General features: G+C 39.0%; 51 protein-coding genes (2 of these 51 running past the window's edge). 33 read left to right on the top strand and 18 right to left on the bottom strand.

Going from position 1 to position 57,671, the window contains the following annotated elements:
* A protein-coding gene (locus tag C3K47_RS08705) for a tetratricopeptide repeat protein (protein WP_103788736.1) crosses the window boundary here: on the bottom strand, positions 1-351 show its beginning. It extends 2,520 nt beyond the left edge of the window; only the first 351 of its 2,871 coding nucleotides appear in the window; its start codon is at positions 349-351; its stop codon lies beyond the left edge, outside the window.
* Between the two features lie 215 nt (positions 352-566).
* Between C3K47_RS08705 and C3K47_RS08700 the strand changes: the two genes are divergently transcribed.
* Entirely contained in the window at positions 567-788 is a 222-nt protein-coding gene (locus tag C3K47_RS08700) for a hypothetical protein (RefSeq protein WP_103788735.1), read from the top strand.
* Between the two features lie 118 nt (positions 789-906).
* On the opposite strand, the gene C3K47_RS08695 is transcribed toward C3K47_RS08700, so the two are convergent.
* Genes C3K47_RS08695 through C3K47_RS08685 form a run of 3 tightly spaced genes read right to left on the bottom strand, consistent with a single transcriptional unit; the run spans position 907 to position 4,544 of the window.
* Positions 907-2,103, bottom strand: a complete 1,197-nt coding sequence (locus C3K47_RS08695) for a DUF1501 domain-containing protein (protein ID WP_103788734.1) — start codon at positions 2,101-2,103, stop codon at positions 907-909.
* Between the two features lie 12 nt (positions 2,104-2,115).
* Positions 2,116-3,510 (bottom strand): DUF1800 domain-containing protein, encoded by a 1,395-nt coding sequence (locus tag C3K47_RS08690; protein WP_103788733.1) that lies wholly within the window; start codon positions 3,508-3,510, stop codon positions 2,116-2,118.
* 59 nt (positions 3,511-3,569) lie between these two features.
* Complete coding sequence (locus C3K47_RS08685; RefSeq protein WP_103788732.1) at positions 3,570-4,544, bottom strand: YpdA family putative bacillithiol disulfide reductase; 975 nt, start codon at positions 4,542-4,544, stop codon at positions 3,570-3,572.
* A gap of 161 nt (positions 4,545-4,705) precedes the next feature.
* On the opposite strand from C3K47_RS08685, the gene C3K47_RS08680 reads away from it, so the two are divergent.
* Positions 4,706-7,963 (top strand): S41 family peptidase, encoded by a 3,258-nt coding sequence (locus C3K47_RS08680; protein WP_103788731.1) that lies wholly within the window; start codon positions 4,706-4,708, stop codon positions 7,961-7,963.
* 30 nt (positions 7,964-7,993) lie between these two features.
* Here C3K47_RS08680 and C3K47_RS08675 read toward each other — a convergent pair whose 3' ends face one another.
* From C3K47_RS08675 to C3K47_RS08665, 3 genes are read right to left on the bottom strand one after another with little or no spacing between them, the layout of a single operon-like run.
* Positions 7,994-8,332 (bottom strand): phage holin family protein, encoded by a 339-nt coding sequence (locus C3K47_RS08675; protein ID WP_103788730.1) that lies wholly within the window; start codon positions 8,330-8,332, stop codon positions 7,994-7,996.
* 50 nt (positions 8,333-8,382) lie between these two features.
* Positions 8,383-8,754 (bottom strand): YccF domain-containing protein, encoded by a 372-nt coding sequence (locus tag C3K47_RS08670; RefSeq protein ID WP_103788729.1) that lies wholly within the window; start codon positions 8,752-8,754, stop codon positions 8,383-8,385.
* A gap of 20 nt (positions 8,755-8,774) precedes the next feature.
* Positions 8,775-11,645 carry a DEAD/DEAH box helicase gene (locus C3K47_RS08665; protein WP_103788728.1) on the bottom strand — a complete coding sequence of 957 codons (2,871 nt, stop codon included), beginning with the start codon at positions 11,643-11,645 and terminating at the stop codon, positions 8,775-8,777.
* Between the two features lie 273 nt (positions 11,646-11,918).
* Here C3K47_RS08665 and C3K47_RS08660 point away from each other — a divergent pair, with 273 nt between their 5' ends.
* Positions 11,919-13,727: a DUF4139 domain-containing protein gene (locus C3K47_RS08660; RefSeq protein WP_103788727.1), complete on the top strand. Its 1,809-nt coding sequence runs from the start codon at positions 11,919-11,921 to the stop codon at positions 13,725-13,727.
* Positions 13,728-13,775: 48 nt separating this feature from the next.
* On the opposite strand, the gene C3K47_RS08655 is transcribed toward C3K47_RS08660, so the two are convergent.
* Positions 13,776-14,552, bottom strand: coding sequence for a hypothetical protein (locus C3K47_RS08655; protein ID WP_103788726.1), 777 nt, complete (start codon positions 14,550-14,552; stop codon positions 13,776-13,778).
* 189 nt (positions 14,553-14,741) lie between these two features.
* Positions 14,742-15,380, bottom strand: a complete 639-nt coding sequence (locus C3K47_RS08650; protein ID WP_103788725.1) for a hypothetical protein — start codon at positions 15,378-15,380, stop codon at positions 14,742-14,744.
* A 109-nt stretch (positions 15,381-15,489) separates the two neighbouring features.
* On the opposite strand from C3K47_RS08650, the gene C3K47_RS08645 reads away from it, so the two are divergent.
* Together C3K47_RS08645 and C3K47_RS08640 are read left to right on the top strand one after the other, a co-directional pair.
* Positions 15,490-16,212, top strand: a complete 723-nt coding sequence (locus C3K47_RS08645) for a DUF2490 domain-containing protein (RefSeq protein WP_103788724.1) — start codon at positions 15,490-15,492, stop codon at positions 16,210-16,212.
* A gap of 62 nt (positions 16,213-16,274) precedes the next feature.
* Positions 16,275-17,006: a DUF2490 domain-containing protein gene (locus tag C3K47_RS08640; RefSeq protein WP_103788723.1), complete on the top strand. Its 732-nt coding sequence runs from the start codon at positions 16,275-16,277 to the stop codon at positions 17,004-17,006.
* Between the two features lie 80 nt (positions 17,007-17,086).
* Here the strand turns inward: C3K47_RS08640 and dapF are convergent, their stop codons facing one another.
* Positions 17,087-17,866, bottom strand: a complete 780-nt coding sequence (gene dapF, locus C3K47_RS08635) for a diaminopimelate epimerase (protein WP_207765262.1) — start codon at positions 17,864-17,866, stop codon at positions 17,087-17,089.
* A gap of 148 nt (positions 17,867-18,014) precedes the next feature.
* Between dapF and C3K47_RS08630 the strand changes: the two genes are divergently transcribed.
* The 8 genes from C3K47_RS08630 (at position 18,015) to C3K47_RS08595 (ending at position 28,695) form a co-directional block, all read left to right on the top strand.
* Entirely contained in the window at positions 18,015-19,508 is a 1,494-nt protein-coding gene (locus tag C3K47_RS08630) for a Do family serine endopeptidase (RefSeq protein WP_103788721.1), read from the top strand.
* A gap of 249 nt (positions 19,509-19,757) precedes the next feature.
* A complete protein-coding gene (locus C3K47_RS08625) occupies positions 19,758-20,954 on the top strand; it encodes a porin (RefSeq protein ID WP_103788720.1) in 1,197 nt (398 codons plus the stop codon).
* A gap of 41 nt (positions 20,955-20,995) precedes the next feature.
* On the top strand, positions 20,996-22,405 hold the full coding sequence (gene aspA, locus C3K47_RS08620) for an aspartate ammonia-lyase (protein WP_103788719.1): 1,410 nt from the start codon (positions 20,996-20,998) through the stop codon (positions 22,403-22,405).
* A gap of 26 nt (positions 22,406-22,431) precedes the next feature.
* Entirely contained in the window at positions 22,432-23,490 is a 1,059-nt protein-coding gene (locus C3K47_RS08615; protein ID WP_103788718.1) for a type II asparaginase, read from the top strand.
* Between the two features lie 175 nt (positions 23,491-23,665).
* Positions 23,666-25,018, top strand: a complete 1,353-nt coding sequence (locus C3K47_RS08610; protein WP_103788717.1) for an anaerobic C4-dicarboxylate transporter family protein — start codon at positions 23,666-23,668, stop codon at positions 25,016-25,018.
* 131 nt (positions 25,019-25,149) lie between these two features.
* Positions 25,150-25,839, top strand: a complete 690-nt coding sequence (locus C3K47_RS08605) for a succinate dehydrogenase cytochrome b subunit (protein WP_103788716.1) — start codon at positions 25,150-25,152, stop codon at positions 25,837-25,839.
* Positions 25,840-25,853: 14 nt separating this feature from the next.
* Positions 25,854-27,848 (top strand): fumarate reductase/succinate dehydrogenase flavoprotein subunit, encoded by a 1,995-nt coding sequence (locus C3K47_RS08600; RefSeq protein ID WP_103788715.1) that lies wholly within the window; start codon positions 25,854-25,856, stop codon positions 27,846-27,848.
* 88 nt (positions 27,849-27,936) lie between these two features.
* The gene (locus C3K47_RS08595) at positions 27,937-28,695 is read left to right on the top strand and encodes a succinate dehydrogenase/fumarate reductase iron-sulfur subunit (protein ID WP_103788714.1); all 759 of its coding nucleotides are present in this window, start codon (positions 27,937-27,939) and stop codon (positions 28,693-28,695) included.
* A gap of 69 nt (positions 28,696-28,764) precedes the next feature.
* Here the strand turns inward: C3K47_RS08595 and C3K47_RS08590 are convergent, their stop codons facing one another.
* Positions 28,765-30,105, bottom strand: coding sequence for a phenylacetate--CoA ligase family protein (locus C3K47_RS08590; RefSeq protein ID WP_103788713.1), 1,341 nt, complete (start codon positions 30,103-30,105; stop codon positions 28,765-28,767).
* Position 30,106: 1 nt separating this feature from the next.
* Complete coding sequence (locus C3K47_RS08585; RefSeq protein WP_103788712.1) at positions 30,107-31,390, bottom strand: lipopolysaccharide biosynthesis protein; 1,284 nt, start codon at positions 31,388-31,390, stop codon at positions 30,107-30,109.
* A gap of 451 nt (positions 31,391-31,841) precedes the next feature.
* Here C3K47_RS08585 and C3K47_RS08580 point away from each other — a divergent pair, with 451 nt between their 5' ends.
* The 3 genes from C3K47_RS08580 to C3K47_RS08570 are packed head-to-tail and all read left to right on the top strand — an operon-like array spanning position 31,842 to position 36,498.
* Positions 31,842-33,713, top strand: coding sequence for a CocE/NonD family hydrolase (locus C3K47_RS08580; RefSeq protein WP_103788711.1), 1,872 nt, complete (start codon positions 31,842-31,844; stop codon positions 33,711-33,713).
* Positions 33,714-33,724: 11 nt separating this feature from the next.
* Positions 33,725-35,080 carry a M20/M25/M40 family metallo-hydrolase gene (locus C3K47_RS08575; protein WP_103788710.1) on the top strand — a complete coding sequence of 452 codons (1,356 nt, stop codon included), beginning with the start codon at positions 33,725-33,727 and terminating at the stop codon, positions 35,078-35,080.
* A 17-nt stretch (positions 35,081-35,097) separates the two neighbouring features.
* Positions 35,098-36,498, top strand: coding sequence for an MBL fold metallo-hydrolase (locus C3K47_RS08570; RefSeq protein ID WP_103788709.1), 1,401 nt, complete (start codon positions 35,098-35,100; stop codon positions 36,496-36,498).
* Between the two features lie 48 nt (positions 36,499-36,546).
* Here C3K47_RS08570 and C3K47_RS08565 read toward each other — a convergent pair whose 3' ends face one another.
* The 6 genes from C3K47_RS08565 to metK all read right to left on the bottom strand — a co-directional run bounded on the left by C3K47_RS08565 (position 36,547) and on the right by metK (position 42,728).
* The gene (locus tag C3K47_RS08565; RefSeq protein ID WP_103788708.1) at positions 36,547-37,296 is read right to left on the bottom strand and encodes a head GIN domain-containing protein; all 750 of its coding nucleotides are present in this window, start codon (positions 37,294-37,296) and stop codon (positions 36,547-36,549) included.
* Positions 37,297-37,432: 136 nt separating this feature from the next.
* Positions 37,433-38,179: a head GIN domain-containing protein gene (locus C3K47_RS08560; protein ID WP_103788707.1), complete on the bottom strand. Its 747-nt coding sequence runs from the start codon at positions 38,177-38,179 to the stop codon at positions 37,433-37,435.
* A 69-nt stretch (positions 38,180-38,248) separates the two neighbouring features.
* Entirely contained in the window at positions 38,249-39,943 is a 1,695-nt protein-coding gene (locus C3K47_RS08555) for a tetratricopeptide repeat protein (RefSeq protein ID WP_103788706.1), read from the bottom strand.
* Between the two features lie 159 nt (positions 39,944-40,102).
* Positions 40,103-40,861 (bottom strand): lysophospholipid acyltransferase family protein, encoded by a 759-nt coding sequence (locus C3K47_RS08550; protein ID WP_103788705.1) that lies wholly within the window; start codon positions 40,859-40,861, stop codon positions 40,103-40,105.
* A gap of 6 nt (positions 40,862-40,867) precedes the next feature.
* Positions 40,868-41,419 carry an NUDIX domain-containing protein gene (locus C3K47_RS08545; RefSeq protein WP_103788704.1) on the bottom strand — a complete coding sequence of 184 codons (552 nt, stop codon included), beginning with the start codon at positions 41,417-41,419 and terminating at the stop codon, positions 40,868-40,870.
* A 55-nt stretch (positions 41,420-41,474) separates the two neighbouring features.
* Positions 41,475-42,728, bottom strand: a complete 1,254-nt coding sequence (gene metK, locus C3K47_RS08540; protein ID WP_103788703.1) for a methionine adenosyltransferase — start codon at positions 42,726-42,728, stop codon at positions 41,475-41,477.
* Between the two features lie 279 nt (positions 42,729-43,007).
* Here metK and C3K47_RS08535 point away from each other — a divergent pair, with 279 nt between their 5' ends.
* The 17 genes from C3K47_RS08535 to C3K47_RS08455 form a co-directional block, all read left to right on the top strand.
* Positions 43,008-43,898 carry a diacylglycerol/lipid kinase family protein gene (locus C3K47_RS08535; RefSeq protein ID WP_103788822.1) on the top strand — a complete coding sequence of 297 codons (891 nt, stop codon included), beginning with the start codon at positions 43,008-43,010 and terminating at the stop codon, positions 43,896-43,898.
* Positions 43,899-43,914: 16 nt separating this feature from the next.
* Positions 43,915-44,256 (top strand): translation initiation factor, encoded by a 342-nt coding sequence (locus tag C3K47_RS08530; protein WP_103788702.1) that lies wholly within the window; start codon positions 43,915-43,917, stop codon positions 44,254-44,256.
* Positions 44,257-44,405: 149 nt separating this feature from the next.
* Positions 44,406-46,022, top strand: a complete 1,617-nt coding sequence (gene pckA, locus C3K47_RS08525) for a phosphoenolpyruvate carboxykinase (ATP) (protein ID WP_103788701.1) — start codon at positions 44,406-44,408, stop codon at positions 46,020-46,022.
* A gap of 353 nt (positions 46,023-46,375) precedes the next feature.
* The gene (locus tag C3K47_RS08520; RefSeq protein ID WP_103788700.1) at positions 46,376-47,212 is read left to right on the top strand and encodes a MotA/TolQ/ExbB proton channel family protein; all 837 of its coding nucleotides are present in this window, start codon (positions 46,376-46,378) and stop codon (positions 47,210-47,212) included.
* A 69-nt stretch (positions 47,213-47,281) separates the two neighbouring features.
* Positions 47,282-47,902 carry an ExbD/TolR family protein gene (locus C3K47_RS08515; protein WP_103788699.1) on the top strand — a complete coding sequence of 207 codons (621 nt, stop codon included), beginning with the start codon at positions 47,282-47,284 and terminating at the stop codon, positions 47,900-47,902.
* A gap of 21 nt (positions 47,903-47,923) precedes the next feature.
* Complete coding sequence (locus tag C3K47_RS08510; RefSeq protein WP_103788698.1) at positions 47,924-48,562, top strand: ExbD/TolR family protein; 639 nt, start codon at positions 47,924-47,926, stop codon at positions 48,560-48,562.
* Between the two features lie 20 nt (positions 48,563-48,582).
* On the top strand, positions 48,583-49,407 hold the full coding sequence (locus C3K47_RS08505; protein WP_103788697.1) for an energy transducer TonB: 825 nt from the start codon (positions 48,583-48,585) through the stop codon (positions 49,405-49,407).
* A gap of 24 nt (positions 49,408-49,431) precedes the next feature.
* Positions 49,432-49,671, top strand: coding sequence for a hypothetical protein (locus tag C3K47_RS08500; RefSeq protein ID WP_103788696.1), 240 nt, complete (start codon positions 49,432-49,434; stop codon positions 49,669-49,671).
* On the top strand, positions 49,664-50,641 hold the full coding sequence (locus C3K47_RS08495) for a PstS family phosphate ABC transporter substrate-binding protein (protein WP_103788695.1): 978 nt from the start codon (positions 49,664-49,666) through the stop codon (positions 50,639-50,641). The genes C3K47_RS08500 and C3K47_RS08495 overlap by 8 nt, the downstream gene beginning before the upstream one ends.
* 14 nt (positions 50,642-50,655) lie before the next feature.
* The gene (locus C3K47_RS08490; protein ID WP_103788694.1) at positions 50,656-52,281 is read left to right on the top strand and encodes a tetratricopeptide repeat protein; all 1,626 of its coding nucleotides are present in this window, start codon (positions 50,656-50,658) and stop codon (positions 52,279-52,281) included.
* A gap of 115 nt (positions 52,282-52,396) precedes the next feature.
* Complete coding sequence (locus C3K47_RS08485; protein ID WP_103788693.1) at positions 52,397-52,771, top strand: NADH-quinone oxidoreductase subunit A; 375 nt, start codon at positions 52,397-52,399, stop codon at positions 52,769-52,771.
* Between the two features lie 124 nt (positions 52,772-52,895).
* Complete coding sequence (locus C3K47_RS08480; protein WP_103788692.1) at positions 52,896-53,438, top strand: NADH-quinone oxidoreductase subunit B; 543 nt, start codon at positions 52,896-52,898, stop codon at positions 53,436-53,438.
* Between the two features lies 1 nt (position 53,439).
* Positions 53,440-53,949 carry an NADH-quinone oxidoreductase subunit C gene (locus C3K47_RS08475; protein ID WP_103788691.1) on the top strand — a complete coding sequence of 170 codons (510 nt, stop codon included), beginning with the start codon at positions 53,440-53,442 and terminating at the stop codon, positions 53,947-53,949.
* Positions 53,950-54,095: 146 nt separating this feature from the next.
* Positions 54,096-55,304 (top strand): NADH-quinone oxidoreductase subunit D, encoded by a 1,209-nt coding sequence (locus tag C3K47_RS08470; protein WP_103788690.1) that lies wholly within the window; start codon positions 54,096-54,098, stop codon positions 55,302-55,304.
* Between the two features lie 95 nt (positions 55,305-55,399).
* Complete coding sequence (locus tag C3K47_RS08465; RefSeq protein WP_103788689.1) at positions 55,400-55,906, top strand: NADH-quinone oxidoreductase subunit NuoE family protein; 507 nt, start codon at positions 55,400-55,402, stop codon at positions 55,904-55,906.
* Positions 55,907-55,918: 12 nt separating this feature from the next.
* Entirely contained in the window at positions 55,919-57,280 is a 1,362-nt protein-coding gene (gene nuoF / locus C3K47_RS08460; protein WP_103788688.1) for an NADH-quinone oxidoreductase subunit NuoF, read from the top strand.
* Between the two features lie 165 nt (positions 57,281-57,445).
* Positions 57,446-57,671: the start of a 2Fe-2S iron-sulfur cluster-binding protein gene (locus C3K47_RS08455; protein WP_103788687.1), read on the top strand. 734 nt of this gene lie beyond the right edge of the window; only the first 226 of its 960 coding nucleotides appear in the window; it begins with the start codon at positions 57,446-57,448; the stop codon falls past the right edge of the window.

The following is a 57,671-nucleotide window of genomic DNA, read 5'->3' as shown; positions in this document are numbered from 1 at the left end:
TTTTAACAGCAATGCTTTTGGATTTTCTTTCCTTCTATCCAGAACCACCGACACAAGAGAATCTGCTTTTTTGAAATCGTTGGTCATTAGATAATATTCGGCATTTAATAGCCGAAAATCATTTCCCGGATTTTTGTCAGCAGTTAATAATGGTAAGGCTTCTTTCCACATCCCTAATTTAAGCATGCGCTCAATTTTGGGTTCTGGCTTTAGCTCTTTGTTGACTAATACAGCGGCTCTTTCTTTATCCAGTAACTGTTTTGCAGTTAATGTACTGTCAGGGTTTATTGCTACCGACTTTAAACAAATTGTGGTAAAAAAGGCAACTAAACAAACTTCTTTTGTCTTCATCGTTAGGTTAAATAATTTAATTTATCTGATCGGATATGAATTTGACGTTAAATTCCTATCTGAATTGCAAAATGTCAAATTTTTTTAGAAGAAAGTTTGTAAATTATACACCAAGTCAAAATTTTATAATGAAAACCGCCTTAATAAAATGTTAATAGAAAATTGTCAGGCAGTTTATTTCATAGTCTTATTTTGATAAAAAAAAGAAAACGCTCATGAGAAATGTAAAAAACAACCCCACAACTGCCCGACTGAGGTTCAAATCATTAAAAGAGAAAGAAAAATCAACACTAATTTTTCATATCGAACCTCCTAGTAATAGAATTAATAAAGAGATTGAAAGCAATCATTCAAGTTCTTCTATTCGTTTTAGTGATAAATTGCATGAACACTGGGACGACTTGTTCGATAACTTTGATGACCTGAGGCTAAAATAAATTCTATTATTTCAATGATTTACAGTACATTTGTTGTACTGTATAAATAGCCATCGAGACAAATCCAGATACGCGAAAGCGGTGGGGGCCAATGCGAAAAGGCCCTTTTTTTATGGCATTAAATTATCCCCAAAGTATTGAACTGACCATTTAATAGCGGTTCACTTTTTACTCCCAACCATTTATCTAAAACAGTAGCGTAAACTTCTCTGAAATCAACCTGATACTTTAAATCCCCATTGTCCAAATCTTCAAGATCAGGAGTATTATTATAAATTCCCGCTTTTTTAAGCTTACCACCAAACAAGAACAAATTATTGGCCGTTCCATGGTCGGTTCCGCCACTTGCATTTTGAGCTACTCTTCTGCCAAATTCAGAAAAGGTCATCACCAAAGTGTCATCTAAATTATTGGCCTGTTTTAAATCTTTGATAAATGCCGACACGGCCTCTGAATAGATTTTTAATAACCGATTCTGCTGACCTTTTTGGGCTATATGTGTATCGAAACCACTAAGTGATACATAATAAATTTTGGTACTCAAGCCTGAATTTATAAATGTGCCAATGGTTTTTAGCTCATTGGCAAAGGCAGAGATAGGATAAAACGCAGTGTTTTTATAGATTTTAGCTGTATCATTTATATATTTTGCTGAGGAACAGGTCTCAATCATTGTTTTGTATAGATAGCCCAGATTGTCTTCTGAAAGCATGTTCTGTTTAGCATTATCGGCTTCGAGCCTAAAGAACGGCTCGCGCGTTGTCCGGTATAATTGCTGACTGTTTTTTACCGCCAATCCTTTATGAGCAACACCTTTCAACGCCAGGGATAATGAATCGTCTACCTCAATGGCGGTGTGTGGACTGCTACAATCCGAACAGTTTGAATCAAGATATCGGCCGATCCATCCGTTTGAGAGATACTCGTTTGAGGAGCTGGCGGTTTGCCAAATGTCCATTGAGCGAAAATGTGACCGGTCCGGGTTTGGGTATCCAACGCCATTAACGATACTCATCCAGCCCTGGTCATAGATTTCTTTAAGCGATGCCATATCAGGGTTAAAACCTTGCATGTCCGTCAATTTTATGATTTCACTTGCACCAACACTTAAAGAGGGGCGTTTTTTATAATAACTATCGTCCCCAAATGGAACAATGGTATTAAGGCCATCATTTCCTCCAGATAGCTGTATGATCACCAACCGTTTGAATCCCAAATTGCCCGCAGCCATTAATTCAAGAGGTTTTAAGAATGATGGAATCATTAAAGCACCGGATGCTAAAGCCGTATTTCGTATAAAATCTCTTCTTTTCATTTAATAAATGATTTAGCAAAGTTGATATTCGGGCATCGAAACCAGTTGAACAATGAGTTCTTTTACAGTTGATTCTGATAATTCGGACAGAAGAGCGTACTTACGCTTATTGAGGTCGGGAGCTAAAAAGTAATCAATTAATTGTTCCCGACTAATGCTTTGAGGAAGATCCTGGAGAAAATGGTCCCAATCAGCAACGGCTTTTATTTTACGCTGTATTTGTGGGCTCTGATTTTTCATCAGGGCTATTTCAGCCTCTTCTTCCGGATCAGCTTTCCCAGCAATTTCTATAATGCCACTATTTAATATTACAGAGGGGGTTTTTAGCCGATACATGAGGGTTGAGCTATCTATCCAGTTTTTGCCACCTGGCCAGCCGCTTACATTAGGTGGATAAAAAAGCACCTGACCTAGAGCCTTTTGCAAGAACAATAACATATCGGTGCTCTCATAACTTATATAAAACTGTCGGTTCAAACCAACAATAAATTCGACCGGCGATTTAATATTCACCCCAATATTTTCGGAAGCATAAAACCAATCGGCTGTAAACATTAAAAACAAGGTGCTGCCAATATTATAGTTTGACTCATAAAAATGGTCGGCAAGCTGCTTTATGTGCTGTTCATTTACTGTTTCATTTACAAAGAATTTATAAAACTTGCGACAGATAAATAGGGCGGTTTCTTTGCGTTTTAAAATGATCTCAATAATATCTTCTCCATTAAAGTTTCCGGTTTGTCCCATGAAGGATTTGCTGCCAAAATCATGTTGCTTGGTTCTGAAAACAAAATCAGTAGTAAATGGAGTGAACCCCCATCCGGTAAAGGCACGGGCTGATTCTTTTACATCGTTTTCGGTATAGTTTCCACGGCCAATTGTAAACAGCTCCATCAGTTCTCGTGCAAAATTTTCATTTGGACTGTTTTTACGGTTTTGCTGGTTGTTTAGGAAGGACAGCATGGCCGGTGATTTAGAAACAGCGATCAGCAATTCCTTAAAGTTGCCCAATGCCAGGTTGCGCATTATATTATTAAGCTGTTGATTGTGGATAGGGTTGAAACTTCTGCAGGCAAAATGACCGTGCCAAAACAAGGTTGCCTTTTCCCTCAACTGCGCATTGCTAATACTCATTTGCTGCATCCAACGGGTATTCAGGTTTTCGGTAGATTGCTTAAAGAATTTACGGAGCTCCTTTCGGTTTTCTTCACTCATCATTTCTTTTCCCTGAACATCTTCCAATGAAAAGTTTAAATCGATAGAGGAATAATCATTCGATTGTTCGAACAGGTCTTTTACAATTTTTACCAAGGGTTTGTTGTTAAGCTTTTGAAGCTCATTATAGGAAATTCCGAAGCCGGCTCTGGCATACAAATGCTGAATTTGCCTTGGGGAGAGTCTTTCCATACGCAGTAATTTGAACGTATGACCAAAATATGCATTAAGGGTTTAAAATGTGTTGGAGCTTATATTTTCGAGACTATTTTCTGGATGATCTTATCGGCGTGTTCCCTGGAGTTTTCAATGAACCAAATGTGGGTATCCATTCCGCCGCAAACAACTCCTGCCAGGTAAACATTGTTAAGGTTAGTTTCCATGGTCTCTGAATCATAAAACGGATAACGTTTTTCATCTTCAGAAATAATAATCCCAATTTTCTCGAGAAAAGCAAAATTGGGCCGATAACCAGTCATCGCTATAACAAAGTCGTTTTCAATATTTACATCCCCATCAGCTGTAGCTAAAATAACCTCCCTTTCGCCAATTTCTTTAATGGTAGTATTATAATAAGCTTTAATTGAATTCTCGTTTATTCGGTTCTCCAGGTCGGGTTTGGTCCAATATTTTATTCGTCCTAATTCCCCGTTTCTAACGGCTAATGTAACTTCGGCCCCTTTACGCCAGGTTTCCAAAGCCGCATCGGCCGCTGAGTTATTGGCGCCTACAACCAGCACTTTTTGTCCGGCATAAAAATGCGGGTCTTTATAATAATGAGTTACTTTAGGCAGATTTTCTCCTTTAACATCCATTAAAAGTGGAATATCATAAAATCCGGTGGCGATGATCACATGTGAAGCGGTATACTCGGCTTTTGAGGAAATTACTTTATAACCCCACCCATTTGGCACTACGTTTAACACTTCCTCAAATAGCTGAATATTTAACTGGTTTGAAAAAGCCACACGCCGGTAATACTCCAGCGCTTCAGGGCGGGTAGGTTTGGCATTGTTCGAGACAAAGGGAACGCCACCTATCTCCAGCTTTTCGGAAGTGGAAAAGAACGTCATGTTTAGGGGGTAGTTATATAGCGAATTGGTAAGACAGCCTTTTTCTAAAATTAAAAAGGATAACCCTGCTTTTTGTGTCGAAAGTCCACAGGCAAGCCCAATTGGTCCTCCGCCAATAATAATAACCTCGTAATTAGTTACCGTAACATCCATATATACAAATATAAACACCTAAGATTTTAAAGCAGAGGCTTGTTTTTTAATTCAAAGAGACATTGTAAAAGCGGCTATACAGCAATATGCTTGTTACAAGTTTGCTTGTGGCGATTTTTTCTATAGTTTTATTTAAAATACCTATTTAACTAAATAATCATATGAAAAAATTAATCGGGGCAATCTGTCTTCTTGGATTGTTTCAAACTACACAAGCCCAAGATAATCCGTTGTGGCTGCGTTATCCTGCTATATCGCCAGATGGTAAAACAATCGTTTTTAGTTTCAAGGGTGATCTCTATAGAATGGCTGCTGAAGGAGGCCAGGCTGTTCCTTTAACGCTTCACGAGGCACAAGATTTTATGCCGGTTTGGTCGCATGATGGTAAATCAATTGCCTTTGCATCGGACCGTTATGGTAATTTCGATGTATACGTGATGCCGGCGGAAGGAGGAGAGGCAAAGCGACTTACGTATTATTCAGCAAATGATTTTCCTTCGGATTTTAGCGCCGACAATAAGAATGTCGTTTTTACCTCGGTTCGGCAGGATGCGTTTACTTCTGCCCAATTTCCATACGGACGCATGGCCGAGACTTATAGTGTTCCGGCAGCCGGTGGTAAAACCTCAATGCTGAACACCAATACCATGGAAATTGCCCGTTATAGTAAAGACGGCAAGAAGATCATCTACCAGGATTACAAAGGGTACGAAGACCCATGGCGTAAACACCATACTTCGGCGGTTACAAAGGATATTTGGCTGTATGACATTGCCGAAAAATCTTACAATAAACTAACCTCATTTAACGGAGAAGACCGCAATCCTGTTTTTGGGGCCAATGGAGAAATTTTTTATTTAAGTGAAGAAAGTGGAACGCTGAATGTTCACCAAATGCCTGCAGGTGGGGGGAGCAATACCAAAATCACATCGTTTCAAAAAGATCCGGTTCGTTTTTTATCAGTTTCTGAAAACAATACACTTTGCTATACCTATAATGGTGAGATCTATACGCAAAAACAGGGTGGACAGCCTCAAAAAGTAACTGTTAAAATTTCAACAGACGGCCGAAATAATGCTGAAAAAGTGCTGCCTGTTAATACAGGAGTTACAGAGATGGCGCTTTCACCAAATGGTAAAGAGATCGCTTTTGTTTTCAGGGGAGAGGTTTTTGTTAGTTCAGTTGAAGGTGGAGTAACCAAGCGTGTTACCAATACTCCAACCCAGGAGCGTACTGTAAGTTTTAGTCCCGATGGCCGTACTTTACTGTATGCTGCCGAACGCAATGGAACTTGGGACGTGCTGAAATCTAGTATTCAACGAAAAGAGGAGGCGTATTTTTATTCATCAACTTTATTAAATGAAGAACCGTTAATTACAAGTACTGACAAGGATGAATTTCAGCCGGCTTTTTCTCCCGATGGAAAAGAAGTGGCTTTTTTAGAGAACCGTACTACATTACGTGTCATCAATCTGGCTTCAAAGGCTTTAAGAACTTTATTGACTGACGAAAGCAATTATTCATATTCAGATGGGGATCAGTATTATACCTGGTCGCCAGATAGTAAATGGATATTAGCCGGCTTCAATGAACCCAATCAATACTTTAACAATGATATAGCGCTAATTGCCGCCGACGGAAAACAAAAGTTGACCAATCTTACTCCAAGCGGTTATAGCGAAGGGTCGCCAAAATGGGCTTTAGGTGGTAAAATGATGATTTATTTTGCCGATCGTGATGGTATGAAAAACCATGGAAGCTGGGGCGGTGAATCAGATGTTTATGGTTTATTCTTTACACAAGAGGCCTTTGATCGATTTAAACTAAGCAAAACAGATTTTACCTTGGTTAAAGAGCAGGAAGAAAAGGAGAAGAAAGACAAGAAAACGGAAGAAACCGATTCAAAAGATAAAAAAGACGAAAAATCAGTCAAGCCTGAAGATAAAACTGTTAAAATTGAGCTGCCGGGTATTGAAGACCGTCGCTTACGTTTAACGATCAACTCTTCAGATTTGTCAGATGCGATAATGTCTTCGGATGGGGAGAAGTTGTATTACCTTTCGAAGTTTGAAAAAGGTTATGATCTGTGGGTAACTGAGCCTCGAACCAAAGACACCAAAATTTTAGCGAAACTGGATGGTGGTCCTGCCGGTATAGAAATCGCTAACGATGGCAAATCATTATTTGTGGTTTCGAGTGGAAAAATTTCGAAAGTAGATGCTGAAAGCGGAAAGGTAACACCAATTGGCATTAGCAGCGAAATGATGCTGAGCGCGGCTCAGGAGCGTGAATATATTTTTAACCATGCATGGCGCCAGGTAAAAGAGAAATTCTACGTAACCAATTTGCAAAACGTTGATTGGGAGTATTACGGAAAAGCGTACAAGAAGTTCCTTCCTTATATAAATAACAATTATGATTTTGCTGAGATGATGAGCGAAATGCTTGGAGAGTTGAACGCTTCACATACGGGCTGCCGTTATGCTCCGCCTTCGGAAGGTGGCGACCGTACCGCTGTTTTGGGCTTGGTATATGATGATAGCTTTAACGGAAACGGTCTTAAAGTAGAAGAAGTGCTACTTAAAGGGCCTTTTAATACGGCAAAATCAAAAGTAAAAGCGGGAACAATTATCGAAAAGATTGATGGTCAGCTCATAACGGTTAATGACGATTATAATAAACTATTGAATCGTAAGGCTGGAAAACTAACGCTGGTTTCCTTATTCGACCCTTCCAATGGCGCACATTGGGATGAAAGTATTAAACCGCTGACCATAGGTGAACAGAATGAACTATTATATACCCGTTGGGTAGAGAACCGTCGTAAAGAGGTAGACAAACTTTCGGGTGGAAAGGTAGGCTATGTTCATGTGCGCGGAATGAATGATGAAAGTTTCCGTACCGTTTACGAAGACGTATTGGGCAAGAATGGACAAAAAGAATCGCTAATTGTCGATACCCGTTTTAACGGCGGTGGTTGGCTGCATGATGACCTGGTTACTTTGTTAAGCGGTAAAAAGTATATTGATATTTATCCGAGAGAAAAACACAGAGGACAAGAGCCGTTTAAGAAATGGACAAAACCGTCGGTGGTTTTAATGGGAGAAGGCAATTACTCTGATGCTCATATGTTCCCTTACGCTTACAGGGCTAATAATGTGGGTAAGCTTATTGGCATGCCGGTTCCTGGAACAGGCACAGCTGTTTGGTGGGAAACCCAGATCGATCCGTCACTAGTATTTGGGATTCCACAAGTTGGGATGTTAGACACTAACGGAAAGTATTTAGAAAATAATCAATTGGAGCCCGATGTTAAAGTGGCAAATGATCCTTCAGTGGTAACAAGCGGAAGGGATCAGCAAATTGAAACTGCGGTTAAAGAGCTGCTTAAAGCAAACAATATGAAAGCAGAGAAATAAAAAAAGGGAGAGCTTGGCTCTCCCTTTTTTTTAATCTTTTTCGCTACCGCTAAGGATAGAAGTAACTAGTGAAAGCAAGAAACTGAAAATAATGGCCCACCAAAAGCCATCAACAGAAAATCCGCTCACCACTTTTTCGGCAAAGTAAATGATTAGGAAGTTGATGACCAATAAAAACAAACCCAGGGTAATAAGGGTAATCGGAAGGGTAAGAATGACTAGAATTGGTTTTATTACTGCATTTAAAATGCCTAGCACCACAGCTAAAATGAGTGCCGTTCCAAATGTATCAATATGTACACCCGGTAAAATATACGACAGTCCGAAAGCAACAACTGCTGTAATAATTAAACGTACAATAAGATTCATAGCAAAGATTTTTTAATAAGATAAGAAAACCTTGCCAGAAAATACCCGGCTTATTCATAAACTTCGCGGCCAAATGGGGTAAGGGATAAGCCCATTAGCTTAAAATGCTGCTTTGCAAATGGAAGCCCGATAATGGTAATGGCTAACAATAGGCCAAAGCCAAGGTGAGTTAGTGCAATCCATAATCCGCCAATAAAAAACCAAATAATATTCAGTAAAGTTGATAAGCATCCCGGGTTACCTTCAGTTACGCGGATTTTCTTTCCAAATGGAAACAAGGCTAAAAATGCCAGTTTAAAACACTGAATACCCCAGGGAATGCCAACAATTGTACAACACATTGCAAAGCCCGAAACCAGGTATTCCATAAAAATGGCCAGTCCGCCAAATATTAGCCAGATAATATTTCCAATTAAATTCATGCAGATGTTTAGTTTGATTTCTAGTCTAGTAAAGCCTTAATATCTTCAGCCGTTAATGATTTCTCAAAAGAATCTTCAACCGTAATTAAGGAGTTGAATAAGTTTTTTTTCTTCTTCTGAAGCTTGAGTATTTTTTCTTCCACCGAGTTTTTGGTGATAAATTTATAGATAAACACATTCTTGGTTTGACCGATCCGGTGTGCACGGTCAATGGCTTGTTGCTCTACTGCAGGGTTCCACCAAGGATCAAGCAAGAACACATAATCGGCTTCGGTTAAGTTTAAACCCGTACCTCCAGCTTTAATAGAAATTAAGAAAAGCTGTACATCATCGTTTTCTTTAAACTCTTTGATATTAGCTGAGCGATTTTGGGTGGACCCATCTAAATAGGCATAGCGGATATTCAGTGTGTCCAGTTCGTTTCGCAGCAGTTGCAAATGTTTAACAAACTGCGAGAACACCAAAATTTTGTGACCCTTAACCAGTGTGTTTTGCAGTAACTCCACTACCAACGAAAACTTCCACGAGTCGAATTTATATCCTTCGTCAACCAGTTTAGGGTGGTTGGCAATTTGACGTAAACGTGTTAATCCTTGTAAAACCGGAATCTGTGACTTAGCAACGCCGTTTTCGGTAATAATCTGAAGCAATTCATTTCGGTAAAACGATTTCGTTTCTTCATATACCTTCTCCTGCTCTTCACTCATGTTGCAGTAGAATATCTGCTCGGTTTTTGGCGGAAGTTCTTTGGCAACTTGGTCCTTGGTCCTGCGTAAAACAAAAGGTTTTATTAACGCATGCAAACGACGAAGCTTTTCCTCATCCTGTTTTTTCTCAATCGGAATGATGAACTCGTTTTGGAAATAGGTGTGGGTGCCCAGTAATCCAGGGTTTACAAACGAAAGCTGTGTCCATAAATCGGCCACTGTATTTTCTACAGGCGTACCGGTTAAGATTAGTTTATGTTTCGATTTTAATGCTTTTATGGCCTTGGCACTTTTGCTGTGTGGGTTTTTTATATTCTGACTTTCATCTAAAATGATGTAATGAAAGTAAAACTTCTCCAGCAGCTCATGGTCAATGCGCACAATGCCGTAAGTAGTTAAAATAAGGTCGTAATTGGCAAAAAGCGATACGTCTTTTTCACGTGCTGCGCCAGTGAAAACGTGAACTTTTAATTTAGGAGTGAACTTTTTGGCTTCGCTAATCCAGTTATCAATCAATGATGTTGGCATAACCAGCAACGAAGTTTGATGAATCTCACTCTGCTCTTTTACTTTTTGCAGCAGAGCCAGGGTTTGCACGGTTTTACCCAAACCCATATCGTCGGCAAGGCATCCGCCTAAATTATAACTGCTCAAAAAGTTGAACCAGTTAAAGCCGGCTTTTTGATAGGGGCGAAGCTCTCCCTTGAAATGTGTTGGAATTGGGAAATCCTCTATTTCTTCAAACTGCTCAAGCCTGCGCAGTTTGCGGTCCATAGTAACTTCGGCCAAATCGGAACTTGCGTAATCCTGGATTAAGCCGATGTGGTGTTTCTTAAGTTTTAAGTGCTTGGACCCTTCGGCAAAAGCAAACAGATTTCCGTAGGTATTAAACCAACTTTCAGGAATAATAGCAATTTCACCGTTAGGCAAGCTAAACTCACGCCTTCTGTTTAAAATATGATGTTTTAGTTCGATGAAAGGAATTTCAAATGCACCGAAAGTTACAATAGCATGAATGTCGAACCAGTCGTTATTTTCTTTAAACGATAAATTGATCGACGATTTACCAAACACATAGCGTTTCTCTCCCGATTGATCAATCGAAAAGCCCTTTTCCTGTAACAAGTCGAAATGCTCATTCAGCCAATCATGCAGGTAAAACTCATCGTCAAAATCGGAACTGTTGCTGAGTTGAAAGTGGTTTGGCATTTCCAGCGCTAAACTCAGGCTCAATAGTTCATCAGCCTTTTTTTGTTCCCAGTTTAATGAGCGTTTAATTCGATGGAAAACATAATTCTCCTCCTTTTTCTCAACTGTTACCGAAACCGCTGCTTGCGAACCGAAAGCGAACTTATACTTATTGTACTTGAAATGCAGATCAATACAAGGCTTTTCCTTTTTCAGGTTGATCTTTAAATGAGGCGTGGCTTCATACTTTTCGGTAATTATGTCGAAACCTTCTGCATAAACATGATGCTTTTCAATAAGGGGAGCGACAAACTTTTCAAAATAGGTTTTCTCCGAACTCCTTGGGATCTCAATAAACCGTTTGTTTAAAAAAGGGACCAGTTTTTTCCCTTCAAGCTCATGCTCAAAATTGTAAAGTGTATCTTCCAACAGCATCCAAGCGGGTTGGTTCGAAATCACCTGTGCCTCTTTGAACATAAACTCTATGCGCTTGTCTCGATATTTAATGGTCGGAAAATAGCGCGTGGCTTCTTCGTTTCTTCGGAAATGAAATAAGACAGAGGCCGGCTGTTCGGCAATAGAGACGGCTTGCCAGGTGGGATTGCCTTCTTTACCGGTTTCAAATACAGCTTTGTCGCGCATCAGTTCAATAGCTTCACTTAAAGTAGCCTCAATAAACGGCTGCACCTTAGTTTTTAAAGCATCGTTCCAATATTTGGTAAAGAATTCACGAGGGCGCACAGGCTGCTTATGAAACCTGCGGATGATATTTTCCTGCTCTACCTGTTCGAGCAAAGCAATCAATTTATAATCGGTTTGATCTAAAAAACGGGCAAATTCCGATGCCGTATGCGAGAACAAACGTTTATGTACCAATGAATAAGTATACTCCCGGTTCATTTGTACAATGTGGGGTTCAAATAAATAGCCCAGGAATTCGTGTTGTAATAACGAATACACTATTTTACATGGTCTGGTGCTATCTACCCTCAGCATATGTTCTACTCTTTTCTGAAATCTGGCCGCCTATCTGCCGCCAAAAATTTTAAAAGTAGCAATATTATTGAAATTGTGTTTACGGTGGATTAAAAAATCAACAAATTAATACTTCGTATTATTTATAATGGTGGGTTTCATGACAAGAAAAGTTTAGCGTTAATAACGTTACGAATACTCTAAAAACAGAATCATTATAATTAAAAAGAAATTTTCATTGCTTTATGAAATAATCAAAACATCTGCATCTTTAAGCAAACAATACATAGTACAATGAGAGTCAAAACGCTTTTAACAGCTACATTAATTGCCTATTGTTTGCCAGCATTGGCCAATGATGGTAAGAACTCAGTAAATGCGAAGCTTCAGTCAGCAATGATTTTACGGGTTGGGGCCGAAGTAACCCATACCGCCAAAGCAACACTTACACAAGGAAGCAACGAATTATGGATTGAGGGCTTAAGTTCTTCAATTGATGTAAACAGTCTTCAAATAAAATGTTCGGGGGGCGTAACGGTTATGTCTTCTGCGTTTTCAACCGACTATTTAACCACCGGTACACCATTGCCTTCAGTTAAAAAACTGCAAGATTCTATAGACTATTACGGCAGAGAGAAAGATAGAATTCAAGTATTCTTGAAAACGAATGATGAACTTTTGAGTTTACTCAAAGCAAATAAATCAATAGGAGGAACTCAAACCGGACTGAGCGTGGCTGAGTTAATGAAAATGATGGATTATTACAAGGCTAAATCAACAGAGCTTGAAAACGAGAAAAGTGTTTTCAATAATAAGTTGAGTAAGATCAGTGAATCTATTGCTCGTTTACAGCTTCAGATTGACGAAGAATCTCGTAAGAATGACAAATCCTTTGGCAGGTTAAAACTGCAATTGAGCAGTCCACTAGCCGCAACGTATGATTTCACGGTTTCATACTATACCAATGCTGCTTATTGGATTCCATATTATGATCTGCAAGCTTCTTCGGCAGATAAACCGGTTAAGCTAACTTACAAAGCCAAGTTTGTACAAACAACAGGTCTTGACTGGAAAAAAGTAAAACTAACGCTTTCAACGTCAACCCCTGGCAATGGTAAAACTGCTCCTGAACTTAAAGCATGGTTTCTGGAATATGCAATCAATAAAGCTTTACAAGGCAGAGTGCCCGGACTTGAGGTTGCTCAAAACGCAATCTCGTATGATGATGCTTCTGCTAAACGAGAAAAAAAATACCTGAGCGAATCAGTAGTGATTAGAGGCACAAATAGTGTCACCCCTAATCAATCTCCATTGTATGTGGTAAACGGACAAATAATGAATGCCGAGGAAGCCACTAAAATTAGTCCTGAGACCATAAAGGATATAAATGTTTTGAAAGATGCGTCTGCAATAGCATTGTATGGTAATCGTGCTTCAAATGGGGTAATTATTATCACGTTGAAAGAACAAACAGATTATGTTTCTGAGAGGGAAAATCCGATTGATGTAACCTATGATATTGATCTGCCTTACGACATCCTTGGATCTGGAAATGAGCAAAGTGTAACCTTGAAAAGCTTTGACCTACCTGCTGAATACAAATTTTACAGTGCTCCTAAGGCAGATAAAAACACCTATTTGTTGGCAACGGTAAATGACTGGGAAAAATTGAATTTATTACCGGGTGAGGCCAACATCACATTTGAAGGAACCTATATTGGCAAATCTTATATCGATCCTTTGTCAACCCAAAAAACGCTTAACCTCACCTTAGGAAATGACAAGCGCGTGATCGTAAAACGTGAGAAAATGCAGGATTATAGCAGCACCAAGTTTATTGGAAGTGAAAAGAAGCAAATTTTCACCTACAAGCTAACGGTTAAAAACACCAAGAATTCGGCTGTAAAAATGATCTTAAAGGATCAGTATCCTCTATCAACACAAAAAGACATTGAAGTTGAACTATTAGAATCGTCAAAGGCGCATGTAAACAACGAAGTTGGAACATTAACCTGGGAGTTTGAGATGAAACCGGGCGAAACCCGAGAGTTTACTTTAAGCTATGCCGTCAGATATCCAAAGGATCAGAATTTAAACTTATAGTTACTATTGAAAATAGCCGGTCAATTATTGGCCGGCTATTTTTTTAAGCTATTTTTTCGAAGTGGTTGTTGGCATACAAGATAAATCGGGATGGATTTTTCCGTTTTTATGGTCAAAACGGCTTATAACAGTCCATGTTTTGTTCATTAAGGCTTCGCCTTCTTCTCCCAGTAGTTTATCAACTTCCTGCGATTTAGAATAATAATCGTTGGCGTTTTTTGCACTCTGAACAACAATAAATACTGGTTCCAAGCCGATATCCCCTAAGTTAAACCGGTAGCCCGTTGGAGCTTTTTTCTTCTCAAATAAAGCTTTCCACTCTTTGGCTATTTCCATAGCTTCTTTTTCTTTTTCAGGGTTGATGTAATAAAAATCCCAGTGTCTGAAAGTGTTTTCTGCAGGGAAATCAGGCATATACGATAGATCGGCACGATACCTGACCATAAAATCCCTATGAGTGGAGAATGTTCCATCATAGTTTTTCATCATTGATTCCATTGCATCTTTACCCATTGCTTTTGATAATTGACCAAAAGCGTTGTCAACCATGTCAATACCGGCATAATTATTCACTGGAATTACATAGATGTAGGAAAAATCATCACGGCTTGCCACCCAGTACATTATTGATCCGTTGGTATTTTTAATCATTGCATCTGCCAGTCCCTTGGCTGCCTTTTCATACATCACTGCCTTTTCCGGTATTACTTGGTCCTCGTGAACCAGGTACAAAATGCCCTTGTTGGTATCCTGAGCTTTTGCAACAATGCATGACGCAAGAACTAATATTGAAGTGATAAATTTTGTGAATGAATGAACTTTCATAAGTACCTCCTTGTTTTTATAATGAAAGAAAAGGAATTTCAATTCGAATAAAATGAATAGAAATGCTGATTTGAGGTTCTGAATGAATGTGTTAAGGTTTACAGCGGATGATGGAAAGCTGTTAAGTTTTATGGGCTGTAGAAGTTAAATTTACAATTAATTGAAGATAAAACACTGAATAACAATTAATTATTGTTGTTTTTTAAAATGAAATGTTCTGGATCCAACAGGTTGATCCGGCGAACCGGGTAAAAAAGCAGCATTAATTTCATTTTCACCGATAGAGAAACTAAGGTCATCAAAGAAAACCTCTGATAGGTCGCATGTAGGTGCAATTAAAAATGAGTTTTTATCTTTATCAAGCGTAAGGGTGGTTAATCGCAAGCTAAAAATCGGGTGGTACATTTGCAGAAAACGTGCGGTGTCAAGGGGATATCTTACTTCACCGTTTTCATTAGTTGTTTCTTCATTATCGTTCAATCTGCAGGCAACATACCGGTAAGGGCGATTTAGCGTGTCGGCTACACGTAGCGTAATAAATTTATCCTGGGTTTTTGTTGCGCTGGAAAGTTTAAAATCAGCCAAAGGTTGTTTATGAAAGCTATTGAATATTATTTTATTGCCTTCTTTCTTCCAAAGACCTTTTCCCCATTTGTCGGCCGCTCCGTAGGAAAAAAAATATTCGAAGGTTCCATCCTCCAATAGTTGGAAGCCAGCAGCGGTTTCCATTACGCCATGAAGCATGAAAATCCCTGTTACGTTTTGGGCATTTGCTGCGCTTACTATCAGTAATAGAGCAAAAAGAAATGTTTGTTTGAGGTAGTTCATTGTAAAAAAAGCTGTCTATCTTAAATTAATAAACTTATAGCACATATTTTTACAATTGAAATCATCTTAGATGATATAAAAAACATACCCTAATTGAAATCGAAGATTTATGTTAAAAAAAACAACTACCCTTTTTGCGTTCATTGTAATGCTTTTTTCCATACCCACAGCATCAGGTCAAAGTCAAAGTTCTGGATGGGCCGCATATATCGGATCTTTTCAGTTTAAACAATCTAAGTTTGGGTTAATGTTTGATGCCCAGGTCCGCTCTTCAGATGAATATGTTCATTTACAACAATATCTTTTCCGAACGGCCTTAACCTATAAATTTAATAAGCATTATACAGCTTCTGCGGGCTATGCTTATGTTTCTAGTTATGCGGTAATTAATGGTGTTTCTGATCGTGTTCCTGAGCACCGTGCCTTTGAACAGTTCTTTATAAATCATAAACTGGGTAGTATCTCATTAATACACCGCTTTAGAAATGAACATCGTTGGATCGCAACCGCCGCCGATCCGAATGATTTTAATGCCCAGCAACGTTTTAGGTATTTTCTTAGAGGAGTCATTCCTTTTCAAAGGGATTCTGTATTTAGCAAAGGGGTCTTTTTTTCGTTTCAGGAAGAGATCATGTTTAATTACATCAATAAAGAAGTAACCAATAACAGTTTCTTTGATCAAAACCGGGCCTTTGTTGGAGGGGGTTATCGATTTAATTCTAAAATAGATCTGGAAGTAGGTTATATGAATCAATTGGTGAAACAAAGAAGCGGAAACACCCTTACCAACAATATTTTTCAGCTAGCCATTTATACAAGGCTTAATCTATAATTAAATTATAAATCCCGAAAAAGGTAAATACCAGTATCTTTGCGCCTCATAAAAAATTATGAATGAAGATACTGGTTTATTTTAAACGCTACTTACTCGTTTGTTTATTACTGGTCCTGTCATCTGCCACATTACTTGCACAAAACATAAATACGGCCTGGCTTACCTTTAACACACGCTTTCAGAGTGCGAAAACGCCTTGGGGTGGTTTTATTGACATTCCTTTACGGACAACAGATAATTATGAGCACTTACAGCAAATTATTATTAGACCCGCAATTTCTTATAAATTAAATAACCATTTTACTGCAGCCGCCGGCTATGCTTATGTATTAAACTTTAGTTATAAGAATGAGGAGAGGCTGTATTCTGATGAGCACAGACTTTGGGAACAGGTAATCTATAATCATAAGTGGGGCAGCGTTTTATTCTATCATCGACTCAGAAATGAGCATCGTTGGATAAGTTCAGTAGTTTATCCGGATGACTATAAAACCCAGCAGCGTATTCGATATTCCTTAAGAGGGATGATCTGGTTTAATCAGGATTTGTTATTTGAAAAAGGGTTTTATGGGGTGTTGCAGGATGAGGTTATGTTTAACTATGTAAACAAAGAAACCACCAATAATAGTTTTTTTGATCAGAACCGACTTTATACGGCTATTGGCTTTAAATTTAAAAGGCTAATTGACCTGGAGGGCGGTTATATGAATCAACAACAGAAACAGAAGAGTGGGGCAACCTCAACAAATCACATTATTCAGTTAACGATGTTTACCAAGTTTACGTTATAGTAGTAAAGCCCCTGATCAAGTTATAGTTTAACCACAGAATTATGCTTTACCAGAATTATTCTGTGGTTAAGTTTGCAAGATTAGAGTTCTATTTCACCTTCAAAAACATAATCAGCCGGCCCTTCAAGATAAATGTCAGTGAAGGCTTTTCCATTAGCAGTAGTTGCTGTTACCGCCAAATCTCCTCCCATTGCTTTAATTTTTGTGGTGTGGGTTCCTGTAATTTTCTTCTTATTCATCATTGCCAGGGCAACGGCAGTAACACCGGTCCCGCAAGCAAGGGTTTCATCTTCAACACCGCGTTCATATGTCCTAACTACTAAATGATCGCCCTTGTCTTCTACAAAATTCACATTAATTCCTTCGACCTTAAAACGGCCATTGTATCGGATGGCGCGCCCTTCTTTAAATACGTCGAGATTTTTAACATTTAAAACCTCTTGTACAAAATGCGGAGAACCGGTATTGAGTACAAAATGGTCGCCATTAACTTCAACATCATTCACGTCGATCATATGCAAACTCACGCCTTTTTCTGTCATCTTGGCATAATGAGGACCGTCTACGGCAATAAAGTTTGTGTCTTGTTCAAATATGCCAAGTCGGTTGGCAAAGGCCGTAATACATCTTCCTCCGTTGCCGCACATGCTACTCGGATTGCCATCTGAATTGGCGTAAATCATCTCAAAATCAAAGTTTTCGTGATTTTGAAGCAGCATGATCCCATCTCCACCAATGCCAAAACGACGATCGCATAAGTGTTTAAATAACTTTACGTTAATATTAATTGTGGCATTTCTATTGTCAATCAATACAAAGTCGTTTCCGGCGCCTTGATATTTATAAAACTTTATCTTCATGAAAATTTCACTTTCGGGTAATAATTTTGAATACGAACCGTTTCGTAGAGTGTAAATTCATTTTTACAAAACTAATAGAAATGATAGTTGGTTTTTGCAACAAACGAGTATTAATTTTGAATAGCAATTGATTTTATAAAAAGAAAACATGAGAAAAATAGCTTTAACATTATTAACTGCCAGCATGGGTGGTATAGTGGCCGTTGGGGCATATAAGGTTTTCGAGAACAAAGGCGAAACCAGTATTGAAGACAAACAAAATGTAAAATTTGTAAGCTTTGGAGAAAAAGGCAATATGGTTGGTTCGGCCGGCGATGTTGATTTTACTTCAGCAGCAGCAATGGTTACTCCGGGTGTAGTTCACATAAAAACAACCTACACAACAAGTGGCAGAGGGCAGCAATACAGTCCTTTTGAAGATATGTTCGATGATTTCTTTGGAAATCGGGGAGGAGGGCGTAGTCGCCAGCCACAGCGGGCTTCCGGCTCAGGTGTAATTGTAACTCCTGATGGTTATATTGTTACCAACAACCACGTAGTTGACGATGCCGATGAAATTCAGGTTGTTTTAAATGATAAGCGATCATATAAAGCCAAGCTTATTGGGAAAGACCCAAACACCGATTTGGCCTTAATTAAAGTTGAAGGGAAAGACCTTCCATTTATAAAATACGGTAATTCCGACAATGTTAAAGTTGGCGAATGGGTATTGGCCGTAGGCAATCCGTTCAACCTTACTTCAACTGTAACAGCGGGTATTATCAGTGCAAAAGCCAGGAATATCGGTATTTTGAGCAATCAAAATGACCCTGATGCGCGTCCAATTGAAGCCTTTATTCAAACAGACGCAGCCATTAATCCCGGCAACAGTGGAGGGGCATTGGTAAATACAAATGGGGAGCTTGTTGGTGTTAATGCTGCCATTGCTTCGCAAACCGGCGCTTATGAAGGCTATGGTTTTGCAATTCCGGTGAACCTTGTTAAAAAGGTTATAAACGATATCTTAAACTTTGGTACTGTTCAGCGCGGTTATTTAGGTGTTCAGTTTAATGAAAACAATGCTGAACTGGCTGAGAAAAAAGGACTGAAAACCTTTAATGGGGTGTATGTTGAATCGGTTATGGAGGGTGGTGCTGCTGCTGCCGCAGGTATTAAATCAGGCGATTTGATCACCAAAATTGAAGGTAATTTGATCACTTCAGGTTCTGACCTACAAGAGCAAATTGGCTTACACCGTCCGGGCGATGCCATTAATTTAACCGTTTTACGTAATGGTAGCGAAAAGGATTACAAAGTAATTTTGAAAAATGCAGAGAACAATGCTTCCTTGGTGAAATCAACTTCGAGTGCAACATTCGATGCGCTGGGAGCTAAGTTTAGCCCGTTAAATGATGCCGAGAAGAAAAAATATAAGATACAAGGAGGGGTAAAGATCAGCGCTTTAAAAGAGAATGGCATTTTATCGCAATATGATATTCAGCAAGGATTTGTAATTACCCGTGTTAATGGAAAAACCGTTTCATCAGAGGAAGAGGTTAAGGCTGCTTTAAGCAACAGCCGCAACGGCATGGTAAATCTGGAAGGGATCTATCCTGATGAGCCATCATCACGTTATAGTTTCTCATTTCCTGCATCAAAATAAAAATAAGTCTTACGGCTATATAAAAGGGTGTTAACCAGCGGTTAACACCCTTTTGTGTTAACAATAAATTATAGAAGCAAAACTTTCTACTTATATTTTATTTGTGTAATTTAAATTGCATAAAGCGACCTTCCCTACATAGATTCATAAGTTCAAAGTTTAGTCTTCATTTTAGCCAAACAGCACACCGCAAAAAGCAATGAATAAACTTTATGTCAACTAAGAAATTCTAATTTAAACTTACAAACCATGAAAAAAATTATTTACGCTCTCCTCGTTTTGCTTACCCCCATTTTTGCAAGTGGGCAACAGCAAATTGACTCAACTATTGCCAAATCAATTATCCCTCTTGATAAGCAGGAACTGCTGAAAAACGTAAATCTTATTGCTAATATCCGTTCTGCCGGCAATGCCTACTTTGATCAGAATGGATTTAATAATTTCAGATTTCAAATGGAACAATTTCGCCTTGAGTTTAAAGGAAATGTCAGTAAAAGGACATATTTCCGATTCAGGGACCGCTACACCAGACCTGCCACTTCCGAATCCGTTGATAATCTAAGTCGTTCTACAGATTTGGCTTATGTAGAGTTTAAAATGAAAAAGGATTCTGAATTTTGGCATTTGTCCTTTGGTAAAATGTGTGCCGATTGGGGTGGCTTTGAGTTTGATACAAATCCAATCTTTATTTATCAATACACCGACTTTATTAATGCCGCAGATAACTTTTTAACCGGTATCGGATCGCGTTTCAAGGTAAGCAAAGATCACTCTTTCTCCTTACAGGTCTTAAATACACGTACTAAAACCTTTGCAGAGCTCTATCCTGGTGATGTGGGTTTTATTGAAGAAAGTAAGGCGCCGTTAGCCTATATTGCTAACTGGAGAGGACATTTGCTTGGCGATAAGCTCCAAACAATCTGGTCGTACAGTTTATTCAATGAGGCTAAGGAATATTTCATCAATTACGCATCATTTGGTATCCAGGTGATTCCTTCTTCAAAATTTAGGATACAATTCGATTATAAATGGTGCAGCGAGCAGTTGGACCGAGAAGGTATCGTTACCAACTACATAAAAACAGGGGATGAATATGATGATCGTACCGCTCAGGGAACGGTTTACAATAGTTTTTGGACTCGCCTTGACTACCGCTTGGTACCTAAAGTGAACCTGTTTTTCGTAGGGTTTATAGATAAGGGAAGATGGGATAAGGCAGATACTTATTATAGCAATGCCTCGTCGAACCAAGATATTTATACAGGTTATTGTTATATTCCGGGTGTGGAATTTCTGCCATCTAAAGACCTTAACATTAAAATATTTGTAAGTTATGTGGGCCATGATTATCGCTTTACCGACTTTTCAAAAAACACATTGAACAGAACCAATTATAGCAATAACCGATTTACTTTTGGTATCAGCACACCTTTAGTTTTCTTGTAGTAAACAGTATTTAAAAACCAATCATTTTAAAAATTATAGCTATGTCATCAACGCGAATTGAACATGATTTTCTTGGCGAGAAGGAGATATCCAACTCAGTTTATTACGGAGTACAAACCTTAAGGGCCCTCGAAAATTTTAGTATTACAGGCATTCCTATTTCTAAGGAACCATTATTTATTCAGGCCTTTGGTTTTGTTAAGAAGGCCGCAGCGCTTGCCAACCGTGATTGTGGAGTATTAGATGCTAAAGTTACCGAAGCCATAGTTTACGCCAGCGACAAATTAATTGGAGGGGAGTATGGTGATCAGTTTGTTTCAGATTTGATTCAGGGGGGTGCCGGAACCTCATGTAATATGAATGCAAACGAGGTTATTGCCAACATTGGTCTGGAGTATTTGGGATATCAGAAGGGCGATTACGATCATCTGCATCCCAACAATCATGTTAACTGCTCGCAATCCACCAATGATGCTTATCCAACGGCATTTAGAATTGCGCTCTATAAGAAAATTGATATTTATGTAAAATCATTGGAGGCATTACAAATATCGTTTTCAAGAAAAGCAAACGAGTTTAAGAATGTGCTGAAAATGGGCCGTACGCAGCTGCAAGATGCTGTTCCCATGACATTAGGCAGCGAGTTTCATGGATGGGCAACCACCATTGGAGAGGATATCCAGCGTATGCGCGAATCTCAAAAACTGATCTGCGAATGTAATATGGGGGCCACAGCAATCGGCACACGCATCAATGCCCCTGACGGGTATCCTGAGTTATGCACCAAATATCTTGCAGACATTTCGGGTATTCCAATTACGTTAGCTGAAGATCTGATTGAGGCAACTTCAGATACAGGAGCGTATGTTCAGATTTCGGGCACCTTAAAGCGAAGTGTTATAAAAATATCTAAAATCTGTAATGATCTGCGACTCTTATCTTCTGGTCCGCGTACGGGTATAAATGAAATTAATTTGCCTAAAATGCAGCCAGGGTCATCCATAATGCCCGGAAAGGTAAATCCGGTAATTCCTGAAGTGGTCAATCAAACAGCTTATTATGTTATTGGTGCTGATGTTACAATTACACTTGCTGCCGAAGGCGGACAGCTTCAGCTAAATGTAATGGAACCTGTGATTGCTTTTAGTTTGTTTACTTCTTTGGAATACATGACAAACGCGATTCATACACTTATTTCAAAATGTATTAATGGAATTACAGCCAACGAAGATGTATGTAAGAATCTTGTAATGAACAGTATTGGCATTGTTACTTCGCTGAATCCAATATTAGGTTACGAAGAATCAGCTTCAATTGCCAAGGAAGCACTCAGTACAGGCAAATCTGTTCACGAAATTGTTATAAAGGATCGAAAACTGATCACCCAGGAAAAATGGGATGAGATTTACAGCATTGAAAATATGATCCACCCTAAGTTTATTAAAGAATAAATGGTTTAATTCAAAAAGATATCTATATGAAACGCTCTCTCACAAAATTTACTTTATTGCTTATTGCAGTAACCATTTCATGTACAACATTTGGTCAAAATGTGCGTGTTAAAATACTTGCTACAGGAGGTACTATCGCCGGCGCGGGAGCTTCGGCCGACAGAGCCGCGTATACTGCAGGCAAGTTACCCATTGATGAATTGTTAAATGCCGTACCTCAAATACATAAATTGGCAAAAATAACCGGCGAGCAGGTGGCCTCTATCGGTAGCCAGGACATGTCGGTAGAAGTTTGGCTCAAATTAGCTAAACGCATAAATGAGATCTTTGCCAAGAACGAAGCCGATGCAATTGTAATCACCCATGGAACCGATACCCAAGAAGAAACTGCTTACTTTTTAGATTTAACGGTAAAATATAATAAACCTGTGGTGTTGGTAGGTGCAATGCGCCCTGCAACAGCTATCAGCGCCGATGGGCCCAAGAATTTATTAGATGCAGTTGTTGTGGCTGCCGACCCTAAGAGCCAGGGACGAGGGGTTTTACTGGCAATGAACGAGCGAGTATTTGATGCTAAATCGGTTACTAAAACTAACTCTACTTCATTGGAAACCTTCCTTTCAACGAACTTTGGGCCTATAGGTCTTATTTACGATAAAAAGGTTGAATATTATTACACCCCGGTTCGTAAATCGGGCACAAGCACACCATTTGATGTATCTAATTTAACTTCTTTGCCTAGGGTTGATGTTGCGTATATGTATGCCGATGCTGACCCAACAGCTCTCAATGCATTTGTTTCTGCAGGAGCCAAAGGAGTTGTATTTACCGGAGTAGGAAACGGCAATATGAATAAGAAGAATTATGATGCTATAAAAGCTGCGACTGATAAAGGAGTTATTGTGGTGCGTGCAACCAGAACACCCGGAGGACGAGTAACACTTCATGATGAAGTTGACGATGCCGCTTTGGGCACCCTTGTATCAGATGATTATAATGCTCAGAAAGCCCGTATTTTATTAATGCTAGCATTAACAAATACCACAGATAAGGCTAAAATTCAGAATATGTTCTTTGAATATTAGAATGGTTTTTGGCCGAGTAAGGTTAAGCAACAAGTATTACGTTATATGAAATTCAAAAAGCACATTCGATTTTGGGACTTAGTTCCCAAAGCCAATGTGCTTTTTTATTTATAAGACGGGAATAATGGGCAAGCAAAAATGATTTAATGGTAATTTCTTATTTCAACTACCGAATATGATTTGGCTACAGCTTATAGTATTACTAGCAATGGTCCTTATAGGATCGCACCTGAAAGGTATCGGTTTGGGTTTAATGGGGGTGCTGGGTATGTTCATCTTTGTTCAGTTTTTCGGGATGAAACCTGCACAGCCGCCGGGTGATATTATGCTTATCATCCTTAGCATCGTTACCTTGTCGGCAGCCCTTGAAGCGGTAGGGGGGTTGAACTATCTTGTTAGTGTTGCTGAAAATGTAATTCGCAGTAATCCTAAAAATGTGACCCTAATAGCACCTTTGGTTTCTTTTGTATTGTGTCTCTTTGCGGGAACATCACATGTGATTTATTCATTGCTTCCAATTATTTCCGATGTGGCTGCCAAGAACCGAGTTCGTCCTGAACGGCCACTAAGTGTATCGGTAATTGCATGTCATGCATCATTAACCGGAAGTCCGATGGCGGCCTGCACAGCAGCTTTCGCCTCAATACTTTCAATTAAGGGTATCGTTCCTTTCGACATTATGATTGTTTGTATTCCCTCCTGTTTTTTGGGATGCATTGCTGCCTCGCTGGTAATGTATAAGTATGGAAAGGAGTTGAATGATGATCCTGTGTTTCTCGAAAAGATGAAGGACCCGGAATTTGCGGCTGCAATTGACATGAAGACAAGTGCTAATGCGGGCCAGCAAGATATGAGGAAGGCAAAGATCGCAGTTGGGATTTTTGCGATGGCAATTTTAATAATTGTCCTTGGAGGCTCATTTCCTCAATTGGTTCCTAAAACTGCAGAAGGCAATGCCAACTTTCACGTTAATGCCGACGGAACACTGAAGATGGTGACCATAATCGAAATCATTTCCCTTTCTGCTGCTGCAGTTATGGCATTGGTAACAAAAACAAGCGCCGATAAAATTGTAAAAGCAAGTTTGTTTACTTCAATGGCAAGCGCACTTGTTTCGGTTTTTGGTGTTGTGTGGATGGCAGCTACGTTTATGGATCATAATAAAGAAATCATCACTGGATCTCTTGGTGCAGCGGTGGCCGATCATCATTGGCTGTTTGCAGTTGCCATATTTGTTATGGGTATATTAATGTTCAGCCAGGGAGCCACCACAAAATCAATGATGCCTTTAGGTTTAGCACTGGGGCTGTCTCCTGCGGCATTAATCGCTATGTTTCCAGCTGTTAACAGTTTTTTTGTGCTTCCTGGTTACCCTACAATTCTTAACGCAATTTATATGGATAAAACAGGGTCGACCAAAATTGGCAATTTCGTTATCAATCATAGTTTCCTCCTGCCGGGTATGGTGCAAATGGTTGTTAGTATTTCAGCCGGTTTTTTGTTCGCTAAGTTATTTGGTGTTGGATAAGTGATATGTAAAGAGTGCTTAGAGTTAAGGATTCAGAAAAAGCCTGATAGAACGAATCTAAATAAGCTGCGATATAAGCGTTTTTTCAATTTTTAGATACATTTGTGTGCAAAAAATAAATTCTCGTAAAAATGAGTAGTTCTTCATCTTTTTTTACATCATCCTTGGGGCGAAAGTTTGTGATGGGCATCACAGGCATTTTCCTAATCACATTTTTAATAGTGCACGTCGGGGTTAACGCAATGGTTTTCTTAGATAGTTCGGGTGAGCTATTTAATACGGCGGCTCATTTTATGGGCACTAACTGGTTGATCCGATCAATGGAGTTTGTACTATTCGCTGGTATCATCTTACACATTGTTCAATCTGTTGTATTAACACGTGCCAATAAGGCGGCCCGTCCTGAAGGATACGCAGTATCTGGTTCAAATGTTAACAGCAAATGGTATTCAAGATCAATGGGTTTATTGGGAACATTAATATTGATGTTCTTAATTATTCACCTTTGTCATTTCTGGGTTGAGGCTCGTTTTGGCATTTGGGGTGGAATTCCTGAAGGAACAGTGGCCGGCACTCATGATATGTTTGCTCAAATGAAAATCATATTCAGCAACCCTATCATTGTTGCAGTTTATGTACTAGCTATGATCTCGTTATCGTATCACTTAATGCACGGATTCCAAAGTGCATTCCAATCCTTAGGATTAAATCATTACAAATATACCCCGGCTATTAAAGCTATTGGAATATGGTACTCTATCATCGTTCCTGTATTGTTCGCTTTGATGCCTTTATATGTTCATTTCGTTATTAACAAGTAAACACTGATCATCATATGGCTTTAGATTCAAAAATACCTGAAGGACCATTGGCGGAAAAATGGAAAAAATACCGTTCAACCGTTCCATTGGTAAACCCTGCAAATAAGCGTAACCTTGAAATTATAGTTGTTGGATCAGGTTTGGCTGGTGCCTCAGCTGCTGCTTCATTGGCAGAGATGGGTTACAAAGTAAAAGTATTCTGCTACCAGGATTCGGCCCGCCGTGCGCACTCAATTGCTGCACAGGGTGGTATCAATGCAGCTAAGAATTATCAAAACGACGGTGATAGTGTTTACCGTTTGTTCTACGATACTATTAAAGGAGGTGATTACCGTGCCCGTGAAGGAAACGTTCATCGTTTGTCGGAGGTAAGTGGTAACATCATCGACCAGTGTGTTGCATCTGGTGTTCCTTTTGCCCGTGAGTACGGAGGATTGTTGAGTAACCGCTCGTTTGGTGGAACTCAGGTTCAACGTACTTTCTATGCTGCCGGACAAACCGGTCAGCAGTTGTTACTGGGTGCTTACTCGGGCTTACAGCGCCAAGTAGGTATGGGTTCAGTTAAAATGTATACCCGTCACGAAATGTTGGACGTGGTAATCATTGACGATAAAGCCCGTGGTATCATTGCACGCGATATGGTAACCGGTAAACTCGAGCGTCATTTCGGACATGCTGTGTTATTATGTACCGGTGGATACGGTAACGTGTTCTTCCTTTCAACCAACGCAATGGGGTGTAACGTTACTGCTGCCTGGAAAGCGCATAAAAAAGGAGCTTTCTTTGGAAATCCTTGTTATACTCAGATTCACCCTACTTGTATTCCAGTTTCAGGAGATCATCAATCGAAACTGACCCTAATGTCGGAATCATTACGTAACGATGGACGTATCTGGGTTCCTAAAAAGCAAGAGGATGCGGAGGCTTTGCGTACCCGCAAAAAAGGCCCTAATGATATAGCTGAAGATGACCGCGATTACTATTTAGAGCGCCGTTATCCAGCTTTTGGTAACCTTGTTCCCCGAGATGTTGCATCGCGTGCCGCTAAAGAGCGTTGTGATGCAGGTTTTGGTGTAAATAACACTGGACAGGCGGTTTATCTTGATTATGCTGCGGCAATTGATCGTTACGGTAAAATTGAAGCCACAAAACAGGGTATTGATGCTTCAGCAGCTAAGATCGTTGAATTAGGCAAGGCGGTTGTTAAAGAGAAATACGGAAACTTGTTCGATATGTACGAACAAATTACCGGGGTAAATCCATACGATGAACCAATGCAAATCTATCCTGCGGTTCACTATACTATGGGAGGTGTTTGGGTTGACTATAACCTGATGACCACCGTTCCAGGTATGTATGCATTAGGTGAAGCCAATTTCTCTGATCATGGTGCAAACCGTTTAGGTGCATCTGCATTGATGCAAGGTTTGGCCGATGGCTATTTTGTAATTCCTTATACAATCGGTGCATATCTTTCAAACGAAATTCGTACAAAAGCCATTTCTACTGATCATCCTGCTTTCGTTGAGGCAGAGAATAATGTAAAGGCTCAGATCGATACTTTATTGAATATTAAAGGCACTAAGACCGTAGATTATTTCCACAAAAAACTTGGTAAGATTATGTGGGATAAATGCGGTATGGCCAGAAATGCGGCGGGCTTAGCGGAAGCTATTTCTGAAATTCAGGCGTTAAAAGCCGAATTCTGGAAGAATGTTCGTGTACCTGGTTCTGCTGATGAGCTTAATCCTGAGTTGGAAAAAGCGGGTCGTGTGGCTGATTTCCTTGAGTTAGGCGAATTAATGTGTAAGGATGCATTAAATCGTAATGAGTCATGCGGAGGCCATTTCCGTGAAGAGTACCAAACCGAAGAAGGGGAGGCAATGCGTGATGATGAAAACTTCGCTTACGTATCTGCCTGGGAGTATAAAGCTGAAAGTAATTGGGAACTTCACAAGGAAGAACTTAAGTACGAGAACATCAAAATTGCTCAACGTAGTTATAAATAATAGATAGCCCTGAACAAAGAGCAAAGACAAAAGATAAAGTCTTTGTTCTTTGCTCTTTATTCTTTGATCATAAAAAATACTCAAAATCATGAGTGAAGGAAATATGAATTTGACGCTGAAAGTTTGGCGCCAAAAAAATCAAAAACAAAAAGGAGAGTTGGTAACCTATCCGGTAAGTAATGTATCACCTGATATGTCTTTCCTTGAAATGTTTGACGTTTTAAATGAAGACTTGGTTGAAAAAGGCCAGGAACCAATTGCATTCGACCATGATTGCCGCGAAGGTATTTGTGGTATGTGTTCGATGTTTATTAACGGACGACCACATGGCCCAAAAGAAGGCATCACTACTTGCCAGCTGCATATGCGCTCTTTTAAAGATGGCGACACTGTAGTTGTTGAGCCGTGGAGAGCTACTGCGTTCCCTGTAATCAAAGACTTAGTGGTTGACCGTTCAGCATTTGACCGCATCATTGCCGCAGGAGGGTTTATTTCAGTAAATACCGGTAATGCACAAGATGCTAATGCGCTTCCAATTGCTAAAGAAGATGCCGACAAATCATTTGAGGCAGCTGCTTGTATTGGATGCGGTGCTTGTGTAGCTACCTGTAAAAATGCTTCGGCAATGTTATTTGTTTCAGCTAAGGTATCTCAATTAGCCTTATTACCACAAGGCCAGCCTGAGCGCTACTCACGTGTTCAAAACATGGTTGAGCAAATGGATAAAGAAGGTTTTGGTAACTGTACCAATACCGGAGCTTGTGAAGTGGAGTGTCCTAAAGGAATTTCTTTAGAGAATATCGCCCGCATGAACAGAGATTATTTGGTAGCAAAAGCTGCTCACTAATAGCGTTTATAAATAAAACAAAGCGGCAGAATTATTTTTCTGCCGCTTTTGTTTTATAGGGGTGTATCGTTATGCGTTTTCTTTTAATATAAATTTATGCTTGTTCCCCCCTTCAACGAAATTGGCATCATAATCAAAATCAATCCTTATGTTACCCAAATTTGATGTAAGTGATTTTCGTATAAAGTTTTCCTGTTCAACATTATACTCGCCACCCCGGTTAATAATGATCTTTAATGAGTCATCTTTTTTATGAATGATCTGGAAGTTTAAAACATCAACCTCTGATATACAGGCTGCTAGCATTATACCCGAGATCAGTTTCCCATTAATCTTCATTACTTCGGTAGTGCGGCCGAGCAACTGTTTAAGCAGCATACGGTTTCCGCCCGTTTTAATATAACTGTCATCAAACTCCCCAATATCTCCAGTATCATACCTAATAAAAGGGAAAGCATAATTATATAAACTGGTAGCCACAATACTCCCTGCCTGATGCAATTGATTTTTACCTGATTTATCAACGCATTCCATTACAGCGCGTTCCGTATCGATCATTAAGCCGGGTATAATTCCATTTTCATAAGCAGATACGCCTCCATCATTTAATCCATATTGGTTATAAACCGTGGTCCTAAAAACTTTTTCGATGTACCGGCGCTGATTATCAAAAAGCACCTCAGCTGTACAGAATATTCCTTTTATAGGTTGAATCCTCACCTTGTCCAACCCTCCCAGATTATCGATGTATTTAGCCAGGATCATTATAGAAGTAGGATAACCTCGTATGAATATGGGTTGTTGATGCTTCAAATTATTGAAGTAAGTATTTAAATCCTCTTCAGTAAGGCCATAGCACGAGGTTTGATAGATGTTTTGCGCAAAATTACCTATTCTCGACCATGCAGTTCTCTTTTTGGCAACCAAGGATCCTCCTCCAAAAAAACTGATCGGATCTCCCGGCACATATCCCGCCAGGCCCCAACCCCGATATAATAAAGCTGTTCCTCTTGAAGCACAATCAATGCTCATCTTGTAGCGTAATGTAAGACCAGTTGAGCCTCCTGTAGTTTTACTTATATATTTCCCTTGTAAATTTTTAGGGCTTAGATCATGAATATGATTTCGAATATCAAGTTTCGTGGAAACGGGGATCTTGTAAAGATCATCAATGGTTTTAATATCGGTAGGATTTACACCGTTTTTATCGAATAGGCTATGGTAATATGGAACTTCTCGATAAGCAAATTCAATTAATTTTTTGAGCTGTTTATTTTGATCAAAAACTAACTCATCGTATGATTTGTTTTGGTTTGTAAGAAACTGATCATACAATGACATTTCTTTTCGTCCAATTGTTTTATAACAAAGACGTAAAAAATTTTCACGTAGTGTTGTTGGAGTTTTCATTTCATTTATTCAAAATAGGTGCTTGTTTTTTAACAAGGTTGATTAGATAGAAAAACAAAAATATGCTATAAAAAAATCCTGCAGCGCTGTATAGTATGATAGAAATGTTGACGCTATGAAAAACTTTATAGCCTATAAAAAGGGCTATGTAACGTATAATTAAAATTAAAACCTCAAAGACCAAGTACTGCTTTTGCTTATTTAATACCGGAATAATTGAAGTGATGGGAGAGTTTAAAAATACCAAAAACAGCCATGGAGTAAGGTATTGTGTGTAAACTCCTGCTTCTTCCCATTGTGCTCCAAAAACAATCCGAAAAATGAACGGCGAAAAAATTCCAAATATCAGGTATGGTCCAATTGCAATAAAAAACAATTTCTTGTAGGTACGGATTACAAGTGAGTAAAGATTTTTTCCTTCATTATTAATTCTTGATGCTTCCTGAAAAAACACCTGTTGCATGCTCATCGTAATCATACTCATAGGCACCTGAATGATACGACTCGCCCAGGAAAATAATCCTGTTGCTGTAATGCTGAAGTATTGGGTAAGTAAAAAAACGGGGAGGCTGCCTGATATGTTATTGACTAAGGAGTTTGGCATTGAATACTTAGGAAAATCGGCATATTCAATGGCGGTTTCTTTCAGTTCCTGTTTGTTAAATTTTAGCTTTTTCCAGTTTTGCCTTTTTAACAATTGAGGAAGGCTGTAAACGGTGCTTGCGATCTGCCCAATTAAGCGCCCCATAACCAGTGCAATTTCACCTAAAAAGCTAAACGCAATTTGAATGAAGGCCATACCTGCACTTTGCCAAACCTTTCCACGGGCCATGGTCGTATAATCGTTCTTACGGTTTAGCCAATAACTTACAATTTGAAACAGGGAAGTGGTAAGTGTTAAAAAGGGAAGTATATAAATAAGATTAGAAGTTTTGCTCAGGCTTAATAATCCTGCAATGGGCTCTTTGAAAAAAAACAAAATCACCACAAATAACACAGTGACAGCAAAGGATAAAATGGTTGATAACCATATTAATTGTTTAGCCTGATGTTCTTCTTTGGGAAGTAAAACGGCCAGTTCATATCTTCCGGTTATTAAGATGGACAGTATGCCCGATGTACTGAAATAGATAGCAAAAATTCCAATATCATCAGGAGTGTATAGACGGGTAAGAATTGGACTGATTAATACAGGAATAGCCTGAGAAATGGCTGTTCCCGACAATAAAGTCAGAAAATTTCTTGAGAATTGAGATCCCTTTGAGAGTTTATTAATTAGATACATACAAGTTTAAACGGTAGAAACAGCTGTTTTAAGAGTTTGCCTTTTCCAAGTGTCCTGTTCTTAGGCAATTATTATGCCTTGTATGGTAGTAAAAGCATATTTCTCGATTTCTTAATAGTTAGATTATCCTGCTAAACAAAAATAGTGTAGATCTTTGCTCTTTTACAATATTTGAGCAGTATATATTACTGTGTATTACGGACTTGATTGCGAAACGGTTGCTCGGTGGAAATAAAAAAAGCAGATTTAACAATCTGCCTTTTCCTATAGTATTACGCTTGAAATTAATTTCAGATTGGAGTATTTCCTTAATGAGTTGAGTTTATAATGATTTGAGGCTTAATTTTTAATTTTTATCTCGATAAATTGATTCGATAGTTGATTTGTCATCTCATTCAGGTTGAATTTTTACGAACAGTGCTATATTTACTTTAAAGAGAAACACAACTATATGAAGAAGATCTATTCACTCATTTTTAGCTTTACTCTAATTGCTTCCATAACCGGGCGGCTCTTTGCGCAGGAAACTGATTCGGCTTTTGTGATAAATCATTACGATAAAAAGGAATGCCAGATTGCGATGCGAGATGGCAAAAAGCTTTTTACTGTAGTTTACTCACCAAAAGATAAGTCAAAGGCTTATCCTTTTTTGCTAAACAGAACGCCTTATTCTGTTGGTCCATATGGAGAAGGGAAGTACAAAACAGCATTAGGCCCATCCTCATTTGCACTGAGAGAAGGCTTCATATTTGTTTACCAGGATGTAAGAGGAAGATTCATGTCGGAAGGCGAGTATGTAAATATTCGCCCACAAATCAAAGACAAGATTTCTTCTTCTGTTGATGAGTCAACAGATACGTATGATACGGTAGACTGGCTCATAAAGAATGTAAAAGGCGGGAATGGCAAAGTTGGTGTTTACGGTATTTCTTACCCGGGGTTTTATTCAACCACGGCTGCCTTGGCTGGACATCCGGCCATTAAAGCGGTTTCACCCCAGGCACCTGTTACTAATTGGTTTTTAGGAGATGACTTCCACCATAATGGAGCTCTTTTCATGTTTGATACGTTTTCTTTTTATTCGGTTTTTGGCTTACCTCGCCCGCAACTGATTAAAGAGTGGCCTCAAGGGTACCAATTTAAATCATCTGACGCTTATGATTTCTATCTTAAAAAGGGGGCCCTAAAAAATCTTGAAAAAGAAGTGTTTAATGGAAATGTGGCTTTTTATAAAGATTTGGTGGCTCATCCAAACTATGATGCTTTTTGGAAAGCACGTGACATTCGCCAGCATTTAAAAGGCATCAAGCCAGCTATGCTGGTTGTTGGCGGTTTTTTCGATGCCGAAGATTGCTGGGGCACTTTAGAAACGTATAAATCAATCGAAAAAAATAATCCTAAAATTACCAATACCTTGGTTATGGGGCCATGGTTCCATGGCGGATGGGCCCGTAGTGATGGTTCTTATTTTGGTGATATTAAATTCGGTTCAACAACAAGTACCTGGTACCAGCAAAACATAGAACTTCCATTCTTTTTATATTATTTGAAAGGACAGGGGAATCCTGATATTCCCGAAGCTTTAACATTTGATATAGGTGCCGATAGTTGGAAGAAACATTCGGCATGGCCTCCTGCAGAGGCAAAAGAAAAAACGCTTTATTTCAGAGCTAAAGGAAAATTGTCTTTTGACGCACCAAAAGAAACGACTGGGGCAGACACTTATATCAGTGATCCAGAAAAACCGGTGCCCTACCAAGATGGTATAGCAATGAATCGTTCGCGTGAGTATATGATAGATGATCAGCGTTTTGCCAGCCGTAGGCCTGACGTATTAGTTTACGAAACAGATGTTCTTGATAAGGAAATTACCCTTGCAGGTCCGCTGAATGCCAATCTTTTTGTATCTACTACCGGAACCGATGCAGATTTTATCGTAAAACTAATAGATGTTTATCCCGATAGTTTGAACAGCTATGTATTGAACAAGAAAGAAGTTAAAATTGGCGGATATCAAATGTTGCTGCGTGCTGAAGTAATGCGCGCCAAGTATCGCAATAGTTATGAAAAACCTGAAGCATTAACACCTGGAAAAACAGAACAGGTAAAGTTTTATCTACCTGATGTAATGCACACCTTCCGCAAAGGGCATAAGATAATGATCCAGGTTCAAAGCACATGGTTTCCTTTGGTCGACCGCAATCCGCAGAAATTCGTAGAGAATATTTATGAAGCAAATGATCATGATTTTCAAAAAGCAGAGATTAAAATTCTGCGTCAATCTGATGCTGCCTCTTCCTTAAAAGTTAACGTTTTAGAATAATATAGATTGATATGAAAAAGTGTATTGTGGCCGTTTTTTGCCTTTTTGTAACCTATTCTAATACGTTTTCACAGGTAATTATTAACCGGGATCCGGAGATTAAATCAATTGTTGATGAACTGTCTTCTGAAAACTTGAAAGCCTTAAACATTAAATTGGTGTCTTTCAAAACTCGCCATACATTTAGTGACACGTTATCAAAAACCACTGGCATAGGAGCGGCCCGAAACTGGATATTTTCTGAATTTACCAAATACAGCAAAGAAAGTGGCAGCCGGTTAAAAGTTGAATTTGATTCATTTGCTGTAGAGCCTGATGGCGGCCGTGTGACTAAGAAAACAACCATTAAAAATGTGCTGGCAATTCTTCCAGGAGTTGATACCAGCGATAAACGTGTTTTTATTGTTACTGGGCATTTTGATTCAAGGGCTTCGGATGTGAATAACGATACCATTACAGCTCCGGGTGCAAACGACGACGGCTCAGGAACCGTTGCGGTTATGGAGTTAGCCAGAGTAATGAGTAAACATAAGTTTAGCGCCACCATCATTTTTGCCTGTGTTACAGGTGAGGAGCAAGGCTTATTAGGAGCCGGGAATCTCGCAAAAAGGGCATTGGCCGAAAATTGGCAGGTGAAAGGCATGATCACTAATGATATTGTAGGCAATAGTTACGGTATCGAAACCGATCTTAAAGATAATTTGAAGTTACGCGTATTTAGTGAAGGAGTCCCGGCAACAGAAACCGGACCGATGACCTTGGTTCGCCAGCAAACAGGAGGGGAGAATGATAGTCCGGCAAGGCAGTTTGCCCGTTATGTAAAGGAAGTGGCTGAACGCTATGTGGAAAATATGGAGGTGAAGCTGATTTATAGACGCGATCGCTACTTACGCGGTGGTGACCATATCCCTTTCAGTAATCAGGGTTTTGCTGCTATACGTTTTACCGAAATGAACGAGAACTTCGATCGCCAACATCAAAATATAAGAACTGAAGGGGGTAAGGATTATGGCGATTTAACAGATTTTGTCGATTTTAATTATTTAAAAAAGGTAGCGGGTGTAAATGCAGCCACATTGGCTAATGTGGCCTTTGCCCCTCAGGAACCGAGGAACGTAAATATTTTAACAAAAGAACTGACTAACTTTACTGATCTGGTTTGGGGAGCCCCGGCAGGGAAGAAACCTAAGGGTTATTATGTTTTAATAAGAGAAACCACAGATGCGTTTTGGACAAAGAAGATTTTTGTAACAGATGCCAAAGTTAGATTGCCTTATTCAAAAGACAATTATTTCTTTGCCGTTCAATCCGTTGATGAGAATGGACATGAAAGCTTAGCGGTGTTTCCAAAACCACTTCGTCAATAAACTTAATTCTTTCTACTATGAACATTACGTTTCATGGTGCAGCGCAAAACGTAACAGGCAGCAAGCACCTCATAAAAACCAGTAACGGAAAGCAGATATTGCTTGATTGCGGTATGTTCCAGGGAGGTGGTGCAGAAACCGAGGTGTTAAATAAGCACTTTGGATTCAATCCGAGCGAGGTTGATGTGCTCATTTTGTCACATGCACATATTGATCACTGCGGTTTAATTCCACGGTTGGTCCATGAAGGTTTTTCGGGTAAGATTTATTGCACTCCGGCCACCATTGATCTAGCTCGTTTATTGTTGCAGGATTCAGCCAGGATTCAAAAATCGGATATCGACTTTCTGAATAAACGTCGTAAAAGACAGGGTAAGTCTATTTTGTTTCCGCTGTATACCTTGCAAGATGTCGAAGAATGTTACGAGCGCTTTGTTCCTGTTCAGTATAACAGGTGGACAAGAATTGATAATGAACTGGAAGTATTATTTACCGATGCGGGCCATATTATAGGCAGTGCGGCTGTTCACTTGATTATACACGAAGGGGATAAGTCAACCCGGATTTCCTTTAGCGGGGATGTAGGGCGTTATGAGGCGGATATATTACGATCACCAGCAGTTTTTCCCCAGGCAGATTATGTTATTCTCGAATCTACTTACGGCAACTCTTTGCATTTAGATGTGGCACCAACTGAAAGGGAGCTCTTAAAGTATATTAAAAGAACTTGTGTCGAAAAGAAAGGAAAACTCGTTATCCCTGCATTTAGCGTTGGGCGAACACAGGAATTGTTGTATTTGTTAAACAATCTCGAAAATTTGCAGGAATTGCCCGAGGTTAAGGTATATGTGGATAGTCCTTTATCTGAAAAAACTACCAGGATTATAAAAAGCTATCCCGAATATTTTAATAGCGATGTGGAACAAACGCTGAAGTTCGACAGGGATCCTTTTGATTTTAAGGGCTTGCATTTTATTGAGGATATAGAAGAGTCGAAGGCGCTGAACTATAGTGAAGAACCATGTATCATTATTTCCGCTTCAGGAATGGCTGAAGCGGGCAGGGTGAAGCACCATATCGCTAATACCATTAGCGATCCAAAGAACACAATTTTATTAGTAGGATATTGTGAGTCGAGCTCCTTGGGCGGACGATTGCTTAACAGGCCTGACGTTGTTCATATTTTCGGAACAAAATATTTTGTTAGGGCAGAAATTGGCAAGATCGATTCATTAAGTGCTCATGGCGATTATAAAGATCTTTCCAGGTTCATTTCTTGTCAGGATGCTTCAAAGGTTAAAACAGTGTTTTTAGTGCATGGCGAATATGATGTACAGCAAGAATTTAAAGAAAAACTCCAGCTCCAGGGTTTTCAAAATGTTGAAATTCCTTATCGACATCAACAATTTCAGCTATAATAAGAAAAGCGGCTTTCGGCCGCTTTTCTTATTATAGGTAGTTGAAAATTAATGTGCCGAAACTTCGCCTCCGCTTGAAGAATTTTTGCTTACTATTTTTGGATTGCCTTTATAGTTAATATGGCTCCCACTGCTCGAGTTAGCCGTTAGTTGTTTGCTTACGCTTATATCGACGTTAGAACCACTACTCGATTGGGCAGAGCAAGTCTCTGTTAACAGGCGAAAAGCGTTTACATTGCTGCCACTTGAAGTTTGAATTGAAAAGTTTTTTGTGCTGCCAATTAATTCCATCTGCGAGCCACTTGAAGATTCGCAGGTAAGCTCGTTTGAGTCGCCCTCAAGTTTTATATAAGAACCGGAATGGGTTTTAACAGTTAATTTATCAGCTTTTATTTTTGAGGTTGTATAAATATTTGCTCCACTGTGGGCAATTAGAGAATTTACTTCTTTAATGGTAACATATACTTTAAAAACTTCATTGTTATTTGACCATCCCGACCAAAACCATCCTGTTCTTTCAACATAAATGTCTAAAACACCATTTTTTACTTCCGTTTTTAATCGTTTTAACCCATCCTCTGAGCCCGTCACACTAACCTTCTCAGCGGCTCCTTGTGTAATATATACCTGAACGCCATTGTGCGCTTGTATTCCTAAGTAACCAGAAACGCTTCTGGTTTCGGTTTTGTTGGCACCAATCTCGATTGTATGTCTATTGGCTGCGAAAGAGTTAACGAATGAAATTTGTAAAGTGCAAAGCACGGTTAAAACAATTATTGCTTTTTTAGTGATATTCATATGAGTAGTTGGTTTTAGTTTGAAAATAAGACGACAGAAGGTGTCGCTTGGTTACAGTAATCAAGCCTAAATAAAAAACGAAAAGATGGCTGATTGGGCCACCTTTCCTGTTATATGTTGATGAAGGTTATTTTGTTTATTGAGCAGAAATATCGCCACCGCTCGATTCGTTTTTCACCACCTTTTGAGGTTTTCCTTTATAGGTAACATCACCACCGCTGCTTGCGTCTGCTGTTAATTGTTTTGTAACTGTAACATCGATATCCGAGCCACTGCTTGCATTTGCTACGCACACCTCGGTGGTTAAATGAAATGCATTAACATCACTTCCGCTAGATGCCTGAACATTGAACGATTTGGCAATACCACTGAGCTCAGCATCACTGCCACTGGATGTTTCACAAATCAAATCTCTTACATCCAAATCCAGTTTAAGGTCCGAGCCTGATGACGATTGGGCAAAAAGCTTATCTGCCTTTAATCGGTTAGTAGTGGAAACATCAGAGCCACTGTTGGCAACAATGGCGTCCAACGTTTTAACTGTTAAATATACTTTGCGCGTTTCATTGCCCCACGACCAACTGTCTTTTCCAGTTTTATCTACATAAATTTCTAATATTCCATTGTTTACCACCGTTTTTATTTTGCCAATAATATTGCTGCTGGCCGTTACAGTAACTTTTTCACTTGTACCCTGGGTAATAAACACATCAATTCCGGTACTTACATTAATTCCATGGAAACCGGTAACCTTTCTGGTTTCGGTAACAACATCTCTGGTTTCTTTATTTGATTTAATGTCAGTGGCATATAGTATAGTTGATGAGCCAATTAAAACGGCCGATAAAGCCAGAGCGGTAAGAGTTTTTTCTATTAATTTCATAATAAGGGTAAATAAGTTCTTCTATCAGACGGATTAATTATTAAAGATGTTGCACATCGATAAAGTTTTTTACAATCGGGAGTTTTTTAAAGTTATATCAGCATTTTTAAAAGCTTTATCAAACCTCTTTTTTACAACCGCCGATTCGTTGGTTTTCTGTTGAGCTGTTAAGGCATTGTATAAACCTATCAACGACCATCCGTTTTCAGGATATTGTTTTAAGGCTGCATTATAGATCGACTCGGCTTCTTTAGCTCTGCCAGCCTCCACTAATACCGCCCCATAATTATTTTTAACGGGATTTGGCCAATCTGAAGGTTCGCCATAAAAAAGAGTTTCTTCCTGTTTCACCGCCTTTTGAAGAGGGATGAGTGCTTTTGGATAATCTTTCTTAGCGGCGTAAAACTCGCCCTCCAATACGTTTGCGGCGATTTCCAATAGTCTTTTAATGGTATTAGTTTGCCATACTACAGTTGTATCTGCCTCTTTTCTTGAAATAATACCAAGTAATGCCGCGTGATGTTTTAGTACACTGTCGAGTTGGTTTGTTCTTACATACGCCATTCCAACCGCGTAATGATAAATACCTCTTAAAAGGAGTTGTTTCCTGGCAGGTTCCTTTTGTTTAAGTATTTCATTCCACTTGCCGAACCTTACCATCGCATACAAAGGAGATGCATAAAGGTTTTGTGACGATCCACCGTATAAAGGGTCATTCAATGCCTCAAACGGAATGCTTTCTTTTACCTTTTCTGCATACAGCAAGGCCTCTTTACTATTGCCTTCAAGCGTAAGCGTGGTATATAAAAAATGAATATTATGCTCGGGGTAAGCCACACTTTGCATTCCATTTTTTAGGCTTTTAGCGTCTATGTCTATTGCCTGTTTATTTACAAGAGATCCGTCGGCATATTCGCCGATATGAATGTAAATATGGGAAGGCATATGAACCAAATGGCCAGCTTCAGGAGCAAGGCTTCTTAGCTTTGACGCCGAACCCAAAGCCTTGGCCGGCATCGGAGAAGCTTCCAGTGCATGGACATAGAAATGATTAGCACCAATATGAGCAGGGTTTATAGCTATCGCCTTCTCAAGCGTTGAAACTATTTCCTGGGTCCAAGGCTGAGGTTCGCCATTGCTTTTCCAAAAGTTCCAAGGGTGCAGATCCATTAATGCTTCTGCACATAATGCTAATGCATCTGCATCGTTGGGGTATTCTTTTATAAGGACTCTCATTGCCGAGGCATACGCATTATCCAGTTCTACCCTTTTTCCGGGCTTCTCGGTGTATCTTTTTGATAATGCTTTAATAAACGCTTTTTCTTTAGGCGATGATTTTTCACTTAACCGGATGGCTCGTTGGATTAATTGAAAAGTTGTCAGCGTTTTTGAATCATCCATAGGCATATTTATGTTTGGGCCAAGACAAAGCGCCTGTCCCCAATATGCCAAAGCAAGCGAAGAGTCAAGACGCGCGGCCTCCCTAAATGAGCGGTAAGCCTCCGGATGATTAAAGGCGTAATATAATTTGAAGCCTTGATCAATATACTTTGAAGCAATCTCATTTTTTGAACTTACGGGAAAATGGTAGTCCCCTAAACCTAAATAAAGAATAGGGGGAACTGAATCAATTAAAGTGAGATTAGTATTTGCAGAACCATAACAAAATGGAATTGTACTTTTCACAGGTTCTTTAGGCAAAACCGTTTTTTTTGCACCCGAAAATAAGAGTGCCAGGGGTAGAATTAATAAGTAGGGTTTCATTAGTGCTTTATTGATTAATTTAAATTAATAAAACATAATGATATTCAGTTGATTAATCATCTAGGTTAGTCACGCACTTCTAGTATCTAATAAAAAATGCGGAACATAATGCCCCGCATTTAAAATTTATCATTAAATATCTTTACTGTTTAAGCGTTACTAAAGTATTTGGGAGTTTATTTTGATTTGCTCCAGCTCTGTTTTCACTGCAGTTTCGGCTTCAAGAACCACATCTTCAATTTCCCGATCTTTCGACTCTATTCCTGGCAAGATTGTCCAGCTAACATTTTCAAACGCAGAAAGAGGGTATTTGCCATATTGATTAACCTTCCAGTTATTTTTAATGGCAATAGGCACTATTAAAGCATTGGGTGCTTTTTTAAGCAAAATGTTGATACCTCCAATTGCAAAGCGTTTCATTTCTCCGGTTTTAGAACGAGTCCCTTCCGGAAATATGGCTACCGAATAATTATGACTCGAGATCAGTTTGCCCAATTTGGCAATTTCTGTAAGCGCCTGTTTCGAATCTTTACGATTAATCAACGCCGCTCCACTATGTCTCAGGTTGTAGGAAATACTTGGAATACCTTTGCCCAGTTCAATTTTTGAAACAAATTTCGGATAATACTTTCTCAGGAACCAAATAATGCCCGGTATGTCAAACATGCTTTGGTGGTTGGCGGTGAAAATTATAGGCCTGTCTTTTGGTGGTGTAAATTTAAAATTAACACTGATGCGCGTGCCCAAAATCAACATACAGTACAATAAGAAAAAGTTAAGGATGTCAACCGATTTTTTATGGGCATTCTTTCCAAAAACCTTCAATGCAATTACCTGGATTATATGAAATACAACCAGGAATAAACCAAAAACAAGATAAAATAGGGGAGATAATATATATCCGAAGAACTTCTTCATTTTCTTTTATTTAGAGATCAATAGTAATTTAAGCCGATACAGCGCAGTAATCGTGATAGCGTCAGTAATTTCACCGTTGAATACCATTTGAAGGGCTTCCTCAAATGGAATCTTTTTAATACTTAGCTGTTCCGTTTCTTCAGGTTCGGCCTCATGTTGTGATAATCCGGTGGCGAGATAAATTAAGGCTTTTTCAGTAGTAACAGAGTTCGAAAGGTACATCTCTTGTAACAGCTCCCAGTTTTCAGCTTTTAGGCCGGTTTCTTCCAATAATTCTCTTTGAGCCGATTTGATTGGGTCAATATTAAGCGGCCCTCCGCCTTCTGGGATCTCCCAGCTGTAAGAATTGGTTGCATAGCGATACTGACCTACAAGCCAAATATTTCCCTCAGTATCATAAGGAATAATACCAATCGCGTAATTCTTAAAAGATACTACGCCGTAAATACCATTTCCACCAGAGGGATTAATGACTTTGTGTTCAGTAAGATTGATCCACGGATTATCATACAGTTCAGTTGAACTGAGGGTTGTCCATGGGTTTTCCTGATTTTGCATGGGGGCAAAAATAGCAAAAAAAAATCCTCCCGAATTTCGAGAGGATTTTAAGGTTTTATAAGCCGAAGGCTTGTTTTATTTTATCTACGAAATCGAGTTTTTCCCAGGTAAACAATTCAACTTCTTTAGTTAGCGTTTGACCGCCAGGCAAAGAGAACGTTTTCGAAACAAATTCATTTTTACGACCCATATGTCCGTAAGCGGCAGTTTCCTGGTAAATCGGATTTCTAAGCTTTAAGCGGGTTTCAATGAAATAAGGACGCATGTCAAAGATTTCGCTTAGCTTTTGAGCAATTTCGCCATCCGTTAAACCAACTTTAGAGGAGCCATAAGTATTAACATATAATCCCATTGGTTTTGCAACACCAATAGCATACGAAACCTGAACCAAAGCCTCCTCACAAACACCTGATGCAACCAGATTTTTCGCAATGTGACGGGTTGCATAAGCAGCCGAACGATCAACTTTTGAAGGATCTTTGCCCGAAAACGCACCACCGCCGTGAGCTCCTTTGCCACCGTAGGTATCTACAATAATTTTACGACCTGTTAAGCCGGTATCACCGTGAGGTCCTCCAATTACAAATTTGCCGGTCGGGTTAATATGGTAATTAATATTTTCGTTAAACAGGGCTTGAATTTCTTGTTTTTGTTTAGCCTTGATTCTAGGAATTAAAATATTAATGATGTCCGATTTGATCTTTTTCGCCATGACCTCTTCTGTATCAAATTCATCATGCTGTGTTGATACGACGATAGCATCGATTCGAATTGGTTTATGGTCATCAGAGTATTCAATGGTCACCTGCGATTTTGCATCCGGGCGTAAATAAGAGATTTCCTTATTTTCTCTGCGTAATGCTGCAAGTTCAATTAAAAGCTGGTGGGCAAGATCAAGTGCTAGAGGCATGTAGTTTTCAGTTTCGTTGGTGGCGTAACCGAACATCATTCCCTGGTCGCCAGCACCCTGATCTTCAGGGTTCTTACGTTCAACACCTTGATTGATATCGCTTGATTGCTCATGAATAGCTGAAAGTACACCACATGAATTAGCTTCAAACATATATTCACTTTTGGTATAGCCAATTTTGCGAATAACGTCGCGGGTTATCTGCTGTACATCTAAATAGGTTTTCGATTTTACTTCTCCTGCTAGAACAACCTGTCCTGTAGTAACGAGGGTTTCACATGCAACCTTTGAATCGGGGTCAAAAGCGAGAAAGTTATCAATTAAAGCGTCAGATATCTGATCCGCTACTTTATCCGGATGTCCTTCTGAAACCGACTCCGAAGTGAATAAATAAGCCATATACTTCTAAAAATCTATTGTGATAAATGGGAAAATAGGGATGTTTGATGCAGGTTAACGCAGAAATAATGTTTTAGCATTTTTTTTACGTGGTTGCAAGCAATCAAATCAATCCACTTAACTGCGCAAAAGTAATAATTATTTTATTTTCGATAAATTAATTAAAAAATATCAATTCTATAGAAATTATATTTTAGTTAATGATGTCTTAAAAAAGACTTTACAAAGCATTGTTAAATTTCTGCATCTTTGCAGTTGCGGTTTATTGCATTGTTAATTGTGAGAAAGAACATCCTATTTGTTATTAACCCTATTTCGGGTGGAAAAAGCAAGGAAAGAATAGAGCAGCTTATTATTGATCATCTTGATCATAATCAGTACGACTATGAAATGGCATATTCAAATGCAGTGGATCATGCTCGTAAGCTATCAAAGTCGGCAGTTCACTTGGGCTTTGATGTGGTTGTAGCAGTTGGTGGCGATGGAACCGTTAACGAAGTGGCACGAGGCATAATGAGTATTAACGCCGATGTGGCTTTGGGAATTATTCCTTTTGGCTCGGGAAATGGCCTGGCTCTTCATCTTGGTATCCCCACAAATCCTAGAAAAGCGATCGAAACACTTAATCATAACAAGATAAAAGTAATTGATTCGGCTATTTTAAATGATGTACCGTTTTTTAACACTGCAGGTGTTGGCTTCGATGCGCATATAAGCGCTCTTTTTGCCAACAATAAAAAGAGAGGATTTTCTGGGTATGTAAAATCGGTTTTAAAAGAATTCAAAAAATATAAGTCCCAGGAGTATGAATTGACCATAGACGGGGAAAAGTATTTCAGAAAAGCTTTTATGATCAGTTTTGCGAATTCAACTCAATTTGGCAATAATGCCCAAATAGCCCCTTTGGCCGATATTTCTGATGGATGGTTAGATGTTTCGGTAGTTAAACCATTCCCTGCTTATCAGTTTCCGGCACTTGCCTGGCGATTAATGTCAGGTACTGCACATCATTCATCGTATGTTGAAATTATAAAAGCCAAAGAAATAATAGTACAACGAAAAGAAAACGGAGCAGTACACTTGGATGGAGAGCCTCGCGAATTAAATGGCCAACTTGATATTAAAATAAGGCCTGCATCTATGAAAGTACTAGTGCCTTTAACTAAATAACACCAAACCAAACTTTATGTCGAAGAAGAAAAATATTTCAGGAATTATGTATTCTACTGATCCTGAGTTTCAATATCAATATGAAGAAAGTGAAATTCGGGACACATTGCCTCCTAATAAGCAGGATTTAAGAGTTCAACTTGATAAAAAACAACGTGGGGGTAAGGCTGTAACACTTGTTACAGGTTTTATAGGAACAACCAGTGACTTGGAAGAATTAGGGAAAATGCTGAAGACGAAATGCGGTGTTGGCGGCAGTGTAAAAAATGGTGAAATACTTGTTCAAGGCGATTTTCGCGACCGGATTTTAACCATTTTGCAGTCATTAAATTATAAAATAAAAAAAATTGGTGGTTAATTTTTTTAAGTATTTCTTTGCCTATTTCATTTAAACCTCGTTTTTAATAGTGTAATTTAAACGCTATCCATCAACAGGAATCGCCCTTTATTTGCCTTTTCAGGCTATTTTACTCACTTTTGCAGTACCAATCAATCAAATTAATTTTTATGGAGAATGAATTAGGATTCAAGGCTCCGGACGCTACATTATTAACTATTGGTTTAGGTAATGTAGCCGCCGCCTATTGGAACTTAACACCAGCAGAGTTAGTAGAAGAAGCTATTTGTCGCGGCGAAGGACATTTAGTTGATTCAGGCGCGTTATCAATTGACACCGGTGAATTTACCGGACGCTCACCTAAGGACCGTTTTATAGTTTGTGATGATATTACCAGGGACGCCGTTTGGTGGGGTGATATCAATATCAAATTTGAGCCGGCAAAATTCGATCAGCTTTTACACCGTATGCAGGCTTATTTAGGCGGCAAAGAAGTTTTTGTTCGCGATGCATATGCATGTGCTGATCAAAATCACCAATTAAATATTCGGGTTGTAACTGAAACAGCTTATCAAAGCTTATTTGCCAACAACCTCTTCCTACGCCCTACTAAGGAAGAAATCGCCACTTTTACTCCTGAGTGGACTATTATTGCTGCTCCTGGGTTTAAGGCCGATCCGGCGATTGATGGAACTCGCCAGCACAATTTTGCAATAATGAATTTTACTCGTAAGATGATCATTATTGGTGGCACTGGATACACCGGTGAAATTAAAAAGGGTATTTTCTCTGCATTAAATTTTATCCTGCCTCATCAAAAACAAGTGCTTTCAATGCATTGCTCAGCGAATATTGGTAAGGATGGTGATACTGCAATTTTCTTCGGATTATCGGGGACTGGAAAAACCACTTTATCTGCTGACCCTGAACGTGCACTTATTGGCGACGATGAGCATGGTTGGGCTACTGATTCTGTGTTTAATTTTGAAGGCGGGTGCTATGCTAAGTGTGTTGACCTTACCGCTGAAAAAGAACCTCAGATTTTCAATGCAATAAAATTCGGTTCTTTATTAGAAAATATTCGTTGTTACGCCGGCACATCAACCGTAGATTTTTCAAATATTGATGTTACCGAAAACACAAGGGTTTCTTATCCTATTAATTATATAGCAAACGCTGTTAATCCGTCTATTGGAACAGCGCCTAAAAATATTTTCTTTTTAACTGCCGATGCTTTTGGTGTATTGCCGCCGATCTCAAGATTAACGAAATCGCAGGCTATGTTCCACTTTATCTCAGGCTATACGGCTAAAGTTGCAGGAACTGAAGCTGGTGTTACTGAGCCGCAGGCAACATTTTCAGCAGGATTTGGCAAGGCTTTTCTTCCACTGCATCCTACTCAATATGCTAATTTGTTAGGCAAGAAAATGGATGAGCACAATGTGAATGTATGGCTTATTAATACTGGTTGGACAGGTGGTCCTTATGGTGTTGGATCAAGAATGAAACTTTCATATACACGTGCTATGATTTCAGCTGCACTAAAAGGAGAGTTGAATAATGTGGAATATATTAAAGACTCCATCTTTGGATTGAATATGCCGTCTGCTTGTCCAAATGTGCCTTCAGAGGTTTTGAATCCTCGAAATACATGGGAAAACAAAGAAGCGTATGATCAAAAGGCAAATGACCTTGCACAACGTTTCATCAAAAACTTTGAACAGTTTGCTGATTGTGCAAGTGATGAAATGAAAGATGCTCTGCCTAAAATGTCAGTTCAAGTTTAATTTTTATAATAGTTTGTGTTTGCAATTAGTCCCAACTTCGGTTGGGACTTTTTTTTTGAAATAAATTATGGAAATTTAATCAGCTGAGCATCATAAGAATAATTGTTAAAGCTTGATATCTTCAATAATGTTTTTAATCTTAAGGGCGGAAAACTATTTATTATTGATTTAAGTCAAGGTGGAAGAATTAAATTTTGACAGGGATTACTTTGGTCAATATTAAATAATTAAGATTCGTTGAAAAAAAATTTTTTATTATCGAAAAACTAATATTTTTGCAAACGCTCAAAAAATAATGTAGCATAATTGAAACTTAATTAAGTGATTTAAGATTAATTAAATTTTTTTAAAAAATGGCAAACGCAGCACAACAAACAGCTAAGAAAGTAGAGAACGCTAAGTTCAATTCAAATTTTGCGGCTTGGGTAATCCCTACTTGTATTTTAGTAGGTATTTTGATTTTCAAATTTATTTTAGGTAGCCCGTCAAATTTTGAGGGTGGTGTAGTAGGTGGACATCCTATAGCAGAAGGTGCTGGTCACTATTTAGGCCTTATCTACATGGGTGGTGTGGTTGTACCAATCTTATTATCATTGGTATTGATCAACCTAACAATTGCAATTGAGCGCTTTATTACAATCTCTGCAGCTTCAGGTAAAGGTTCTGCTCAGGCATTCGTTGCAAAAGTTCGTTCATTATTGAACGCAGGTAACGTTGAAGCCGCTATTAAAGAGTGCGACATTCAAAAAGGTTCGGTAGCAAACGTAGTAAAAGCAACTTTGGTTAAATACAAAGAAATGGAAACTGCAACCGGTATGGATGTTGACCAGAAAGTATTAGCTATTCAAAAAGAGGTTGAAGAGTCAACAACTCTTGAATTGCCAATGTTAGAGAAAAACTTGGTGATCACTGCTACTTTAGCATCAGTATCAACTTTATTCGCTCTATTAGGTACCGTATTAGGTATGATCAAAGCATTCTCGGCTTTAGGTAATGCAGGTGCTCCTGACTCAGCTGCACTTGCGGTAGGTATCTCTGAAGCACTTATCAACACTGCATTAGGTATTGGTAACTCTGCAATTGCTGCAGTATTCTATGCTTACTTCACGACTCGTATCGATACTATTACTTATGCTATTGATGAGGCTGGTTACAGCATCATTCAAAACTTCGCAGCTAAACACAAGTAAGATTTTGCTTGTGTATTAGTCTGACTGATAGATAATTAATAGATATATTATACGTTAATAATAAGATAGATGGGAAAAGTTAAAGTTCCGCGCAAGAGTACGTGGGTGGATATGACGGCAATGACCGATGTGGCTTTCTTGTTGTTGACCTTCTTTATGTTGGCAACTCAATTTAAGCCAGAGGAAGCTATTGTAGTTGACACTCCGTCTTCTATTTCGGAAATAAAACTTCCTGATACCAAAGTAATTTTAATTTCTGTGGATAAAACAGGAAAGATATTCTTTGGATTAGAAGGAACGGAATTTAGAAAAGCCCTATTGGATAATATCGCGTCTAAAAGGCAATTGTCTTTTACTCCTGCGGAAAAAGAAGAGTTTTCGAAGTTAGCTAACTTCGGCGCTCCTCTGAATGAATTGAAAAGTTACCTTGCAATGAGCAAAGATCAACGTAAGAAATACAATGAAGAAACAAAAGGTATTCCTTGCGACTCTACTCAAAATGCAACCAATGAATTGAAAGATTGGGTTATTGAATCGCGTCGTGTTACTAATAGTACTGCAGTTATTGCTATTAAAGGCGACCGTGACTCTAACTATCCAGTCGTAAAAAATATCATTGCAACATTACAGGCTCAAAAGGCTAACCGTTTCAATTTTATTACCAATATGGAACAAGCTCCTAATTTATAACCTTTTAAAGAAATTTGAGCAATGGCAGATATAGCTACCTCCGGGGGCGGTGATCATAAGAAGGGTGGAAAGAAGAGAGGCAAGAAACTTTCAACTCGCGTGGATTTTACTCCAATGGTTGACCTTGGTTTCTTGTTGATCACATTCTTCATGTTAACCACCTCGATGAGCAAACCATCCGTAATGGATATTAATATGCCGGTTAAGGACAATATTGAGGAGAAGGATAAGACTCAAATCAAAGCTTCTCAGGCGATGACTATCCTTTTAACCGGTAAAGACCAAATCGTTTACTACTTCGGTATAGGCGAAGAGGTGGAAAATCCTTTGGTTACAAACTTTTCGGCTAATGGTATTCGTAAAATATTGTTAGAAGAAAGTCGTAAACGCAATCCGGCTCTTGACTCCATCAGGATTTACAAACAGATGGCCAATGACCGTAAAATTACCGAGGATGAGTTTAAAGCGAATTATTCTCGCATCAGGAACTATAAAAATGGCTTAATTATTTTGATTAAGGCAGATGATAAATCAAGATATAAAAATCTTGTTGATATCCTTGATGAGATGAATATCACTAACAATGGTCGCTATGCGATTGTTGATATAGCTCCTGGTGATTTGAAAATGATTAATGATAATCCTTACGTTCAAAAGTAAGATAAAAACATTGTCGAAAAATGGCAGGAAAGATTGATTTAGAAGATAGCAGATGGTGCGAATACGTCTTTGAAGGACGGAATAAGGCCTATGGTGCTTATGATCTGCGTAAGCAGTATTCTAAGAACATGAAGAAAGGTACCATATTGGCTATTATTTTCTTCTCTTTAGGCGTAGCAGCTCCAGTTATTGCTCGCATTGTTTCAGGAATTGTTCCTGAAGACAATGATATTAAAGTGGTGCAGTCCAATGAACTAATGGCTCCACCTCCGGTTAACAAAAACGAACCTCCTCCGCCTCCTCCACCTTCGGAGCCTCCTCCTCCTCCGGTGCGTTCAACTATTAAGTTTACGCCACCGGTTATTAAAAAGGATGAAGAAGTGCGTGATGAAGAACCACCTCCAGTACAGGATGAAATTAAGGCAGAAGTTAGTACAGCAACCGTAAAAGGTAATGATGACGCTCCGCCTCAAGTTGATGAACCTGTTATTGGTACTGGTACTGGTAATGAGGTTGTTGAAGATACCCAGGAGATTTTCTATCACGTAGAGGAAAATCCAGAATATCCTGGAGGTATGGAACAAATTGGTAAATTCATTGGTAAAACGTTAAGGTATCCGCCAATGGCTCGTGAAAATGGCGTTCAGGGTCGTGTAACGGTAACCTTTGTAGTTGAAAAGGATGGTTCTATTACCGACGTGCAAGTACTGCGCGGTATCGGTTCGGGATGTGATGAAGAAGCTGCCCGCGTTGTGAAAGCAATGCCTAAGTGGAAGCCAGGTAAACAAAATGGTAAATCTGTGCGTGTACACTTCAGCTTACCAATCATGTTCAGGTTAGATTAATTTACAAACATCAATTAAGCTCTAATGGAGCAACAGTTTGATAATAACTTTAAGCAAAAATCGCCAAAAGAGCGATTTTTGCTGATTTTAGGGGTAGTGTTTATCCTTGCCTACCTGGTTTTGGGAAGCATGATAATGTTTATGCCCAATGTTTTAGCGAATCTTTCACCAACCAATAAGTTGATACTTGGAGGGAGCATCATACTATATGGGCTCTTTAGAAGTTATAGGCTTATAAAAAAGGATAATTCAGAGTATGAATAGGTTACATTTTTCAAAAGGGATATTCTTGTTTGGACTTGCTTTTTGTTTCGCAGTCTTAAATGTTGGCTGTGGAAATAACTCTAGTCAAAAAACGTTGGATACAACCACTTCCGGAGAAATCAGCATGTCGGTTGATGAGACCTTTGAGCCAATTGTTCAGGCAGAATTGGATGTTTTTCATGGTATCTATCCTGCAGCTAAAATTAATGCTCATTTCAAATCCGAAGGAGAGGCTGTTGCTGACCTTCTTAATGATTCGGCAAGAGCAATTATCGTAACCCGTCAGTTAACAGCTGATGAACTCAAACCTCTTCAGGCTAAAAAGTTGGTAGTTCGGAGTACTAAGTTTGCTATCGACGCCATTGCGTTAATTGTAAACCCTGCAAATAATGATTCGACCTTTTCAATGGCTAACCTTAGAGACTTGTTTGCCGGTAATATTACTAAGTGGAATCAACTGGATAAGGCGAATAGTAATGAAGAAATTACAATTGTGTTTGATAATCCAAACTCCAGTACTGTGAGGTATATGAAAGAATTAGCAGGTAAGAATCAATTTTCGGCAAAAAATTTCTACTCTGTTAAAACTAATAAGGAAGTTATTGAGTATGTTAGCACGCATAAGAATTCACTAGGAATTATTGGAGTGAATTGGATAAGCGATGCTGATGATTCTGCGGTTACAGGATTTTTGAAAAAAGTTAAAATTGCTGCAATTGCACCCGATGATGGGCAACCAGGTTCTGGGCAGTTTCGTAAACCTTACCAAGCTTACATTGCACAAGGCTTTTATCCATTGGTAAGACGAGTGTACCTGCTAAGTCGGGAATCATACATGGGCTTAGGAACAGGTTTTGCAGCTTTCATTGCTGGAGATAAAGGACAACGTATTGTGTTGAAGTCGGGTTTGGTTCCCGCTACTATGCCAGTTCGTTTAGTTCAGATATCAGATAATGATTTGTTTAAATAAAATAAATTTAGATTATGAAAATGATTAAGAGGGCTTTAAACATAGTTTCTGCTTTAGTTTTGTTAGCAGGGTTTGCTTATAGCCAGTCTATTAGTGATGCACGAAAAGCAATTGAAGTAGAGCAGTACGAAAAGGCAAAGGCGTTATTAGCAAAACTTGCACAGAATCCTGCTACCACAGCAGAGAGCTTTTATTACATGGGTGATGTTTACTTAAAAACTATTGAACCCGATTCTGCTCAGGTATTTTTTGATAAAGGTGTGGCAGTAAATCCCCAGTTTCCCCTAAACTATGTGGGACAAGGGAAATTAGAAATTCTAAATAAACACTTTGACGCGGCAAAACCATTATTTGATAAGGCGATTGCTTTAGGCCAAAAGGAAAAAGACTATCGTCCGTATCTTGAAACAGCACGTGCCTATGCATTAGCCGCTGAGGGTGGCGATGCTGCATCGATTGAAACTGCCATAGGTTATATTGAGCAGGCTAAAAAAATTGCTCCTAAGAGTGCTGAGGTGTATACTGTTTTAGGAGATGCTTATTTATTAAAAAAAGATGCAAACAATGCAATTGCTAATTATAACAAAGCATTAGATCTGGATAAAAATTATTTAAGAGCTTATGTGTCTCAATCCTTGATCTATCGTGGTGCTCAAAGTTATGAATCATCATTAGCTCCGTTAGAAAAGGCAATATCGATCGATCCGAATTATGGACCTGCTTACCGCGAATTAGCCGTTTTGTATTATTCTTCAGGCCAATACGCGAAAGCTGTAGATATTTATAAGAATAAGTATTTAGCGTTAACTGACGCCTCTTGCAACTCCAATACGCGTTATGCGAGTATGTTGTTTCTTGCAAAACAATATCAGGCAGCGTATGATGAAATTAATCTGTTAATGAAAACATGCCAGGTTAAACCGGTAATGTATCGTTTGCTGGCTTATTCGGCTTATGAGATCAAAAAGCCAAAAGAGGCATTGGACGCGATGAATACTTTCTTTACAAAACAAGCAGAAGCAAGTCTTATCAATACGGATTATGAGTATATGGCTAAAATCCTTTCAGATAATAAGATGGATTCTCTAGCAATTTCATATTTGCAAAAAGCTATTGATAAAGATCCCACAAGAACCGACTTGTACCCGATGTTAGGAAAGATGAGCTATTTGGCAAAACAGTATCCTGCTGCTATTAAAACATATGAAGCTTATTTTGAAAAAACAGAGGTTAAAAAGCAGCCTGTAGATTATTTGTATTACGGTTTATCGGCATTATATTCGGAGAAATATCAAAAGGCAGATAGTGCTTTTGCAAAGGTTAATGAATTAAGCCCAACATATGTACAAGGGTATTCTTACCGTGCTTTAGCAAACTATAGAATGGACGAAGGAAATAAACAAGGTTTAGCTCGTCCGTACTACGAGAAGGTTATTGAACTTGGCGAAGCTGATAAGCAAAAGAACGTGAAATATCTTATTGAGGCTTATCGCTACATGGGCGATTATACCTTTAATATTCAAAAAGATGTTGCTGCTTCAAAAGTCTATTTCAATAAAATTTTAGAATTGGCTCCGAATGACCCGCAAGCCTTAGAAGTTTTAAAGGCATTAAATGGTCCAGGCGCCAAGAATAAGTAGTGACGATTCAGTCAAGAAATTAAAATTTCTTAATAAAATATTGCTCCAAAGAGAAGGTTTGTTTTAAACTTACCTTCTCTTTTTTATTTTTGCAAAAGATTTCAAATCCTATTGTATGTTATTACTAGAGCAATTGCCTGTTAACTATGCACCGGTAGCTTTCCAGTTTTTTGTAGCGGTTGGTTTTGTGGTAGTTACAATGCTTGCTACCCACCTTATCGGTCCTAAGCGTAAAACTTCTGATAAATTAACCCCATTCGAGTCGGGAGTGGAAGTTCAGGGAAATGCTCGTCATCCCATGTCAGTTAAGTACTTCCTGGTTGCAATACTGTTTGTGTTGTTCGATGTTGAAGTAATTTTCATGTACCCTTGGGCCGTAAATTTTCGTGAACTAGGCATTTTAGGAATGCTTGAAATGTTCACGTTCATGATCTTCCTGTTACTGGGCTTTATTTACATCATTAAAAAAGGGGCTCTAAATTGGGAGTAGTAAGTTTAGAATCATTCTAAAATGAGTCTGGCGTACTTCAGAACAATATTAATCTGATTATTGTTGTACTTTTGTTACTCTTTTTAATAGATAATAAGAGGTTTTTTGAGAAAATTATCATCGTATGAGCGAGATTAAAATGGTTGAGGCCCCTGCGGGTATTGAAGGAGCGGGTTTCTTTGCAACCTCTCTAGATAAAGCAGTTGGCTTAGCACGTTCTTATTCATTATGGCCGTTGCCATTTGCCACTTCTTGTTGTGGAATTGAGTTTATGGCTACTATGGGTTCCCATTATGACCTGGGTCGTTTTGGAGCAGAACGTTTGAGCTTTTCTCCACGCCAGGCCGATCTTTTAATGGTAATGGGTACCATTGCTAAGAAAATGGCTCCGGTTCTTCGCCAGGTATATTTACAGATGGCAGAACCTCGCTGGGTGATGGCTGTTGGAGCATGTGCATGTAGCGGAGGCGTTTTTGATACCTATAGCGTTTTACAGGGTATTGATGAAATTATTCCTGTTGATGTGTATGTTCCTGGTTGCCCTCCTCGTCCTGAAGGTATAATCGATGGATTGACACGTATTCAGGAATTGGTGCAAAACGAATCTCTTCGTCGTCGCGACTCGGACGAATACAAACAATTATTAGCAAAATACGGAATTCAATAATATGGCAGAAGTAAAAATGAATAACCAAGCTGTATTAGATAAACTTCAGTTAAAATTTGCTGATGCTATCTTTAATGTTAGTGAGCCACATGACATGCTAACACTTACTACTACTAAAGATAAAGTTATCGATGTTATTCAATTTCTTTATAATGATGAAGAGTTGAAGTTTCGCTTTCTTACTGATATCTGTGGTGTTCATTACCCCGAGCAGGAGCTTGCTCTTGGAGTGATATACCATCTTCACAGTTTAACTAACAACATTCGTATTCGTATTAAAGTATTTCTTCCTGAAAGTACCCCAAGAATTAAAACTCTTACGGGCTTGTTCTTAGGAGCTAACTGGATGGAGAGAGAAACATATGATTTCTTTGGAATTATTTTCGAAGGTCACCCTGATTTACGTCGTATTTTAAATGTCGACGATATGGTAGCTTTCCCGATGAGAAAAGAGTTTCCATTAGAAGATCCAAACCGTACCGATAAAAACGACGATTATTTTGGTCGATAATACTCCAAAGAGAATGCGCTACTAAAGTTATCAGAAGCATTCATCTTTAGTAGTGATCTAATAATTCAGATAATAACAATGTTGGATTATGGATTTAAAATGCAAGCATTTATAATTCATGATTCTGAATTCAACATTAAACATATATGGCCCATATAAAACTTGGCGATAATTCATTAGAGAAGGAAACCACAACCCTTAACCTTGGCCCTACTCACCCGGCTACTCACGGGGTATTTCAAAATATTCTTGAGCTGGACGGAGAGCGCATTGTTAGTGCACAATCAACCATCGGATATATTCACCGTGCGTTTGAAAAAATTGCAGAGCACCGTCCTTTCTACCAAATTACTCCACTTACAGATCGTTTGAATTATTGTTCAGCTCCTATTAACAATATGGGCTGGCATATGACCGTTGAAAAGCTATTGGGCATTCAAACCCCTAAACGAGTTGATTACATGCGCATCATTGCAATGGAGTTAAGTCGTATTGCCGATCATTTGGTTTGTAATTCGGTTATCGGTGTGGACTCTGGTGCATTCACAGGTTTCCTTTATGTTTTTCAAAAACGAGAAGACATTTATGAGATCTTCGAAGAGATCTGTGGTTCTCGCTTAACAACGAACATGGGCCGTATTGGCGGCTTTGAGCGTGATTTTAATGACATCGCTATTGCCAAGATCAAGAAATTCATAGCAGAGTTTCCGGATGTTATGAAAGAGTTTGAAAATCTTTTCAACCGCAACCGTATTTTCATCGACCGATGCGTAGGTGTTACTCCGGTAAGCGCTGAAAAGGCTTTATCATATAGCTGGACAGGGCCTTTGTTACGTTCTTGCGGAGTTGATTATGATGTTCGGGTGGCCAAACCTTATTGTTCTTACGAAGAGTTTGAATTCGAAATTCCCGTTGGAACTACCGGTGATATTTACGATCGTTTCCTGGTACGTAACGAAGAAATGTGGCAGAGCTTAAGCATCATTAAACAGGCTTTGGTGAAGATGGAAAATGAACCTAAAGGTGTTTTCAATGCCGAAGTGCCTGACTATTGCTTGCCTCCAAAAGAGGATGTTTACAGTTCGATGGAATCGTTGATCTATCATTTTAAAATTGTGATGGGTGAAGTTCCAGTTCCTAAGGCCGAGATCTATCATTCAGTTGAAGGTGGTAATGGAGAGTTAGGATTCTACCTGATTACTGATGGTGGCCGAGCTCCATTCCGTTTACACTTCCGCCGCCCAAGCTTTATCAACTATCAGGCATATACTGATATTGCTAAGGGAGGAATGATTTCAGACGCAATTCTGGCAATGAGCAGTTTGAACGTTATTGCTGGAGAATTGGACGCTTAAAATAGTTAAGGTAAGCTTGCATTTCAGCTTATTTATAAATAAACATATTGCACACAAGAGGTTGGATATTATCCTTCCTCTCACTTCTAAAAAGGATGTTAGCAGTAAAAGAGATAAAATTTTCGACAGAAGCGCTTAAGAAAGTGGATGAGATCATTGCGCGCTATCCGGAAAGCCGGCAAAAATCAGCTTTGTTGCCATTATTACACTTGGCGCAGGCAGAATTCGGATGGTGCAGCACCGAGGTAATGGACTATGTTGCTTCATTACTTAACATTAATCCGATCGAGGTTTATGAGGTAGCTTCATTCTATACCATGTATCATCTTAAACCTTCTGGTAAATATGTACTAGAGGTTTGCCGTACTGGACCTTGTTGCCTGGTAGGTGCCGAAAAAATTATAAATATTCTGGAAAACAAGTTAGGCGTTAAGGAAGGTGAAGTAACTCCTGACGGATTGTTTTCATTTAAAGGGGTTGAGTGCTTAGCTGCATGTGGTTATGGACCGGTGTTACAAATTGGCCCTGAGTACACTTTCTATGAGAATTTAACAGAAGAGAGTGTTGACGAATTGTTAACTCAACTTAGAAACAAGAATTAATTCGGGTTTAGTATGGCTCAAAAGATATTATTAAAGAATATTAACATTCCCGGAATTAACACCTTTGAGGTTTATCGTCAGCATGGTGGATATGCCGCGGTTGAAAAAGCTTTGAAAACCATGTCTGCTGATGATGTGGTTGAAGAAGTGAAGAAATCAGGATTGCGTGGCCGTGGTGGTGCCGGTTTCCCTACCGGTATGAAATGGAGTTTTTTAGCTAAACCGGAAGGTGTTCCTCGTTACCTGGTTTGTAATGCCGATGAATCGGAACCTGGTACATTCAAAGATCGTTATTTAATGACTCATACTCCTCATACCTTAATTGAGGGTATGATCGTATCGAGTTTTGCTTTAGGAGCAAATACTTCATATATCTATGTTCGTGGTGAGATGATGCCACAAATTCGAATCCTGGAGAAAGCCATTGCAGAAGCTAAAAATGCAGGTTTCCTTGGTAAGAATATTTTAGGTACCGGTTATGATCTTGAGATCTATGTTCAACCAGGTGGTGGTGCATATATCTGTGGTGAAGAAACGGCCCTTTTAGAATCATTGGAAGGTAAACGTGGAAATCCTCGTATTAAACCTCCATTCCCTGCTATTGCTGGTTTATATGGTTGCCCTACTGTAGTTAATAACGTTGAATCAATTGCTGCAGTAAGCTGGATCGTTGTCAACGGTGGTGATGAGTATGCTAAAATAGGTATCGGGCGCAGTACCGGAACCAAATTGATCTCTGCTTCAGGAAACATTAATAAGCCTGGTGTGTATGAAATCGAATTAGGTCTTTCTGTTGAGGAATTCATTTATTCAGATGAATACTGTGGAGGTATAGCTAATGGTAAACGCCTTAAAGCTGTTGTAGCCGGTGGTTCCTCAGTTCCAATTTTACCAGCTAACTTAATTCTTAAATTGGCCAATGGTCAGCCTCGTTTAATGTCTTATGAGTCATTAGCCGAAGGCGGCTTTGCAACAGGTACTATGTTAGGTTCGGGGGGGTTTATTGTGATGGACGAAGATGCTTGTGTGGTACGCAATACCTGGAACTTCTCTCGTTTCTATCATCATGAATCTTGTGGTCAGTGTTCACCTTGTCGTGAGGGAACAGGATGGATGGAAAAAGTACTTCATCGTATTGAATACGGTCATGGCAAAATGAGTGATATAGATTTGTTAGTTGACGTTTCTAAGAAGATCGAAGGAAATACTATTTGTCCTTTAGGTGATGCAGCTGCATGGCCGGTTGCTAGTGCTATCCGTCACTTCCGTGATGAGTTTGAGTGGCATGTGAATAATCCTAAAGCTGCTATGGATGGAAATTATGGATTAGCAAATTATGCTGACCCAATTCCTGTAGTTGAAGAAGCAAGTTAATATAGAGATAGGTGATATTAGGTGTGAGAAATGAGACCAAGAATCAAAAGTCTCAAATTCCATGGCTAAAGAAAAAATAAATAATTAAGAGAGAGGTGTGTGATAGGAGACTAAATTACTTTAAGTCTCATTCTCATATCTCAAATCTCACTTCTAACTAAGACTATGTCTGAAAAGGTAAAAGTAACGATAGATAACATTGAGATTGAGGTTGATCCGGGAACAACCATCCTTAATGCGGCTCGCATGATAGGAGGGGATGTTGTTCCACCTGCAATGTGTTACTACAGCAAACTGAAAGGCAGTGGCGGTAAATGCCGTACTTGTTTGGTGAAGGTTTCTCAGGGTTCTGCAAAAGACCCTCGGCCAATGCCAAAATTGGTTGCATCTT

This window comes from Solitalea longa (assembly GCF_002920915.1).
Taxonomy (GTDB): domain Bacteria; phylum Bacteroidota; class Bacteroidia; order Sphingobacteriales; family Sphingobacteriaceae; genus Solitalea; species Solitalea longa.
The sequence above is the reverse complement of the archived record's forward strand: the minus strand, read 5'-3'. Positions and strand labels throughout refer to the sequence as shown.

Coding starts and splice junctions, on each gene's coding strand:
- C3K47_RS08700 (WP_103788735.1), top strand. CDS start 567: ATGAGAAATGTAAAAAACAACCCCACAACTGCCCGACTGAGGTTCAAA.
- C3K47_RS08695 (WP_103788734.1), bottom strand. CDS start 2,103: ATGAAAAGAAGAGATTTTATACGAAATACGGCTTTAGCATCCGGTGCT.
- C3K47_RS08690 (WP_103788733.1), bottom strand. CDS start 3,510: ATGGAAAGACTCTCCCCAAGGCAAATTCAGCATTTGTATGCCAGAGCC.
- C3K47_RS08685 (WP_103788732.1), bottom strand. CDS start 4,544: ATGGATGTTACGGTAACTAATTACGAGGTTATTATTATTGGCGGAGGA.
- C3K47_RS08680 (WP_103788731.1), top strand. CDS start 4,706: ATGAAAAAATTAATCGGGGCAATCTGTCTTCTTGGATTGTTTCAAACT.
- C3K47_RS08675 (WP_103788730.1), bottom strand. CDS start 8,332: ATGAATCTTATTGTACGTTTAATTATTACAGCAGTTGTTGCTTTCGGA.
- C3K47_RS08670 (WP_103788729.1), bottom strand. CDS start 8,754: ATGAATTTAATTGGAAATATTATCTGGCTAATATTTGGCGGACTGGCC.
- C3K47_RS08665 (WP_103788728.1), bottom strand. CDS start 11,645: ATGCTGAGGGTAGATAGCACCAGACCATGTAAAATAGTGTATTCGTTA.
- C3K47_RS08660 (WP_103788727.1), top strand. CDS start 11,919: ATGAGAGTCAAAACGCTTTTAACAGCTACATTAATTGCCTATTGTTTG.
- C3K47_RS08655 (WP_103788726.1), bottom strand. CDS start 14,552: ATGAAAGTTCATTCATTCACAAAATTTATCACTTCAATATTAGTTCTT.
- C3K47_RS08650 (WP_103788725.1), bottom strand. CDS start 15,380: ATGAACTACCTCAAACAAACATTTCTTTTTGCTCTATTACTGATAGTA.
- C3K47_RS08645 (WP_103788724.1), top strand. CDS start 15,490: ATGTTAAAAAAAACAACTACCCTTTTTGCGTTCATTGTAATGCTTTTT.
- C3K47_RS08640 (WP_103788723.1), top strand. CDS start 16,275: ATGAAGATACTGGTTTATTTTAAACGCTACTTACTCGTTTGTTTATTA.
- dapF (WP_207765262.1), bottom strand. CDS start 17,866: ATGAAGATAAAGTTTTATAAATATCAAGGCGCCGGAAACGACTTTGTA.
- C3K47_RS08630 (WP_103788721.1), top strand. CDS start 18,015: ATGAGAAAAATAGCTTTAACATTATTAACTGCCAGCATGGGTGGTATA.
- C3K47_RS08625 (WP_103788720.1), top strand. CDS start 19,758: ATGAAAAAAATTATTTACGCTCTCCTCGTTTTGCTTACCCCCATTTTT.
- aspA (WP_103788719.1), top strand. CDS start 20,996: ATGTCATCAACGCGAATTGAACATGATTTTCTTGGCGAGAAGGAGATA.
- C3K47_RS08615 (WP_103788718.1), top strand. CDS start 22,432: ATGAAACGCTCTCTCACAAAATTTACTTTATTGCTTATTGCAGTAACC.
- C3K47_RS08610 (WP_103788717.1), top strand. CDS start 23,666: ATGATTTGGCTACAGCTTATAGTATTACTAGCAATGGTCCTTATAGGA.
- C3K47_RS08605 (WP_103788716.1), top strand. CDS start 25,150: ATGAGTAGTTCTTCATCTTTTTTTACATCATCCTTGGGGCGAAAGTTT.
- C3K47_RS08600 (WP_103788715.1), top strand. CDS start 25,854: ATGGCTTTAGATTCAAAAATACCTGAAGGACCATTGGCGGAAAAATGG.
- C3K47_RS08595 (WP_103788714.1), top strand. CDS start 27,937: ATGAGTGAAGGAAATATGAATTTGACGCTGAAAGTTTGGCGCCAAAAA.
- C3K47_RS08590 (WP_103788713.1), bottom strand. CDS start 30,105: ATGAAAACTCCAACAACACTACGTGAAAATTTTTTACGTCTTTGTTAT.
- C3K47_RS08585 (WP_103788712.1), bottom strand. CDS start 31,390: ATGTATCTAATTAATAAACTCTCAAAGGGATCTCAATTCTCAAGAAAT.
- C3K47_RS08580 (WP_103788711.1), top strand. CDS start 31,842: ATGAAGAAGATCTATTCACTCATTTTTAGCTTTACTCTAATTGCTTCC.
- C3K47_RS08575 (WP_103788710.1), top strand. CDS start 33,725: ATGAAAAAGTGTATTGTGGCCGTTTTTTGCCTTTTTGTAACCTATTCT.
- C3K47_RS08570 (WP_103788709.1), top strand. CDS start 35,098: ATGAACATTACGTTTCATGGTGCAGCGCAAAACGTAACAGGCAGCAAG.
- C3K47_RS08565 (WP_103788708.1), bottom strand. CDS start 37,296: ATGAATATCACTAAAAAAGCAATAATTGTTTTAACCGTGCTTTGCACT.
- C3K47_RS08560 (WP_103788707.1), bottom strand. CDS start 38,179: ATGAAATTAATAGAAAAAACTCTTACCGCTCTGGCTTTATCGGCCGTT.
- C3K47_RS08555 (WP_103788706.1), bottom strand. CDS start 39,943: ATGAAACCCTACTTATTAATTCTACCCCTGGCACTCTTATTTTCGGGT.
- C3K47_RS08550 (WP_103788705.1), bottom strand. CDS start 40,861: ATGAAGAAGTTCTTCGGATATATATTATCTCCCCTATTTTATCTTGTT.
- C3K47_RS08545 (WP_103788704.1), bottom strand. CDS start 41,419: ATGCAAAATCAGGAAAACCCATGGACAACCCTCAGTTCAACTGAACTG.
- metK (WP_103788703.1), bottom strand. CDS start 42,728: ATGGCTTATTTATTCACTTCGGAGTCGGTTTCAGAAGGACATCCGGAT.
- C3K47_RS08530 (WP_103788702.1), top strand. CDS start 43,915: ATGTCGAAGAAGAAAAATATTTCAGGAATTATGTATTCTACTGATCCT.
- pckA (WP_103788701.1), top strand. CDS start 44,406: ATGGAGAATGAATTAGGATTCAAGGCTCCGGACGCTACATTATTAACT.
- C3K47_RS08520 (WP_103788700.1), top strand. CDS start 46,376: ATGGCAAACGCAGCACAACAAACAGCTAAGAAAGTAGAGAACGCTAAG.
- C3K47_RS08515 (WP_103788699.1), top strand. CDS start 47,282: ATGGGAAAAGTTAAAGTTCCGCGCAAGAGTACGTGGGTGGATATGACG.
- C3K47_RS08510 (WP_103788698.1), top strand. CDS start 47,924: ATGGCAGATATAGCTACCTCCGGGGGCGGTGATCATAAGAAGGGTGGA.
- C3K47_RS08505 (WP_103788697.1), top strand. CDS start 48,583: ATGGCAGGAAAGATTGATTTAGAAGATAGCAGATGGTGCGAATACGTC.
- C3K47_RS08500 (WP_103788696.1), top strand. CDS start 49,432: ATGGAGCAACAGTTTGATAATAACTTTAAGCAAAAATCGCCAAAAGAG.
- C3K47_RS08495 (WP_103788695.1), top strand. CDS start 49,664: ATGAATAGGTTACATTTTTCAAAAGGGATATTCTTGTTTGGACTTGCT.
- C3K47_RS08490 (WP_103788694.1), top strand. CDS start 50,656: ATGAAAATGATTAAGAGGGCTTTAAACATAGTTTCTGCTTTAGTTTTG.
- C3K47_RS08485 (WP_103788693.1), top strand. CDS start 52,397: ATGTTATTACTAGAGCAATTGCCTGTTAACTATGCACCGGTAGCTTTC.
- C3K47_RS08480 (WP_103788692.1), top strand. CDS start 52,896: ATGAGCGAGATTAAAATGGTTGAGGCCCCTGCGGGTATTGAAGGAGCG.
- C3K47_RS08475 (WP_103788691.1), top strand. CDS start 53,440: ATGGCAGAAGTAAAAATGAATAACCAAGCTGTATTAGATAAACTTCAG.
- C3K47_RS08470 (WP_103788690.1), top strand. CDS start 54,096: ATGGCCCATATAAAACTTGGCGATAATTCATTAGAGAAGGAAACCACA.
- C3K47_RS08465 (WP_103788689.1), top strand. CDS start 55,400: ATGTTAGCAGTAAAAGAGATAAAATTTTCGACAGAAGCGCTTAAGAAA.
- nuoF (WP_103788688.1), top strand. CDS start 55,919: ATGGCTCAAAAGATATTATTAAAGAATATTAACATTCCCGGAATTAAC.